At 73.0% G+C, this 42,152-nt stretch carries 33 protein-coding genes; 9 read left to right on the top strand and 24 right to left on the bottom strand.

Features of this window, described 5'->3' with window-relative positions; translation table 11 throughout:
• Nucleotides 1–37: 37 nt before the first annotated feature.
• The 5 genes from C3492_RS44380 to C3492_RS41110 all read right to left on the bottom strand — a co-directional run bounded on the left by C3492_RS44380 (nt 38) and on the right by C3492_RS41110 (nt 4,049).
• Entirely contained in the window at nt 38–250 is a 213-nt protein-coding gene (locus tag C3492_RS44380) for a hypothetical protein (RefSeq protein ID WP_146075798.1), read from the bottom strand.
• Nucleotides 251–386: 136 nt separating this feature from the next.
• Nucleotides 387–710, bottom strand: coding sequence for a hypothetical protein (locus C3492_RS41125; RefSeq protein WP_103817703.1), 324 nt, complete (start codon nt 708–710; stop codon nt 387–389).
• Nucleotides 707–1,075: a WhiB family transcriptional regulator gene (locus C3492_RS41120; RefSeq protein WP_103817702.1), complete on the bottom strand. Its 369-nt coding sequence runs from the start codon at nt 1,073–1,075 to the stop codon at nt 707–709. The genes C3492_RS41125 and C3492_RS41120 overlap by 4 nt, the downstream gene beginning before the upstream one ends.
• 174 nt (nt 1,076–1,249) lie before the next feature.
• Nucleotides 1,250–1,573 carry a hypothetical protein gene (locus tag C3492_RS41115; RefSeq protein WP_103817701.1) on the bottom strand — a complete coding sequence of 108 codons (324 nt, stop codon included), beginning with the start codon at nt 1,571–1,573 and terminating at the stop codon, nt 1,250–1,252.
• A gap of 166 nt (nt 1,574–1,739) precedes the next feature.
• On the bottom strand, nt 1,740–4,049 hold the full coding sequence (locus C3492_RS41110; RefSeq protein WP_308461185.1) for an ATP-dependent DNA helicase UvrD2: 2,310 nt from the start codon (nt 4,047–4,049) through the stop codon (nt 1,740–1,742).
• A 295-nt stretch (nt 4,050–4,344) separates the two neighbouring features.
• Here C3492_RS41110 and C3492_RS41105 point away from each other — a divergent pair, with 295 nt between their 5' ends.
• Nucleotides 4,345–4,587: a mycoredoxin gene (locus C3492_RS41105; RefSeq protein ID WP_103817699.1), complete on the top strand. Its 243-nt coding sequence runs from the start codon at nt 4,345–4,347 to the stop codon at nt 4,585–4,587.
• Nucleotides 4,588–4,652: 65 nt separating this feature from the next.
• Here the strand turns inward: C3492_RS41105 and nudC are convergent, their stop codons facing one another.
• From nudC to C3492_RS41080, 5 genes are all read right to left on the bottom strand, one after another.
• Nucleotides 4,653–5,597 (bottom strand): NAD(+) diphosphatase, encoded by a 945-nt coding sequence (nudC, locus tag C3492_RS41100; RefSeq protein WP_181140822.1) that lies wholly within the window; start codon nt 5,595–5,597, stop codon nt 4,653–4,655.
• A 172-nt stretch (nt 5,598–5,769) separates the two neighbouring features.
• On the bottom strand, nt 5,770–7,173 hold the full coding sequence (locus C3492_RS41095; RefSeq protein ID WP_103817698.1) for a dipeptidase: 1,404 nt from the start codon (nt 7,171–7,173) through the stop codon (nt 5,770–5,772).
• Between the two features lie 52 nt (nt 7,174–7,225).
• Nucleotides 7,226–10,816, bottom strand: coding sequence for an ATP-dependent DNA helicase (locus C3492_RS41090; RefSeq protein WP_103817697.1), 3,591 nt, complete (start codon nt 10,814–10,816; stop codon nt 7,226–7,228).
• A gap of 251 nt (nt 10,817–11,067) precedes the next feature.
• Complete coding sequence (locus C3492_RS41085; protein ID WP_103817696.1) at nt 11,068–14,646, bottom strand: ATP-dependent DNA helicase; 3,579 nt, start codon at nt 14,644–14,646, stop codon at nt 11,068–11,070.
• 257 nt (nt 14,647–14,903) lie between these two features.
• Complete coding sequence (locus tag C3492_RS41080) at nt 14,904–15,311, bottom strand: MGMT family protein (RefSeq protein WP_258056200.1); 408 nt, start codon at nt 15,309–15,311, stop codon at nt 14,904–14,906.
• A 186-nt stretch (nt 15,312–15,497) separates the two neighbouring features.
• Between C3492_RS41080 and C3492_RS41075 the strand changes: the two genes are divergently transcribed.
• The 3 genes from C3492_RS41075 to C3492_RS41065 all read left to right on the top strand — a co-directional run bounded on the left by C3492_RS41075 (nt 15,498) and on the right by C3492_RS41065 (nt 21,714).
• Complete coding sequence (locus tag C3492_RS41075) at nt 15,498–18,365, top strand: lysylphosphatidylglycerol synthase domain-containing protein (protein WP_103817695.1); 2,868 nt, start codon at nt 15,498–15,500, stop codon at nt 18,363–18,365.
• 95 nt (nt 18,366–18,460) lie between these two features.
• Complete coding sequence (locus C3492_RS41070; RefSeq protein WP_103817694.1) at nt 18,461–20,005, top strand: alpha/beta hydrolase; 1,545 nt, start codon at nt 18,461–18,463, stop codon at nt 20,003–20,005.
• A 149-nt stretch (nt 20,006–20,154) separates the two neighbouring features.
• Nucleotides 20,155–21,714 (top strand): alpha/beta hydrolase, encoded by a 1,560-nt coding sequence (locus tag C3492_RS41065; RefSeq protein ID WP_103817705.1) that lies wholly within the window; start codon nt 20,155–20,157, stop codon nt 21,712–21,714.
• A gap of 65 nt (nt 21,715–21,779) precedes the next feature.
• On the opposite strand, the gene moeZ is transcribed toward C3492_RS41065, so the two are convergent.
• The 13 genes from moeZ to C3492_RS41005 form a co-directional block, all read right to left on the bottom strand.
• Nucleotides 21,780–22,958 (bottom strand): adenylyltransferase/sulfurtransferase MoeZ, encoded by a 1,179-nt coding sequence (moeZ, locus tag C3492_RS41060; protein ID WP_103817693.1) that lies wholly within the window; start codon nt 22,956–22,958, stop codon nt 21,780–21,782.
• 63 nt (nt 22,959–23,021) lie between these two features.
• Nucleotides 23,022–23,759 (bottom strand): spherulation-specific family 4 protein, encoded by a 738-nt coding sequence (locus C3492_RS41055; protein WP_103817692.1) that lies wholly within the window; start codon nt 23,757–23,759, stop codon nt 23,022–23,024.
• A complete protein-coding gene (locus C3492_RS41050) occupies nt 23,747–24,706 on the bottom strand; it encodes an NAD(P)-dependent oxidoreductase (protein ID WP_103817691.1) in 960 nt (319 codons plus the stop codon). Before C3492_RS41050 ends, C3492_RS41055 begins: the two co-directional genes overlap by 13 nt.
• Entirely contained in the window at nt 24,703–24,825 is a 123-nt protein-coding gene (locus C3492_RS46460) for a hypothetical protein (protein WP_258056199.1), read from the bottom strand. Before C3492_RS46460 ends, C3492_RS41050 begins: the two co-directional genes overlap by 4 nt.
• 67 nt (nt 24,826–24,892) lie before the next feature.
• Nucleotides 24,893–25,972, bottom strand: coding sequence for a hypothetical protein (locus C3492_RS41040; protein WP_103817689.1), 1,080 nt, complete (start codon nt 25,970–25,972; stop codon nt 24,893–24,895).
• A 530-nt stretch (nt 25,973–26,502) separates the two neighbouring features.
• Nucleotides 26,503–28,335, bottom strand: coding sequence for a DUF3492 domain-containing protein (locus tag C3492_RS41035; RefSeq protein WP_103817688.1), 1,833 nt, complete (start codon nt 28,333–28,335; stop codon nt 26,503–26,505).
• Between the two features lie 251 nt (nt 28,336–28,586).
• On the bottom strand, nt 28,587–30,260 hold the full coding sequence (locus tag C3492_RS41030; protein ID WP_103817687.1) for an ABC transporter ATP-binding protein: 1,674 nt from the start codon (nt 30,258–30,260) through the stop codon (nt 28,587–28,589).
• The gene (locus tag C3492_RS41025; RefSeq protein ID WP_103817686.1) at nt 30,257–31,255 is read right to left on the bottom strand and encodes an ABC transporter permease; all 999 of its coding nucleotides are present in this window, start codon (nt 31,253–31,255) and stop codon (nt 30,257–30,259) included. Before C3492_RS41025 ends, C3492_RS41030 begins: the two co-directional genes overlap by 4 nt.
• Nucleotides 31,252–32,262 (bottom strand): ABC transporter permease, encoded by a 1,011-nt coding sequence (locus tag C3492_RS41020; protein ID WP_103817685.1) that lies wholly within the window; start codon nt 32,260–32,262, stop codon nt 31,252–31,254. Before C3492_RS41020 ends, C3492_RS41025 begins: the two co-directional genes overlap by 4 nt.
• A 4-nt stretch (nt 32,263–32,266) precedes the next feature.
• Nucleotides 32,267–33,985 (bottom strand): ABC transporter substrate-binding protein, encoded by a 1,719-nt coding sequence (locus tag C3492_RS41015; protein ID WP_103817684.1) that lies wholly within the window; start codon nt 33,983–33,985, stop codon nt 32,267–32,269.
• Between the two features lie 190 nt (nt 33,986–34,175).
• Nucleotides 34,176–34,271: an Ms4533A family Cys-rich leader peptide gene (locus C3492_RS47080; protein WP_309550493.1), complete on the bottom strand. Its 96-nt coding sequence runs from the start codon at nt 34,269–34,271 to the stop codon at nt 34,176–34,178.
• Nucleotides 34,272–34,327: 56 nt separating this feature from the next.
• On the bottom strand, nt 34,328–35,761 hold the full coding sequence (locus C3492_RS41010; RefSeq protein WP_181140821.1) for a DUF3152 domain-containing protein: 1,434 nt from the start codon (nt 35,759–35,761) through the stop codon (nt 34,328–34,330).
• Between the two features lie 8 nt (nt 35,762–35,769).
• Complete coding sequence (locus C3492_RS41005) at nt 35,770–36,768, bottom strand: alpha/beta fold hydrolase (RefSeq protein ID WP_103817682.1); 999 nt, start codon at nt 36,766–36,768, stop codon at nt 35,770–35,772.
• Nucleotides 36,769–36,965: 197 nt separating this feature from the next.
• Between C3492_RS41005 and C3492_RS41000 the strand changes: the two genes are divergently transcribed.
• The 4 genes from C3492_RS41000 (at nt 36,966) to C3492_RS40985 (ending at nt 38,881) form a co-directional block, all read left to right on the top strand.
• Nucleotides 36,966–37,199, top strand: coding sequence for a hypothetical protein (locus C3492_RS41000; protein WP_103817681.1), 234 nt, complete (start codon nt 36,966–36,968; stop codon nt 37,197–37,199).
• Between the two features lie 240 nt (nt 37,200–37,439).
• Nucleotides 37,440–38,081, top strand: a complete 642-nt coding sequence (locus tag C3492_RS40995; protein WP_103817680.1) for a TetR/AcrR family transcriptional regulator — start codon at nt 37,440–37,442, stop codon at nt 38,079–38,081.
• A 134-nt stretch (nt 38,082–38,215) separates the two neighbouring features.
• Nucleotides 38,216–38,443, top strand: a complete 228-nt coding sequence (locus C3492_RS40990) for a DUF3107 domain-containing protein (RefSeq protein ID WP_103817679.1) — start codon at nt 38,216–38,218, stop codon at nt 38,441–38,443.
• A 168-nt stretch (nt 38,444–38,611) separates the two neighbouring features.
• A complete protein-coding gene (locus C3492_RS40985; protein WP_103817678.1) occupies nt 38,612–38,881 on the top strand; it encodes a hypothetical protein in 270 nt (89 codons plus the stop codon).
• A gap of 112 nt (nt 38,882–38,993) precedes the next feature.
• Here the strand turns inward: C3492_RS40985 and C3492_RS40980 are convergent, their stop codons facing one another.
• Nucleotides 38,994–39,740: a ferritin-like fold-containing protein gene (locus C3492_RS40980; RefSeq protein ID WP_231406414.1), complete on the bottom strand. Its 747-nt coding sequence runs from the start codon at nt 39,738–39,740 to the stop codon at nt 38,994–38,996.
• Nucleotides 39,741–40,049: 309 nt separating this feature from the next.
• Here C3492_RS40980 and C3492_RS40975 point away from each other — a divergent pair.
• Nucleotides 40,050–42,152, top strand: a 2,103-nt coding sequence (locus C3492_RS40975; RefSeq protein ID WP_103817704.1) for a DEAD/DEAH box helicase, incomplete at its 3' end; no start/stop codon positions are given.

Genomic DNA, 42,152 nt, shown 5'->3' with positions numbered 1-42,152 from the left:
GGGGACGGGGGGGGGGAGGGCCCCCGGGGAAGGGATCTCACCACCAGGCCGAGTCCAGCCGTCCCTCGATCGCCCGGAGGTTCTCCCGGGAGCAGGCGTCGCAGAAGTACTGGCGGACGCCGTTCTCCACGGAGCAGGTCCAGGTGGCCGGCTGGGGGCCGTCGGCGGGGGTGCCGCAGCGGGCGCACACCAGGCGGTGGCGCTCCGCGGTGGAGCCGCCCTGATCACTTCCGCCGGGAAGACTCGTCACCCGGTGACGATAACCCCGTGACCGGCGGATCGTCGTGCGCAACGCACCGCGGGGGCCGGTCCGTTCGGCCGGACCGGCCCCCGCGGGGAGGCTTCGCCTCCCTGCTCCGGGAGGCCACCACTGCTCAGGTGGTTCGTTACTGCATGACGGCCATGGCGAGCGCGCGGCGGGCGCGCAGCGAGGCGCGCTCGGCTCGGCGCTGCATCCGCTGGGCGACCGCCAGGCGCACGGCCCGGCGTTCGCGCGCGGCCTCATGGAGTCGCTCGTGCATATGCGCACGAGCCAGGGCTTCTTGCATGAGTTGCATCTCACGGTTCCTGTTCTGGCGCGCTTCGGTGGCGCCGGTGGTGGGGAAGTCTGTGGTCGCGGAGCCGGCGGGCTCGCTGGTGGACGGCTTCATCGGGGCCTGCTTCTTGGGGTCGTGCGTGAGGGGGCGGTCGATCGTTCCTGCGGTGTTCATGCCGTGACCGGGTTCTTCCGCGGGCGACCACGGGGCCGCTTCCGGGCGACGACGACGCCCTGGACGAACAGCTCGCCTCCCCAGACGCCCCAGGGCTCGCGCCGCTCCTTGGCGCCGGCGAGGCAGGCCTCCATCAGCGGGCAGGTGCGGCAGAGGGACTTGGCGTACTCCACGTCCGCCGGCGACTCGGCGAAGAAGACCTCCGGGTCGTAGGAGCGGCAGGGGACGGGTACGCCGAGGTTCTCGATGGCGTCGTCGAGCGCGGTGAGCGCGGTGAGGGGGGTCAAGGTGGAGTCCTCCGTGAGGCCGGGCGGGGGGATCGTTTGCGAGGGCGGTACGGACGGGGCGTGCGCTTCGAGTTGCACGGGTGGTTTTCCTCGTCTGGTCGGTCCGGCCGGTTGACCGGGTGTCGGCTGGGTACCGGGTTCTCTTCCTGTCCCGAGGCCCCTTCGCTCCGTCGTCCCCGTTCGGGGAAAACAGAAGGGCCGCGGATCCCGGATGGGGTTCCGCGGCCCTGAAGGCGCCGGCCTGATCGGCGATCAGGCTGGATCACTCCAGGGTTCTGGCCCACGGAAGGCCCACATCAGGTGGTGCTGCGTCGTCTGCTTCCGGAATCCGGCACCGGCCGCCGCAAAGGCATAGGCGTGCGCCTGTGCCGCTACTGCTTCCAGTGCCTTGGTCGGTCGCTCATTGCGCTCACGGATGGGAAGAACCGCGAGGGCAGGGGAGGACGCCGGACGCACGGCACGGATGCCGGACAGACCGGTGCCCTGGTTCGAGGCGCCGAGCATGCACGTGGAGACGGTCGAGCGATCGGTCAGTTTGGCCGTGCTGACGGTGGTGCTGGTGTTGATGCTGATCACTGGACTCGCCTCCTCTCGGCGTCTCAAGGGACCGGGGTGAACCGGTCCCGTTCGGATATGCAAGTACATCACGGAACCCGGGCCTTGGAGAAGGCCGCTGCTTCCGTGCCTAGAACCTATGGGGATTCGCGGGGCATGCGCAAACTATTTTTTCGACGAGTTGGCATCAGTCGCTGCCGTCGTCTCCACCGGGTTCTTGACCTGCGCATATGGCCAGAACGTCGGCTCCGTAGCTGCGCAGCTTGCGGTTGAGGACGCCAGGGATGCGGGCGAGCTCGGCGGGGCTCTCCGGGCACGCCTCGGCGATGGCCATCAGCGTCCGGTCGGTGAAGACGCAGAAGTCGGGCTGGCCGCTGCGCTCGGCCTGTACCGCGCGCCATTCCCGGAGCCGCTCGTAGAGCCCTTCGTCCATGTCCGAGGGGCAGTCCTCGCAGCGCATCAGCTTCATCTCGCCCGCGTCGGTGAGCGTACGGCCGCAGACACGGCAGCGGGCGGGGGTGCGCTGGGTGCGCCGGGGGGTGACGGGGGTGCTCGCGGTGGTCCCGCGTTCGACGCCCGCGCCCGTGCCGGCGCCGGTGTGGCCGACGGTGGGGGTGGTGCCGGGGCGCAGCCCGTCGAGGAAGCGGCTCGGCCGTCGGTTGGGGCGTCCGCCGGGTGAGCGGGACAGGGCCCAGGACAGATGGAGGCGTTCCCGGGCGCGGGTCACGCCGACGTAGAGGAGCCGGCGTTCCTCCTCGATCTGCTCGTCGGTGCGGGCGTAGGTGATGGGGAGCATGCCCTCGGCGACGCCGACCAGGAAGACGACGTCCCACTCCAGGCCCTTGGCGGCGTGCAGGGAGGCCAGGGTGACGCCCTGGACGGTGGGGGCGTGCTGGGCGTTGGCCCGTTCGTCCAGTTCCGCCACGAAGTCGGCGAGGGTGACTCCGGGTCGGGCCGCGGCGAGGTCGTGGGCGAGGTTGACGAGGGCGGCCAGGGATTCCCAGCGCTCCCTGACGGCGCCGGAGCCGGCCGGGGGTTCGATGGTCCAGCCCTCGCCGGAGAGGACGGCGCGCACCTGGGAAGGCAGGTCCACGGCGTCGTCGAGGAGGGAGTCGTTGCCGCCGAAGCGGGCGGCGCCGCGCAGGGCGATGCCGGCCTTGCGGACCTCGGGCCGGTCGAAGAAGCGTTCGGCGCCGCGGAGCTGGTAGGGCACGCCGGCGTCGGCGAGCGCCTGTTCGTAGGTCTCGGACTGGGAGTTGGTGCGGAACAGGACGGCGATCTCGGCGGCCGGGACGCCGGCGTCGATCAGCTCGCGGATGCGGCGGGCGGCGCCCTCGGCCTCGGCGGGCTCGTCGGTGTACTCGGTGTAGACGGGCTCGGGCCCCGTGGGGCGCTGGGAGACGAGTTCCAGCCGGTGGCCGGCGGCGCGGCCCCGGGCCTGGGCCAGCAGGCCGTTGGCGAGGTGGACGATCTGGGGGCTGGAGCGGTAGTCGCGGACCAGTTTGACGACGGTGGCGCCGGGGTGGCGGGCGCGGAAGTCGAGCAGGTGGTCGGGGGTTGCTCCCGTGAACGAGTAGATGGTCTGGCTGGCGTCGCCGACGACGCACAGGTTGTCGCGGTCGCCGAGCCACAGGTCCAGCAGCCGCTGCTGGAGGGGGCTGACGTCCTGGTACTCGTCCACGACGAAGTGCTGGTACTGCGCGCGGACCTGTTCGGCGATGTCGTGCCGGTCCTGGAGGACGGCGACGGTAAGCAGCAGGACGTCCTCGAAGTCGATGACGGCGCGGTCGCGTTTGAGGTCCTCGTAGGCGGCGTAGAGATGGGCGATCTCGGCCGGGTCGCGTGGGGCTTCTCGGCCGGCCTTCGCAGCCGCGTACGGGTAGTCGGCGGGGACGGTCTGGGTGACCTTGGACCATTCGATCTCGGCGGTCACGTCCCGCAGCTCGTTGCGGTCGAGCCGGGTGCCGAGGGCGGCGGCCGCGTCGGCGACGAGCTGGATCTTGCGGTCGACGAGCCGGGGCAGGGAGCCACCGATCGCTTTCGGCCAGAAGTACTGGAGCTGGCGCAGGGCGGCGGAGTGGAAGGTGCGGGCCTGGACGCCCTGGGCGCCGAGCTGGCGCAGCCGGCCGCGCATCTCTCCGGCGGCGCGGTTGGTGAAGGTGACGGCGAGCACGCTGGACGGCTGGAGGATGCCGGCGCGCACTCCGTAGGCGATGCGGTGGGTGATCGCCCGGGTCTTGCCGGTGCCCGCTCCGGCCAGCACGCACACCGGACCGTGCAGGGAGGTGGCCACCTCGCGCTGCTCGGGGTCGAGCCCTTCGAGCACCGCGTCGGCCCCGCTCGGCGGAGCCGCGTGGGGAGAGCCACCGGTGCCCTGCGGGAAAAGGGTGGAATGCGTTGCTGCTGTCACACCGCCATGCTGCCAGGTCGCCCGGGACGGCTGTGCCGGTTGTCCACAGGCTGGGGCTCGCAGTCGTACTAATGCGGCAGGCGTCACAGCGGGGAGCGCAGGCCGGAACCGGCGGGGCGGCGGCCTGGGGTTCGGGACCCGATCGCCGAGGGACCGGGGCGGGCGGGGCCGGTCGCCTGGGAATCGGGGCCTGGTCGCCAGGACTGTGAGTCGATGGCCCGGGAATCGGGGTCCGGCTGCCCGGGACCGGCGGGCCGGCCGCCCAGGGATCGAGGGCTCCTCGCCCGGGCAGGGCGGCCCGGTCGCGCGGGAATGGCGGGCCGGTCCCTTACGTTCATCCCCTGGACGACCTTTTCCGAGCTGCCTGAGGAGCGCGAGAGACATGCAGGGCACTGTGACGATGTACAGCACGACTTGGTGCGGTTACTGCCGGCGGCTGAAGAGCCAGCTGGACCGGGAGGGCATCGCCTACACCGAGGTCAACATCGAGCAGGACCCCGAGTCCGCGGCCTTCGTGGAGAAGGCCAACGGAGGGAACCAGACCGTCCCGACCGTGCTCTTCGCGGACGGCTCCACGCTGACGAACCCGTCGCTGGCCCAGGTCAAGCAGAAGCTCGCCGCGTAAGCGCGAGCCGCGCCGAACGGCGGTTCCCGAGTCCCTGACCGGCTCGGGAGCCGCCGTTCGCCGTCTCAGACGAAGCTGCGGGTCGGCAGGGGCTTGCCGTACCACATCTCGATCAGGCGGGCCGCGATGGAGATGCCGTAGGGCGGCAGCACCTCGCCGGCCTCGAAAGCCGCGTGCAGTTCCTCGCGGGAGAACCAGCGGGCCTCGTGGATCTCGTCCCCGTCGACGTCGATCTCGGTGGAGGTGGCGCGGGCCATGAAGCCGAGCATCAGGCTGGACGGGAAGGGCCAGGGCTGGCTGGCGACGTACTCGACCGGGCCGACGGTGACGCCGACCTCCTCGCAGACCTCGCGGCGCACCGCCTGCTCGATGGACTCGCCGGGCTCCACGAACCCGGCGAGCGTGGAGAAGCGGCCCTCGGGCCAGTGGACCTGGCGGCCGAGCAGGATGCGGTCGTCCTCGTCGGTCACCGCCATGATCACGGCGGGGTCGGTGCGCGGGTAGTGCTCGGCGCCGCAGGCCGGGCAGCGGCGGATGTGACCGGCCGCCGCGATGACCGTGCGCTCGCCGCAGCGGGAGCAGAAGCGGTGGGTGCGCTGCCAGTTCTCCAGGCCGACCGCGTGCACCATGAGCCCGACGTCGCGCGGCGACAGCAGCAGGCCGGCCTCCCGCAGCCCCGCCGGGCGCGCGGACTGGTCGATGCGGCCGGGCAGCGCGTCCTTCTGGAGCGCGAAGTAGCTGACCCCGTCCTCGTCGATGCCGAGGAAGTAGCGGTGCGCCTCGGTGAGCGGGGCCTCGAAGGACGGTGTCATGACGAGTTCGGTCCGGCCGTCCGGGGTCTCGTCGATGAGCACCTGGCCGCCGGAGACCACGAAGCAGCGGGTCGTGGGGTGGCTCCACGCCGCCGCGAGCCAGGCCTCGTCGAGCCGGTGGTGGGCGGCGCGGTCGATGCCGCTCGGGGCGGTCAGTGAGATGGGTCGGTCGGCTGTGTGGTCGGTCCAGGTGGTCACGGGTGCTTCCAACTCCCCCAGTGCGGCGGTTCTTTCGGCGGGCGGTTCGGCGGGACGTAGGGCGGGAGGGCACCGGGCCGGGCGCGGCCGGGGCGACGGGACGGTCGGGGCGGTCGGGGCGGTCCCTCCAGTGTGCCCCGCGCGCGGTGTCCCGCCGTACGGCGCCGGCCGGTCAGGGTGCGGTACGCCAGTTGCCGGCGAGGTCACCCCACAGGTAGGCGCTGGTCTCTACGCCTTTGAGGAGGAGGTCCAGCTCGACCTTCTCGTTGGGTGCGTGCCAGCCGTCGGACGGGACGGAGATGCCCAGGAAGAGCACGGGGACGCCGAGGACTTCCTGGAGGTCGGCGGCGGGTCCGGAGCCGCCCTCCCGGGTGAAGCGGACCGGCTGCTGGAAGGCGCGGCCCATGGCGCGGGCCACGGACTGCAGCGCGGGGTGGTCGAGCGGGGTCAGGCACGGGCGTGTGGCCGAGCCGAAGTCGATCTCGTACCGGATCCCGGGGGGCACCTGCTCGGCGGCCCAGGCGCGGACGGCCTTCTCGATGTGGTCGGGGTCCTGGCCGGCGACCAGCCGGAAGGACAGCTTCACCATGGCCGTGGCGGGGATGATCGTCTTGCTGCCGGGGCCCTGGTAGCCGCCGCCCATGCCGTTGACCTCGGCGGTCGGGCGGGCCCAGATGCGCTCCAGGGTCGAGTAGCCGGCCTCGCCGTGGAGGGCGGCGGACTTGGCGGTGCGCAGCCAGCGCTCCTCGTCGAAGGGCAGTTCGGCGAGGAGTTCGCGCTCGCGGTCGGTGAGCTCGACGATGCCGTCGTAGAAGCCGGGGATCGCCACGCGCGCGTGCTCGTCGTGGAGGGCGGCGACCAGGCGGGCGGCGGCGGTGACCGGGTTGGGCACGGCGCCGCCGAAGGAGCCGGAGTGGATGTCCTGGTCCGGGCCGTACAGCCGGATCTCGCACTCGGCGAGACCGCGCATGCCGGTGCACACGGTCGGGGTGTCCTCGGACCACATGCCGGTGTCGGAGACGATCACGGCGTCGGCGGCGAGGCGCCCCGCGTGCTGTTCCACCAGGGCCCGGAAGTGCGGGGAGCCGGACTCCTCCTCGCCCTCGATCAGCAGCTTGAGGTTGACGGCCGGTGCGGTGCGGCCGGTCGCGGCGAGGTGGGCGCGGACGCCGAGTGTGTGGAAGAACACCTGGCCCTTGTCGTCGGCCGCCCCGCGCGCGTAGAGGCGGTTGCCGTGGACGACCGGCTCGAAGGGGTCGCTGTGCCAGCCGTCCTCGCGGGCGGCGGGCTGCACGTCGTGGTGACCGTAGACCAGGACCGTGGGTGCCTCGGGGTCGCCGGACGGCCATTCGGCGAAGACGGCGGGGGCCCCGGGGGTCTGCCAGACCTCGGCGGTCGGGAAGCCGGTCTCCGACAGCTTGGCGGCGAGCCATTCCGCGCTGTGCCGTACGTCGGGAGCGTGGTCGGGCTGGGCCGACACGGAGGGGATGCGCAGCCATGCGGCGAGGTCGTCGAGGAAGGCGGCGCGGTGCTGCTCGATGTACGTGCGGACGGCGCTGTCCGGGGTCTGGCTCATGCTCCCGAGCCTATCCGCCCGCGACGGCATCCTCGGCGGGCGTTCGTCACACTCAGCTTGCCTTCGGTGTGCGCTCCGTCTCACCTGTGAGCAGCCGCTCCAGCGCGGCCCGGTCCGGCAGGCCCTCGGGGCGTACGACCTCGCCGCTGCGCACGTACAGGAACGTGGCGGTGACCGACTCGGGCGGTATGCCCTGCTGCTCGGCCCAGGCCAGCCGGTACACGGCGAGCTGGAGCGGGTCGGCGGTGCCGGTGCGGCCGGTCTTCCAGTCGACGATCTCGTACGTCGCCTCGTCGCCGTCGCCGTGCCGGTAGACGGCGTCGATGCGGCCCCGGACGACGCGGCCGGCGAGGGTGAGCTGGAAGGGGGCTTCGACCCGGTACGGGGTGCGCCGGGCGTACTCGGTGCGTTCGAAGGCGTCCTTCAGGGCTTCCAGGTCGCGTTCGTCGGCGATCTCGGCGTCGCCGCCGGGGAGCTCGTCCGGTTCCAGCAGGGGCAGGGTCAGCTCCTCGAAGCGGGTTTCCACCCAGGCGTGGAACCGGGTGCCCCGGCGTGCGGCCGGTTGCGGGGGGCGCGGCATGGGGCGCGCGAGTTCCTGCGCGAGCCCGTCCGGGTCCTCGGCGAGCCGCAGCAGCTGGGTGGCGGTGAGCGTGGTGGGCAGGGGGACCTCGGTGACGGTCTGCCGGGCGCGCAGCAGCTCTCCGGTGAGCGCGTCCAGGTCGCGGTCCCAGGAGGCGATGGTGCGGGCCTCCTCCGGGGTGAGGGCGGCGGCGAGGCGCGGTGCGCCGGCGCGGGGACCGTGCTGCGGGGCGGGCGCCTGGTGCGGGACTGTGGGCCGTTCGGTGTTCCAGGCGTCCTGGTCGAAGGGCTCGCCGCCGGAGGCGTCACCGGCGAAGGCGTCACCGGGGAAGGGGTCGAAGGGGTCGTCGTCGAACGGATCGTCGTGCGGAAGATCCTCTTCCTGGCGCAGGTCCGCGTACGGCTCCTCGTCGTACGGTCGGACGCCGTACGGGTCGTCACCGTACCGGTCGTCACCGTACGGGTGGCCGTCGTACGGCTCGTCCTCCGGTGGCGCGGGCCAGTCCGGATCCTCGGCACCGGCGGGGTCGTGCAGGGCCGGCCGGCGCCCGTCGGCAGGCCCGGCGGCGACGGCGTCCAGGTGGGCGAGGACGGTCTCCGCGGCGGCGCGGCGGCGGGCCAGGGCGGCGGCGTCCAGCGGGAGCGGCCACACCTGGTCGGCGGTGGCCGCGTGCAGGGCCGGGTTCTCCTCGCCCTCGGCGGGCGGGTCCGCCCACACCTCGATCTCGCCGTACCCAGCGGCGCAGTGGTCGTACAGGGCCTGGAGGAAGTCCGACGGGCCGCGCGGCTTCTTCTGGCTGGGCCCCCACCAGTGGCCGGAGCCGAGCAGGAGTGAGCGGGGGCGGGTGAAGGTGACGTAGCCGAGGCGGAGCTCCTCGGTGTGCTGGTGCTCCTTCATGGCCTCGTGGAAGGCCTTCATGCCGCGCGAGTCCCAGGAGTCCACGTCGGGCAGGGTGTCGGTGTCCCCGCGCAGGGCGTGCGGCAGCACCTTGGCCTGCGCGGTCCACTTCTCGCGGCCCTGGGCGCTGGGGAACGTGCCGGTCACGAGGCCGGGGACGGCCACGACGTCCCACTCCAGGCCCTTGGACTTGTGCGCGGTGAGCACCTTGACGGTGTTCTCGCCGCCGGGCAGGGCGTTGTCGAGGCCCTTCTCGTACTGGGCGGCGGTGCGCAGGAAGCCGAGGAAGGCCAGCAGGGTGGCCTCGCTGTCGCTCGCGGCGAAGGAGGCGGCGATGTCCAGGAAGTTGGACAGGGTCTCGCGGCGGCGGGCGGCGAGCGCGTGCGGGGACGCCGACAGCTCCACCTCCAGGCCGGTGACGGCGAGGACGCGGTGCAGGACGTCCATCAGCGGGTCCGACAGCGAGCGGCGCAGGTCGCGCAGCTCGGCGGCGAGCCGGGCGAAGCGCACGCGCGCGTCCGGGGAGAAGGGCAGCCCGTCGTCGTCGCCCTCCTCGACGGGCGCCTCCAGGAAGGTGTCCAGGGCGTCCGCGAGCGAGATCACCTCGGACGGGTCGACGCCCTCCACGGCCTCGGCGAGCCGGCGGTCCGGGTCGTCGGTGCCGTCCACGCGCGCGTGGGCGACCAGCAGCCGGGCGCGGCGGCCCAGCAGGGCGAGGTCGCGGGGGCCGATGCGCCAGCGCGGTCCGGTCAGCAGGCGCACCAGGGCGGCGTTGGCGCCGGGGTCCTGGAGGACCTCGCAGACGGCGACGAGGTCGGCGATCTCGGGCAGGTGGAGCAGGCCGGAGAGGCCGACGACCTCGACGGGGATGTCACGGGCGACGAGGGCGCCCTGGATCTCGGCGAAGTCGGTCGCGGTCCGGCACAGTACGGCGATCTCGCCGGGCGGGGTGCCGGTGTGCACGAGGTGGGCGAGGGAGTCCGCGAGCCAGTCGATCTCCTCGGCGTGGGTGGGCAGCAGGGCGCAGCGGACCGTGCCGTCGTACTCGGCGCCGGGGGCCGGGCGGAGGGCCTCCACGCCCGCGTGCATGGCACGCAGGGGTGTGGCGAGGCCGTTGGCGAGGTCGAGCAGGCGTCCGCCGCTGCGGCGGTTCTCGCTGAGCGCCTGCCGGGTGGCGGGGCTGCCGTCGGCGTGCGCGAAGTGGTCGGGGAAGTCGTCCAGGTTGGCGACGGAGGCGCCGCGCCAGCCGTAGATGGCCTGGCAGGGGTCGCCGACGGCGGTCACGGGGTGACCGGTGCCACCGCCGAACAGGCCGGCGAGCAGGACGCGCTGGGCCACGGAGGTGTCCTGGTACTCGTCCAGGAGCACCACGCGGAACTCCTCGCGCAGCAGGCGGCCCACCTCGGGGATGCCGGCGAGGCGGGCCGACAGGGCGATCTGGTCGCCGAAGTCGAGCAGGTCCCGCGCGCGCTTGGCGGCCCGGTACCGCTGGACGAGCTCGGCGAGTTCCCGGCGGGCCGCGGCGGTCTCCGGGACCTTGCGCAGGTCGGCGTTGGTGAGCTTGGCCTCTTCCAGGGTGCGCAGCAGGCCGGTGTCCCAGGCGCGCAGTTCCTCGGGGTCGACGAGGTGTTCGGCGAGCTCGGAGTCGAGCGCGAGCAGGTCGCTGACGAGGTCGGCGAAGGAGCGGGTCAGCGCCGGGTACGGGCCCGGGGCCTCGCGCAGCACGCGCGCGGCGAGCTGGTAGCGGGTGGCGTCGGCCAGGAGGCGTGAGCTGGGCTCCAGGCCAAGCCGCAGGCCGTGGTCGGTGAGGAGGCGACCGGCGAAGGAGTGGTACGTCGAGATGACCGGCTCGCCCGGAGGGTTGTCGGGGTCGATGACGTCGGGGTCGGTGACGCCGGCCTTGATCAGGGCCTTGCGGACGCGTTCGGCCAGCTCGCCGGCGGCCTTGTTGGTGAAGGTCAGGCCGAGGACCTGTTCGGGGGCGACCTGTCCGGTGCCGACCAGCCAGACCACGCGGGCCGCCATCACGGTGGTCTTGCCCGACCCGGCACCGGCCACGATCACCTGCGGGGCGGGCGGCGCGGTGATGCAGGCCGTCTGCTCCGGGGTGAACGGGATGCCCAGGAGCTCCTTGAGCTGCTCGGGGTCGGTGATACGGGCGGACATGTCGGAAGAGGCTAGCGGCGGGGACTGACAATCGAGACCGGATCGGTCGGCCGGACCGGAAGAAACGCAGGTCAGCGCCTGTGGTGCCGTACGTCACTCCGGTCAGGGCCAGGACAGGCTCGTCAGGGCCACGTCAGCCTGGTCAGGGCCAGGCAGGCTCGCGGCGCCACGTCACCCTGGTCAGGCCAGGCAGGCTCGGCAGGACCACGTCACCCGCGCCGAGGCCACATGGGGCTCGCGCCACGGTCACGTCACTCGACCACGTGCCGTCCCTCCGGGCGCGCGCTGCACGACGCCCGGAACGCGCAGTGCGCGCAGTGCTGGCCGGCGCTCGGTGTGAACCGCTCGTCGAGGACCTTTCCGGCGGCGGTGGCCAGCAGCTCGCCGACCCACTCCCCCGTCGGCGGCTCCTGGGTCTGCACCTTGGGCAGGCTGTCGCCCCCGTCACGCTGGGCGGCGCCCTGTCTGAGGTGGACCAGTTCCGCGCCGCCCGGCTCGGGGCGTACGCCGTCGAAGGCCGTGTCGACGGCGCCTTCGCGGACGGCGAGCTGGTAGACGGCGAGCTGGGGGTGGCGCTCCACCTCGCCCGCGGTGGGCGCCTGTTTGCCGGTCTTGAAGTCGACCACGTAGGCGCGGCCCTCGGCGTCCGTCTCCACGCGGTCCATCTGGCCGCGGATGCGGATCTGGTAGTCGCCCGCTTCCAGGGTGACGTCGAAGTCGTGCTCGCTCGCCACCGGCGTGCGGCCCGCCCGGTTCAGGACGTGCCAGTTGAGGAAGCGTTCGAGCGCCACGCGCGCGTTGTCCTTCTCCTGCCGCGACTTCCACGGCGCGTCGAAGGCCAGCGCGTTCCACACGGAGTCCAGGCGTTCCATGAGGACGTCGAGGTCGGCGGGGGTGCGGCCGGAGGCGACCTCGTCGGCGAGGACGTGGACGACATTGCCGAAGCCCTGCGCGGTGGTGGCGGGGGCGTCGGCCTTCACCTCACGGCCGAGGAACCACTGCAACGCGCAGGTGTTGGCGAGCTGGTCGAGGGCGCTCCCGGAGAGCACCACGGGCTGGTCCCGGTGGCGCAGCGGCACCTTGCTCTCGGTCGGCTCGAACATGCCCCACCAGCGGTAGGGGTGTGCGGACGGCGCCAGCGGGCGGCCGTCCTCGTCGGCGAGCGCGGCGAGCCGGGCGAGCCGGCGGGCGGCGGCTTCCCGCAGCGCGGCCGACGCGCGCGGATCGACCGTGGTCGCGCGCAGTTCGGCGACGAGCGCGGCGACGGACAGCGGCCGGCGCGGGCGTCCGGTGACGTCCCTCGGCTCGACGCCCAGCTCGGTGAGGAACCGGGACGGCTGGTCGCCGTCGTCGGCCGGTGCCTTCACCGCGGTGACGACGAGGCGGTCACGCGCGCGCGTGGCGGCGACGTAGAACAGGCGGCGCTCCTCGGCGAGCAGCGCGCCGGGGGTGAGCGGCTCGGCGAGTCCGTCACGGCCGATGCGGTCGGCCTCCAGCAGCGAGCCGCGGCGGCGCAGATCGGGCCAGAGTCCCTCCTGGACGCCGGCGACGACGACCAGCCGCCACTCCAGGCCCTTGGCGCGGTGCGCGGTCATCACGCGGACGGCGTCCGGGCGTACCGCGCGGCGGGCCAGTGTGTCGGCGGCTATGTCCTCGGCCTCGATCTGCTCCAGGAAGTTCAGGGCGCCGCGGCCTCCGAAGCGCTCCTCCGCGCGCGCGGCGGTGGCGAACAGGGCGCACACGGCGTCCAGGTCCCGGTCGGCGTTGCGGCCGGCCGCGCCACCGCGCCGGGCGGCCCGCTCCAGGCGTCCGGGCCACGGTGTGCCCTGCCACAGGTCCCACAGCGCCTCCTCGGCCGTACCGCCGCCGGCAAGGCGCTCACGGGCCTTGCGGAGCAGCGCGCCGAGGCGCTGCGCCCCGCGCGCGTACGCCGGGTCGTGCACGGCCAGGCGCTCGGGTTCGGCGAGCGCCCGGGCGAGCAGTTCGTCGGACGGGGGCGGCAGGGGGTTCCCGGCGGCCCGCTCCTCCTCGCGCAGGGCACGCCCGAGGCGGCGCAGGTCGGCGGCGTCCATGCCGGCGAGCGGTGAGGTGAGCAGGGTGAGAGCGGTCTCGGTGTCCAGCCAGGAGGAGGCGTCAGGGGCCGGTTCCGCGGGGGCTCCGGCTCGCTCCCCGGCGGCTTCGGCGCGGCCTACGGAGGCTTCGGCGCGTTCCCCGACAGCCTCGGCGCGGCCTCCGGAGGCTTCGGCACCTCCGCCCTCCTCGGCGGCACCGGCGCGTTCCCCGACGGCTTCAGCGCGTTCCCCGACAGCCTCGGCGCCGTCTCCGGAGGCTTCGGCCCCTTCCCCCTCCCCGGCGGCACCGGCGCGTCCCCCGGTGGCCTCTTCACCAGCCGGGTCACCTCCCTCCGGCCGCCCTTCCGACTCCTCGTCCCGATGCCGTGCCTCCGCCGTGGCCACCGCGCGGAGGGCCGTGAGCAGCGGTGCGACCGCGGGCTCGTGCCGCAGGGGCAGCTCGTCACCGTCGATGTCCAGGGGGACGCCGGCGGCGGTGAGGGCCCGGCGGAGGGCCGGCAGACGAGAGCTCGCGCGCACCAGGACGGCCATGTCGCTCCAGGGGACGCCGTCCTCCAGGTGCGCGCGGCGCAGGATGTCCGCGATGTTGTCCACTTCCGCGCCGGGCGTCGGGTAGGTGTGGACTTCGACCCGGCCGCCGTCCCGTACGGCGGCCGGCTCCCGGTGGGCGCGGACCTTCTCGGCGGGCAGCCGGGACAGCGGCATGCGCTGGGTGATCAGACGGGTCGCGGCCAGCAGGGCGGCGCCGGAGCGGCGCGAGGTGCGCAACACCGCCACGGGGGCGGGACGGCCGTCCGCGCGCCGGAAGGCGGCCGGGAAGTCGAGGATGCCGTTCACGTCGGCACCCCGGAAGGCGTAGATCGACTGGTCGGGGTCGCCGAAGGCGACCAGGGTGCGTCCCCCGCCCGCGAGCGCGCGCAGCAGCCGGACCTGGGCGGGGTCGGTGTCCTGGTACTCGTCGACGTACACGGCGTCGTACCGGGCCGCCAGCCCTGCCGCGGTCTCCGGGCGGCGGGCGAGCAGGACCGCGCGGTGGACCAGTTCCGCGTAGTCGAGCACGCCCTGGAGGTCGAGGGTGTCGAGGTACTCGGCGAGGAACGCGGCCGCCGCCCGCCAGTCGGGGCGGCCGATGCGGCGGGCGAAGGCGTCCAGGGCCTCCGGGCCGAGGCCCAGCTCCCGGCTGCGGGCGAGGACGGCACGGACCTCGTCGGCGAAGCCACGCGTGGTCAGGCAGGCGCGCAGTTCGTCCGGCCAGCGCACATGGGTCAGGCCGAGCCGCTCCAGCTCGGGCTGGCCGGCGAGCAGCTCCCGGACGGTGACGTCCTGCTCGGGGCCGGAGAGCAGGCGCAGCGGCTCGGTGGACCGGCCGCCGTCCTGGTGGGCGCGGACCAGCGCGTAGCAGTACGAATGGAATGTGGTCGCCCTGGGAGCGCGAGCGGCGCCGATGCGCAGGGCCATGCGGTCGCGCAGGTCTACGGCGGCCTTGCGGCTGAACGTGAGCACCAGGATGCGTTCGGGGTCGCCGCCCCGGGCGATCCGGGCGGCCACGGACTCGACCAGCGTGGTGGTCTTGCCGGTGCCGGGGCCGGCGAGGACGAGGAGTGGTCCGCTCCGGTGGTCAACCACGGCACGCTGTGCCGCGTCCAGACGAGGGGGGTCCACGACGGCCGGAGGGGTTCGGACCAGTCGGTAAGCGCCACGGCTCCCCTGCCGCACCGGTGGGTGCGGCGGGCGCCTGGTGGAGGAAGAGGAGCTCACGTGATGTGCCGGTCCTGGTGGTCGTGCTGGCGGGCGGGCGGTCACGCGCGCGAGGCGGTGGCCGCGGGATGAGGGGGACACGCGCTGCCGACGCTACGCCGCCGCTCCGGATGGAAGCAGAGCTTCCGCTTCTTCCCTCGCGGCACTCGGGTCACGCGGGTCCCACGTCTCACGAACGTACGGCATGCCACGGACGTCCCCCATGTCCCCCGAAAGGGCCACGGGCCCTCCGCGGCGGCATCCGATGGCGGAAGCTGTCAGGTGTGACCCTCCGCACCCGCGCCGCCGTCCCATCGGGCCCGGCGCATGTCGAGCCGCGGCAGATGGCCCTCGGCGCTGCTGCCCGCCTGCCTCAGCGGGGTGCCCTCCGCACGGTAGTGGGCGAGCGCGCGGAGCTCGTGTCCGGGCAGCAGCACGCCGTCGGCGCGTACGACACGCCACCACGGGACCGCGCCGCCGTAGAGGGCCATCACCCGGCCGACCTGGCGCGGTCCGCCCTCCTCCAGCCACTCCGCGACATCGCCATAGGTCATGACCCGGCCCGGCGGGATCCGCTCGGCGACGTCCAGGACCCGCTCGGCGTACTCCGGCAGCGCGTCCGCGTATCCCGGCACCGCGTCCGCGCACTCCGCGCGGGCGCCTCCGGGAGGGCTCTGCTCGCTCATCCACCCCATCCTGCCGCACCCCGCCGGCGTTCCGGCGGGGGCCGTGAGGAACGGTCCTCTCGCCCCCGCGCGGTCCTTGGGGCAGACTGTGCGCCCGCGCATCCGCACCCTGATGCCCGTGAGTGTCGGTGGGGCATGCCACCATCGTGCGGGCGGTGACTGGTGATACGAGACCACGAAGAGACCATGAAGGAGCAGGGCGTGCACCCCGAAGGAGCGGCGGGCACCCCTGACGCCTCCGCGCGCCCCGGTCCCGCCCGCGCGGACGACGGCGGCACCGGCGCGCAGCAGGAAGACACCGGCCGGCACCACCAGGAAGACGCCGGTCAGCGCGAGGACGACGCCGCGCGCGCGCGTGGCGACGGCGGAGCGGACGCCGCGGAGGGGCCGCCCGCCCCCGAGGTGGCGCACGTCCCCGGGAACCCACCCCCGGACCACCGTCCGTGCGCCGACGACGACCCCCACGCCGAGCAGGTGGAGCGCGACGAACCGCTGCTCCCCGCGCGTGTGCACCGCCCCTCCGACCTGATGCGGCTCCTGGTGGGCCTGCTGGGCATCGTGGTGCTGCTCGCGATCGCCGCGTTCGCGCACGGCACCACTTCGGGCCTCGAACAGGACATCAACAAGGGCACCGGGCAGGCCCCGGACCTGCTCATCAAGATCGCGGGCCTTGCGTCCAGCATCGCGATCCTGCTGGTGCCGGTCGCGTTCGCGATCGAACGGCTGATCAAACGGGACGGGCTGCGCATCGCCGACGGCGTCCTCGCGGCCGTCCTGGCGCACGGAGTCACGCTCGCCACGGACCTGTGGGTCGCCCGGGCCGCCCCGGACTCGATCCAGGAGGCACTCACCCAGCCCTCGCCGGGCGACATCCACGCCCTGACCGACCCGGTGCACGGCTATCTGGCACCCGTGATCGCCTACATGACGGCCGTCGGCATGTCCCGCAGACCCAGATGGCGCGCGGTGCTGTGGATCGTGCTGCTACTCGACGCGTTCTCGATGCTGGTCACCGGCTACACGACCCCCTTCTCGATCATCCTGACCGTGCTGATCGGCTGGACCATCGCCTACGGCACCCTGTACGCGGTCGGCTCCCCCAATGTCCGCCCGACCGGCCAGACCCTGATGGCGGGCCTGAGGCACGTCGGCTTCCATCCCGTCGGCGCGGCCCGCGAGGAAGCGGTGGAGACGGAGAACGGCGACCGGGGCCGGCGCTACTTCGTCTCCCTGGAGGACGGCCCGCCGCTGGACGTCACGGTCGTCGACCGGGAACAGCAGGCCCAGGGCTTCTTCTACCGCGCCTGGCGGAACCTCACCCTGCGCGGCTTCGCCACCCGCTCCAGCCTCCAGTCGCTGCGCCAGGCACTGGAGCAGGAGGCGCTGCTGGCGTACGCGGCGATCGCGGCGGGCGCCAACGCTCCCAAGCTGATCGCCACCTCCGAACTCGGCCCGGACGCGGTCATGCTCGTCTACGAGCACACCGGCGGGCGCACCCTGGACTCGCTGGCCGACGAGGACATCACCGACGAGCTGCTGCGCAACACCTGGCACCAGGTGCGGGCGCTGCAGTCCCGGCGCATCGCGCACCGCAGGCTGGCCGGAGACGCGATTCTGGTGGATCGTTCCGGCAGGGTGATCCTCACCGAACTGCGCGGTGGCGAGATCGCGGCCGGCGATCTGCTGCTGCGCATGGACGTAGCCCAGCTGGTCACCACGCTCGGCCTGCGGGTCGGTGCCGAGCGGGCGGTGGCCTCGGCGGTCAACGTGCTCGGCCCGGACGCGGTCGCCGACTGCCTGCCGATGCTCCAGCCGATCGCGCTGACGCGCTCCACGCGCGCGACGCTGCGCCGACTGGCCCGCGAGCGGGCCCAGCGCGAACGGGAAGCGGTACTCGAAGCCTCCCGACAGGCCAAGCTGGCCCGGCTGGAGGAGGCGCCCGGGACGGCTCCGGCCGGGCTCGAAAAGCCCGACAAGAAGGCGGTCCGCGCCGAGCAGCGCGCGGAGAAGCGGGCCATCGACGAAGCCCTCGAAGAAGCCCGCGAGGAGGATCTGCTCACCCAGATCCGGCACCAGGTGCTGCGGATCAGGCCCCAGGCGCCGGTGGAACCGGCCCGCCTGGAGCGGGTCCGGCCGCGCACCCTGATCAGCTTCATCGCCGGTGCGATCGGCGCGTACTACCTGCTGACCCAGCTCACCCACATCGAGTTCGGCACGCTGTTCGCGCAGGCCCAGTGGGGTTGGGTGGTCGCCGCGGTGCTGTTCTCCGCGCTCAGCTACGTCGCCGCCGCGATGGCCCTGCTGGGCTTCGTACCGGAACGGGTGCCGTTCCCGCGGACCGTGGCGGCGCAGGTCGCCGGGTCGTTCGTGAAGATCGTGGCGCCGGCCGCGGTCGGCGGTGTGGCCCTCAACACGCGCTTCCTGCAACGCGCCGGCGTGCGTCCGGGGCTCGCGGTGGCGAGCGTCGGCGCCTCGCAGCTGTTCGGGCTCGGCTGTCACATCCTGATGCTGCTGTCCTTCGGCTATCTGACCGGCACCGAGAAGACGCCCTCGCTGTCGCCGTCCCGCACGGTGATCGCGGGTCTGCTGACCGTGGCCGTCCTGGTCCTCGTGGTCACCTCGGTGCCGTTCCTGCGGAAGTTCGTCGTCACGCGCGTGAGGTCGCTGTTCGCCGGTGTCGTGCCGCGGATGCTCGACGTGCTGCAACGGCCCCAGAAGCTCATCACCGGCATCGGCGGCATGCTGCTGCTGACCGCCTGCTTCGTGATGTGCCTCGACGCCTCCATCCGGGCCTTCGGCGACGGATCGGTGTCGCTGAGCATCGCCAGCGTCGCCGTCGTCTTCCTCGCCGGCAACGCGCTCGGCTCCGCGGCGCCCACCCCCGGCGGTGTGGGCGCGGTCGAGGCGACCCTCACCGTCGGCCTGATCGCCGTGGGCCTGCCCAAGGAGGTCGCCGCCCCGGCCGTGCTGCTGTTCCGGCTGCTGACGCTGTGGCTGCCGGTGCTGCCGGGCTGGCTCGCCTTCAACCACCTCACCCGCAAGGGAGCCCTGTAAGCGGGCCTGCCCGGTGCGGTCCCGGCCCGGCCGGTGCGTACCTCTTACGGCCCGCGTCCCGCGCGCCCCGGCGTGCGCGCCCCCACGATGGGAGTATGGCGAACCCGTTCCGGCTGCGTGCCGCCGCGCTGACCACCACCGCTGTGCTGCTCGCCGCTGTACTGGCCGGATGCGGCGACAGCGGCAAGGACGGGGATCTCACGGCCCAGAAACTGGACTGGAAGTCCTGCCCGGCCCCCTCCGAGGCGGAAGGTGGCGGCAGTCCTCCCTCGCCGCTGCCGAACGGCGGGGAGTGGCAGTGCGCGACCATGAAGGCGCCGCTGGACTGGAGCAGGCCGAAGGGCGACACCATCGGCATCGCCCTGATCCGCGCCCGGGCCAGTGGGCCCGAGAACAGGCGGATCGGCTCGCTCGTGTTCAACTTCGGCGGCCCGGGCGGCAGCGGGGTGACCACGCTGCCCGCGTTCGGCTCGGACTACACGGCCCTGCGCACCCGTTACGACCTGGTGAGCTTCGACCCCCGCGGGGTCGGCCGCAGCGCACCGGTGGAGTGCGAGAGCGACGCCCAGCTGGACGAGTACTTCCAACAGGACGCGACCCCGGACGACCACGCCGAACAGGTCCAGCTCCTGCAACGCACCAAGCAGTTCAACGCGGCCTGTGAGAAGAACTCCGAGAAGGTCCTGCCGCATGTGCGCACCACGGACGCGGCCCGCGACATGGACCTGATGCGCCGGGTCCTCGGCGACGACAAGCTGTACTACTTCGGCATCTCCTACGGCACCGAACTCGGCGGTGTCTACGCCCACCTGTTCCCGAAGAACGTCGGCCGGGCCGTCCTGGACGCGGTCGTGGACCCCACGCAGACCCCGGAGGAGAGCGCGCTCGGGCAGGCCAGGGGCTTCCAGCTCGCGCTCGACAACTTCGCCGAGGACTGCACCTCGAAGACCGAGGAGTGCCCGATCGGCAGCACCGAGCAGGAGGTGAAGGACCGCATCGCGAAACTCCTCGCCGAGCTGGAGAAGAAGCCGATCCCGGGCATCTTCCCGCGTCAGCTGACGCAGACGGCCGCCACCAACGGCATCGCGCAGTCCCTGTACTCGAAGGACTTCTGGGAGTACCTCACCGAGGGGCTGGAGCAGGCCTACGACGGCGACGGCAAGATCCTCATGCTGCTCTCCGACTCGATGAACGGCCGCAGCGAGAACGGCGAGTACAGCAACCTCACCGCGGCGAACACCGCGATCAACTGTGCCGACGAGAAGCCCCGGTACACCGCGGACCACGTCCAGCGGAGGCTGCCCGAGTTCCGCGCCGCCTCCGCGCTGTTCGGCGACTACCTGGCCTGGGGCATGGTCAGCTGCACCAACTGGGCGGTGCCGGGCGCGGCCGACCATCCCGACGTCAGCGCCCCGGGGGCGGCGCCCATCCTCGTCATCGGCAACACCGGCGACCCGGCCACCCCGTACGAGGGCGCGCGGAGGATGGTGGAGGCGCTCGGCAGGGGCGTCGGCATCGAGCTGACGTACAAGGGCCAGGGGCACGGCGCGTACGACAGCAAGAACAAGTGCGTGCAGAGCGCGGTGAACGGCTACCTGCTGGACGGGAGGACACCGAAGGCCAACACGGTCTGTTCCTGACGGACCCCCGACAGCAGCAGCTCCTCAGAGCAGGGGAAACTGCAGGTCAGATGGTTATCCACAGGCCCGCGCAGGTCGATCCCCGGACGCCTACCATGGCCTGAACGCCCGGCGCGGCACGATGCGGCGGGCCTGTCAGGGGGGTGCGCGTGGTGCGATTGCTGCGGTGGACGGCCGCGCTGGCGGCAGGGCTGCTGCTGGCCGGATGCGGGAGCTCGTCAGACGGGGGCGGGAGCGGGGACGAGGGCAAGGGAGCCGGCTCGGCTCCCCCGTCGGCGTCGCGCTCCACGACCACGCCGGCGCCGGCCGGCCTTCCGGCCTCCCTCACCTCCCAGCGCCTCGACTGGCAGCGCTGCGAGGCCACCGGGACCTCGTCCGCGCCGAGCGGCGCCTGGCGGTGCGCGACGCTCAAGGTGCCGCTGGACTGGTCCCGGCCGGACGGCAGGACGATCGGGCTCGCCCTCGTCCGCGCGCGGGCGACCGGGGGTGACCGCATCGGCTCGCTGTTGTTCAACTTCGGCGGCCCGGGCGGCTCTGGCGTGTCGACGATGCCGTACTTCGAGGGCTCCGTCTCGTCCCTCCACGAGCGCTACGACCTGGTGAGCTGGGACCCCCGAGGGGTCGGCGCGAGCGGGGGTGTCCGCTGCCGCGGCGACCGGGAGATCCAGGCCGCCGAGTCCGTGGACGCCACACCGGACACCCCCGCCGAGGAGAAGGCGTACCTCCAGGACGCCACCGACTTCGGCAAGGGCTGCGAGAAGGCCGCCGGCCCGCTGCTGGCCCATGTGTCCACCACCGACACCGCCCGCGACATGGACCTGATGCGCCAGGTCCTCGGCGACGACAAGCTGCACTACTTCGGCATCTCCTACGGCACCGAGCTCGGCGGTGTCTACGCCCACCTGTTCCCGAAGCGGGTGGGCAGACTGGTCCTCGACGCGGTGGTCGACCCGACCGCCGACACGGTGGGCCACGCCGAGAACCAGGCGCGCGGCTTCCAGCGGGCTCTGGACGACTACCTCAAGTCCACCGGCCAGGACCCCGAACAGGGCAGCCGGAAGGTGGCCGACCTGCTGACACGGATCGACGCCGAACCGCTGCCGACGTCATCCGGCCGCAAGCTCACCCAGACGCTGGCGGTCACCGGGATCATCCTGCCGCTGTACAGCGAGTCGATGTGGCCGAGGCTGACCGATGCCCTCAAGTCGGCGCAACGGGGCGACGGTTCGGGGCTGCTGGCACTCGCCGACCAGTACGACGACCGCGACGCCTCGGGCCGCTACGGCACGACGACCCACTCCCAGCGGGTCATATCGTGCCTGGACGACAAACAGCGGCCCACACTCGTCGAGACGAAGCGGCGGCTGGCGGAATTCAAGCGGATATCGCCGGTGTTCGGGGACTCCCTCGGCTGGGACACGGCGGGCTGGTGCCACGACTGGCCGGTGCCGGGCCAGTACGACACTCCGGAGGTCAGCGCACCGGGCGCGGCGCCGATCCTGCTGGTCGGCAACACCGGCGACCCGGCCACCCCGTACGAGGGCGCGCGCAGAATGGCCGACGAACTGGGCCGGGGCGTGGGCGTCGAACTCACCTGGAGGGGCGAGGGACACGGGGCGTACGGCAACGGGAGCGACTGCGTCGACTCGACGGTGGACGCCTACCTGCTGCACGGGACGGTGCCGAAGGACGGCAAGGTCTGCTCCTGACGCGGACGGGGGCTCCGGGCGCCGTACGCGCCCGAAGCCCCCGCCACGCACACCGGGTCAGCGGCTCAGTAGACCGGCTTCTCCGGTTCGATCTGGTTGACCCAGCCGATGACGCCGCCGCCGACGTGGACCGCGTCGGAGAAGCCCGCGGACTTCAGGACCGCGAGGACTTCCGCACTGCGGACACCCGTCTTGCAGTGCAGGACGATCTTCTTGTCCTGCGGCAGGCCCTCCAGGGCGGTGCCCATGAGGAACTCGTTCTTCGGGATCAGCTTGGCGCCCGGGATGGAAACGATCTCGTACTCGTTCGGCTCGCGGACGTCGATGATCTCGATGTTCTCGCCGTCGTCGATCCACTCCTTGAGCTGCTTCGGAGTGATCGTGGAGTCGGCCGCCGCCGCCTGGGCCTCCTCGGAGACCACGCCGCAGAAGGCCTCGTAGTCGATGAGCTCGGTGACCGTCGGGTTCTCGCCGCAGACCGCGCAGTTGGGGTCCTTGCGGACCTTGACCTGGCGGTACTGCATCTCCAGGGCGTCGTAGATCATCAGCCGGCCGACCAGCGGCTCACCGGTGCCGGTGAGCACCTTGATCGCCTCGGTGACCTGGATGGAGCCGATGGACGCGCACAGCACGCCCAGGACGCCGCCCTCGGCGCAGGAGGGGACCATGCCGGGGGGCGGGGGCTCCGGGTAGAGGCAGCGGTAGCAGGGGCCGTACTCGGACCAGAACACCGAGGCCTGGCCGTCGAAGCGGTAGATCGAGCCCCACACGTACGGCTTGCCCAGCAGCACGCACGCGTCGTTGACCAGGTAACGGGTCGCGAAGTTGTCGGTGCCGTCGACGATCAGGTCGTACTGGCTGAAGATGTCCATCACGTTGTCGGCTTCGAGCCGCTCCTCGTGAAGGATCACGTTCACGTACGGGTTGATGCCCTTGACGCTGTCGCGCGCGGACTCGGCCTTGGAACGGCCGATGTCGGACTGGCTGTGAATGATCTGGCGCTGCAGGTTCGACTCGTCGACCTCGTCGAACTCCACGATGCCGAGGGTGCCCACGCCCGCGGCGGCCAGGTACATCAGCGCCGGCGAGCCCAGGCCGCCGGCGCCCACACAGAGCACCTTGGCGTTCTTCAGCCGCTTCTGCCCGTCCATGCCCACGTCGGGGATGATCAGGTGGCGGGAGTACCTGCGGACCTCGTCTACGGTGAGCTCAGGAGCTGGCTCGACCAGGGGTGGCAGCGACACGGGGACTCCGTTGGTCGGTCGATCACTACAGTTGTTCTCCCTGTAACACTGCCACGGCCTTCTTCATTCCGAGACACCCGTTCCGACTCGCGAGACGATGTCGTCCCAGTAGCCGGGCATGGTCTCCCAGGGGTCCGCGCGACCGTCCCTGTCCGTACGGTCCGTGAAGTAGATCGTGGCCGCCCCCTGCCAGCGGGCGATCCGCAGCGCCTCGTCCAGGTGGGCGCGGGGCACGCCGTGCACGAAGTGGCAGAAGCGGTCCGGCGGGTAGTCGGCGGTCCACTCGGCCGCCTGCGACCAGCGGTAGTCGGACCAGGAGCCGGAGAAGGTCACCAGCTGGTCGGCGTTCTCGGCGTAGCCGGGATGCGGGTGGCGGCCGTGGCCGAGGACGATGTGGGCGGTGTCACTGATCGCGCGGAGCGTGGTGATCGCACGGCGCACCTCGGGGAGCGCCGTGCGCTCGCTGGGGCAGCGGTCCAGCAGGAAGCCGTCGACGCCGTACCAGTCGAGGTGGTGGTGGGCGTCGGAGAGCAGGTCGCCGAAGGCGCGGGCGCCGTAGGTGAGGTCCAGGTGGCCGAGGACGCGGACGCCGGTGGCGCGGAGCCGGCCCGCGGCTTCCAGGCAGTGCGGGTCGGGGCGGGTGTCGGGGCCGGCGGCGACGTCGAGGACCACCCAGTCCAGTGGAGTGCCGGGGCGGGCGAGTTCCGCCCACTGGGCCGGGGCGACGAGCGGGTGGGCGTAGCCGGGGATGCCGAGGGCGGTGCGGACGCCGGTACCGGTGGTGCTGGTCAGATGCGGCATGCCGCCTCCATCCAGATGTCGGCCAGGGATTCTTCGAGGTTGATGCGGGGCCGCCAGCCGAGCCGGTCGCGCGCGGTGCGCACATCGGCCTGCTGCCAGCTGCCGCAGCCGTCCGGGTACGGGTACGCCACCGCGACCGCGTGCTCGGAGTCGGCGCGGGGGTGTCCGATGGCGCTGCGCAGCGGACCGGGCGGGGCGTCGAGTTCGTGCAGGGCGCCGCCGTATCCGGCCACGCGCGCGAGGACGGCGGCGGCGTCCCTGAGCCGGACGGCACGGCCGGAGCCGATGTTGATCACGCCCTGCGCGGCGGAGAGCGAGGCGGCGTGCACGGCCCGGGCCACATCGCGGACGTCGACGAAGTCGCGCTGGACACCGAGGCCGCCGAGCTTGAGCTCACCGTCGCTGGACTGCATGGCGCGGCGCATGGCCTCCGCGAGCCGGCCGAGTGGGGAGCCGGCCGGGGTGCCGGGGCCGGCCGGTGAGAAGACGCGCAGCACGACGGCGTCCAGGCCGGAGCCGAGGACCAGTTCGGTCGCGGCGAGCTTGCTGACGCCGTACGGGCCGCCGGGGCGCGGCACGGCGTCCTCGGCCGTGGAGGAACCGGGCTGGCTGGGGCCGTACTCGGAACCGCAGCCGATCTGCACCAGGCGGGCACCGCAGCCGCTGCGGCGCAGGGCCTCGCAGACGGTGGCCACGGCGACCGTGTTGTGCCGGGTGAGGTCGCGGGCGCCCCCGCGCGTGGCGCCGGCGCAGTTGATGACGACTCCGGGGTGGACCGCGTCGAGGAACCGGGTGAGCGCGCCCGGGCTGCCGGTGGCGAGGTCGAAGCGCACGTCGGCGTCGTCGCCGCGGCCGAGCGCGGTGAGCTGGACGGCCGGGTCGGCGAGCAGGCGGTCGGCGACGAAGCGGCCGATGAATCCGTTGGCTCCGATCAGCAGGACCCTCATCGCGCGGCTCCCGGGGTGTGCGCGCCGGTGGTACCGGCCGTCTCGACGGCTCCTTCGGCGGTGCCGGGCGCTCCGGTGGTTCCGGGGGTTCCGGTCGCTCCGGGTCGGGAGATGGTCATCTGGTGTTCTCCTTCAGGGGGGTCGTGCGGTTGCCTCCGGCGGTGCGTCGGGCCGGTGGCGGAAGGTTCAGTCGGGTGCTCCCGTCGGCGCGTGGGCCGAGGCCTGGGTGAGGGTGCGGGCGGCGTGCCAGAGCAGGGCGAGGGCCGCGGTGCCACAGGCGAGGGCCGGTACGGCGGCCTCGCCCCAGGCGCCGGCCAGGGCCTCGACGGGAGCCGCCAGGAAGGTGCAGCCGGGCAGCCGGCCGGCCAGTGGCAGCGCCAGGGCCGCCGCCTCCGTGGCCGCGGCGGCGCCCAGCGCGAGGGCGGGGGCGTGCCGGTGGCGGTGCACGGTGAGCAGGCGGGCGAGCAGGAACAGGGCGCCCAGGGCGAGGGCCTGCGGGTGGGCCGCGGGCGCGTGCAGGAGGGTGCCGCAGAGCGCGAGCAGTGCGGCGAGGGCGCCCAGGAACACGGCGACCACACCGAGCAGCAGGGGTCTCGCGGCTGCCGTGAAGTCCTCCAGGCCCCGACTGCGGGCGAGCCTGCGGCGCGCGCCGGCGGCAAGCAGGTGGGCGGACCAGGCCGCCGGGGCACAGGCCAGCAGGAGCGCGAGGACGGGCGCGGTGGCCGTGGGCCAGGAACCGTCCGGGGCCGCGGTGGGCGGGGTGTCGGGGCCGCCCGTCAGGACGGCGTGGAGGAGGCCGTCGCCGAGGAGGGCGTACCCGAGCAGCCAGAGCGTCCACACCCGCGTGCCGAGCGTGGTGCTCCACGCTCGTGTGCCGGGCGGGCCGGCGAGCGGGCCGTGCCGCAGTGCAGCGCGGGTGGCGAGGGCGACGGCGAGGAAGCCGCCGAGTGCCGCCAGCTGGCGGGGGTGCCCCTGGGTGAGGCGCACTCCGGTCACCGTGGCCGTGCCGAGCACTCCGGGCAGGAGGGCGAGCAGGACCCAGCCGGCGCGGACCCGGGGCACCGGCAGGGGCTCGGATTCCGGGCGCGGCTCGGCGGTGCGCGGCACGCGCGCGTACAGCTCTTCGGCGAGCGAGAAGACGTCACGGTGCCGGAAGCGGGCGGCGGCGCGGTCGGTGATGCCGTGCGCCTCCAGCCCCGCGGCGATCTCCAAGGGATCCACGGCCTGCTCGCACAGTTCCCGGTACCGGTGCAGCAGGGATTTCACCGGGTCGCCGGACCCACGGCGGGGCGCGGGGGCCCACCGCCGTGGGGCACCCTCCCCAGGCCGCGCATCCGGTACGGCGCGGGATCCGGGCGGGGCCGGGACCGGCGGAGCCTCGGGGCGTTGCGCGGGACACTGCTCGGCAGGGGCGGCCGGTGATCCAGAGCCCTGCCCGGCAAAGACGGCCGGCGCCCCGGGGAACTGCCCGGCGGAGACGGCCGGGACCCCGGAAAGCTGCCCGGCGACCGATGGTCCAGAGGCCTGCCAGGGAGAGGCAGCCGGTGTTGCGGAGCACGGTTCTGCCGGGGCGAACGACGAGCCCGCGGCTCGCGCGGAGCGCTCGTCGGGCATGCCCTCCAGCCACTCCCCCGACCGCGCGTCCCACGGATCGGCTCCGCTCGGCATCCCCGGCCGGTCCGCTCCGGTCGGCTCGCTCCGGTCCGGTGTGTCACCGCCCGTGACGGAGTCGGCACCACCCGGCTCACCCGCCGGGCCGGTGACCGGCCTGTCCGCCGGACGTGCGTCCAGCTCGCTCATCGGACGCCCTCCGTCGCCAGCGGGGTCGCTCGGACCGGGGAGGTCGTGGCCCAGGTGGGGATGGAGCGGGGAAGGACGCGGGGCGTGGGGCCGGTCCAGTGGCCGGGGACGTGGGACTCGGCGGGGGCGGCGAACGGCAGGGGTTCGCCGGACTGGTCCAGGACCACCCGGCGGACCGGGCAGTGCGAGACGATCTCCAGGTAAATGCCGTGAAATGCCGCGATGTTCTGCTCGACGGTGAACAGTTCGAGCGCCCGGGCGCGTGCGGCGGCACCGAGACGCTCACGGCGCTCGGGGTCGCGCAGCAGCGCCACGCACGCCTCGGCGAGCGCCCTGGGGTTGCGCGGGGGCACGACCAGTCCCGTGCCGCCGATGACCTCCACCACCGCGCCCACGTCCGTGGACACGGTGGCCCGGCCGCACAGCATCGCCTCGACGAGGCTGATCGGGAAGCCCTCGACGACGCTGGAGAGGACGACGACCGCGCCGGCGGCGTACGCGTCGGGCAGCGTCGGGACGTCAGGGGCGCCGATCTCCTCGAAGGAGACGGGATTGTCGCCCACGGCGTGCGCGCCCTCCGCCTCGTCCGGGAACAGCTGCGCGGCGAGCGCCCGGCAGTGGCCCAGGTACGCCTCGCCCTCCGCGCCGGAGGGCGCGCCGACGATCCGCAGACGCGCCTCGGGCTCCTCCCTGCGCACCTCCGCGAAGGCGTGCAGGAGCGACACCAGGTCCTTGGCGGGGTCCACGCGCCCCACCCAGACCAGGGTGTGCGGGTCGGCGCGGTCCGGGGACTCGCCGACCTCCGTGAACCGGTCGGCCGCCATGCCGGGGTAGACCGTGCGGATACGGGCGCGGTCGGCGCCGCACCGTTCCTGCCAGCGACGGGCGTGGGCGTTGCCCGGGGTGAGGATCTCGGCTCCCCGGTAGACCTCGGTGGCGAGCCGGCCGTGGAAGGCGCCGAGCAGGGCGCGTACGGCGGGGGTGGCGTTGTCGGGGCCGAGGGTCAGGTAGTGCGAGCGGAGGTGCACGCCGTATTCGGTGACCAGCAGCGGTACGCCGGAGAAGTGCCGGGCGAGGAGGCCGCAGAGGGCTGCGGGGCCGCCCGAGGTGGCGTGGCAGAGGTCGGCCGCGCCGAGGCCGTCGTCGCCGTACCAGTCGAGGGAGAGCGGGCGCAGGGCGCGTTCGAAGTGCGCGGCGACGGTGAGCAGATCGGCGACGCGCGCCTCGCGTGCTGTGCGCAGCGCGCGAGGCGCGCGACAGGCGCGTTCCAAGGCGCGCACGGCAGCGTCGGAGCGCAGGGCGCCGACGAGTCCGCCCTCCTCGCGGGCGAGTTCGGCGAGCGCGTACAGGGCACTGCCGAAACGGTCCGCCAGATCGGCGGAAGCGCCCTGCGACCGGATGTCCGGCGCGTGCCCGGACCCGGCCCCGGTGCTCCCTGCACGCTCAGCCCCGGCCGCGACACCCCCGACGCGCAGGAACCCTGCCTCGGCGCCCCCTGCGCCTTCGGCCCCTGTACCTTCGCCCCCTCCCCCGTCGGCCCCGGCGCACACCGCCGCGACCAGCTCCCCGTAGCACTCGGCGAAGCGCCGGCGTGCGCGTCGCCCGTACGCGACCCCGTCGTCCACGGCCGTCCACAGCGGCGCTGTGTGCACCCGGCTGACCTGCGGTGGGAGCGGAACGCAGCCCTCGGCTTCCTGCTGCCGGCCGCGGCTGAGCGCGTAGACGTCGAACTCGTGCTGGTCGAGCCCGCGTACGAGCCGGTCGCACCAGAGCACGGCGTCACCGCTCACATAGGGGTAGCCACCCTCGGTAAGCAGTCCTATGCGCACGTGTGCACCCCCGATCTCCCGTCTGGGGAGCCGCCGTTGTCCTGGCGGCTCGCAGCGGGACGAACGTAAGGGGACAAGGCGGTGGTGCGACGGACGGTTGTCCGTCGCACCACCAAAAGGGGTGAACGGTCGTAACTTTCGCGTGCGGGTCGCGTTCCGTCGCGCTAAGGGATCAGACAGTGATCGTCCGAGCGCGAAACGTTACGCCGACCCGGGGCGCGGCTCGCGCCGGCCGCCGAGGCGCCGCACCGCTACACCGCTGCCGGTTGGCGCCGGGCGGCGCGCCGCCGGGCCGCCAGGTCCGGGTCGAGCGCGGGAACGGCGGCCAGGAGCTGCCTGGTGTACGGCTCGCGGGGGCTGTCGTACACCTCGTCCGCGGGCCCGTACTCGACGAGCCGGCCGCGCCGCATCACCGCGACCCGGTCGCTGACCTGGCGGACGATGGCGAGGTCGTGCGCGATGAAGACCAGCGCGAGGCCGAGTTCCCGCTGGAGTTCGCCGAGCAGGGCGACCACCTGCGCCTGCGTGGTGACGTCGAGCGCGGAGACGGGCTCGTCGCAGACGATGGCGCGCGGCTCGGCGGCGAGCGCCCGCGCGATGCCGATCCGCTGGCGCTGCCCGCCGCTGAACTCGTGCGGGTACCGGTCGTAGTGCGCCCCTTCGAGCCCCACCCGCTCCAGCAGTTCGGTCACGCGCCCCCGGATGCGCTCCTCGTCCCTCCCCCACGCTCGGCTTCGCTCGCGCGGGGGGACCCCCATTCCGCGCGCGCGGAGCGGGTCGGCGATGGACTCACCCACGCTGCGGCGCGGGTTGAGGGAGGAGACGGGGTCCTGGAAGACCATCTGGACGGACGGGTTCACGCCGGTGTGCGGGCGCCCTTCGTAGCGGATCTCCCCGGCGGTCGGTTCCAGCAGCCCGACGAGCATGCGGCCGAGCGTGGTCTTGCCGCTGCCGCTCTCGCCGACCACCCCGAGGGTCTCCCCGCGCCGGACGGTCACCGAGACGTCGTCCACGGCCGCGAACGCCCGCTTGCCGCGCCCGAACTCGCGCCGCACGCCGGTGGCCTCCAGCACGACCTCCTCGCCGGCCGGTGAGCCGGTGCGGCGGGCGTCCACGCGCGGGACGGCGTCGAGCAGTTCCCGGGTGTACGGCTCCGCGGGTGCCGTGAGGATCGCGCCGATCGGGCCGCGCTCGACGGCCCGGCCGTGCCGCATGACGAGGACGTCGTTCACGCTCTCGGCGGCCACGCCCACGTCGTGGGTGACGAGCAGCAGGCCCATGCCGGTCTCCTCGCGCAGCCCGTGCAGCAGGTCGAGGATCTGCGCCTGGACGGTGACGTCGAGGGCGGTGGTCGGCTCGTCGGCGATCAGCAGGTCGGGCTCGCAGGCGAGGGCCATGGCGATGAGGGCGCGCTGGCGCATGCCGCCGCTGAACTCGTGCGGCCGGGACCGGGCCCGCCGTGCCGCGTCCGGGATTCCCACCCGCTCCAGCACCTCGACGGCACGCGCGCGTGCGGCACGGCGCGACACGCGCGTGTGGACGCGATGGACCTCGGCGATCTGGTCGCCGATGGCGTAGTACGGGTCGAGCGAGGACAGCGGGTCCTGGAAGACCATGGCGGCCTTGGCGCCGCGCAGCCGGCGCAGCTCCTCGTCGGAGGCCGCCTGTACGTCGGTGCCGGCCACCCGCACCGAGCCGCCGACCCGGGCCCCGGTGCCCCGGTGCAGGCCCAGCAGGGCACCCGCGACCGTGGACTTGCCGGAGCCGGACTCGCCGACCAGGGCCAGGGCGGCGCCCTTCGCCAGGCGGAAGGAGAGCCCGTCGACGGCGCGCAGGGCGCCGAACTCCACGGTCAGGTCCGTCACGTCCACCAGGGTGCCGTCCGCCGCCTGCACGCTCGCGTCCGTCGCTTCCACCAGGCTCATGCGAGCACCACCCGTCGGTCGGCCACCGCGTACAGGACGTCCGCGACGGCGTTGGCGAGGACCACGAAGAAGCCGGTCACCAGGACCATGCCGACGACCACCGGCAGGTCGACGACCTTCACCGCGTGCACCAGCTCCTGGCCGATGCCGGGCAGACCGAAGAGGGTCTCGGTGAGGACGGCGCCGCCGACGGCGGAGCCCACGTTGTTGGCGTTGAGCGCGATCACGGGCGCGAGGGCGCCGCGCAGGGCGTGCCGACCGACGATGGAGCGCTCCGCGACGCCGTACGCGCGGAAGGTGCGGATGTGGTCCTCGGCAAGGGTCTCCAGCATGGCCGCGCGGGTGAGGCGGGCGAAGGCCGCCGCCTCGATCAGGGCGAGCGAGAGCCAGGGCAGCAGGAGGTTCCACGCCCATTGCTCGGGGTCGTCCGAGAAGTTCACGTACTGCGGGAAGGGCAGCAGTCGCAGTTCGCCGCAGACGACGATCATCAGCACGAGGCCGATGACGAAGACGGGCGTGGCCGTGCCCGCGAGGGTGACGGCGGTCAGCACGCGCTCGGAGACCCGGCCGCGTCGCCAGGCGGACAGCACACCGGTGCCGATGCCGAGGAGGAGCCACAGCACCATGGCGCCGAGGACCAGCGACACGCTGACCGGCAGCTTCGCCAGGATGATGTCCAGGACTTGCTGATCGGTCTGGTACGACTGCCCCAGGCAGGGCGCGGCGCAGTGCTCGACGGAGGTGCCCGTGGAGAAGTCCTGGCCGACGAACAGCCCCTGGAGGAAGTGCCAGTAGCGCAGGTAGAGGGGGTCGCCCAGCTTGAGCTGCTCGGCGACCTGGTGCACCTGTTCCGGAGAACAGCGCGGGCCGCAGGTGATCTGGGCGATGTTGCCGGGGGTGACGTAGAAGACGACGTAGACGATCACCGAGATGGCGAGCAGGGTGACGACCGCGCCGGCCGCACGGCGCAGCAGGAATCCACCGAAGCCGCTCATGCGGAGGCCTCCTTCTCGGTAGCGCCGGTGTGCTTGCGGCCGGTGCCCACGCGCAGGCGGGAGGCGGCGCGCGGGTCGAGGGCGGTGCGCACGCCGTCGCCGAGGACGGTGAGGGCGAGGACGGTGACGAACAGGGCGCCGGCCGGCAGCAGCAGGTACTGGGGTGCCGCCTGGTACCAGACGTCCGCGGCGGTCAGCATCTGGCCCCATGACGGGGTGGGCGGCTTCACGCCGACGCCGAGGAAGGACAGCGCCGCCTCGACGGAGATGTTCGTGGGCACGAGCAGCGCGGCGTACGTGATGACGGGCGCGGCGAGACCGGGCAGGAGTTCGCGGCGCGCGATCCGCCAGGTGCCCCAGCCGCTCAGCCGGGCGGCGGAGACGTAGTCGAGGCCCTTGAGGGAGAGGGTCTGGGCCCGCACGATCTTCGCGATGTTGCCCCAGGCGATCAGGCCGATCACCAGGGTGACCAGGACCGGCCGGGGGAAGCTGGAGGGCACGATGGCCAGCAGCGCCAATGACATGATCATCAAGGGCATCGAGACGATGATGTCCGTGGCCCGGCTCAACAGTTGATCAACCCATCGGTTGCCGAGCGCGGAGGCCACGCCGGCCGTGACCCCGATGGCGACCTGGACCACCGTCGCCGCGAGCGCCACGCCCAGCGACACCCGGGCCCCGTAGACGAGCCGGGCGAACATGTCCCGTCCGGTCTGCGGTTCGACGCCCAGCCAGTGGTCGGCGCTGACGCCGCCGTAGGAGCCGATGGGCACGCCCCCGCGCGCGGAGTCGATCAGGGTCGGGTGGTAGGTGGTGGGGTCCTGGCCCTCCAGCGCGGTGAGCAGCGGCGCGGCGAGCGCGACCAGGACGAGCAGCGCGACGACGGCCGCGGCGACCAGGGCGGCGCGCTGCGCCCGCAGCCGCCGCCAGAACTGACGTGCCCCCGAGACCGCCGGGACGGAGGTGCCCGTCCCGGCGGTCTCGACGGCGGCAAGTGCCTCGCTCACGGTGCTACTTCACCGCGACCTGGGAGATGTCCAGGACGCCGGTCCAGTCGCTGATGACGATGTTCTTGACGTCCTTGCCGTACAGGCGCTTGTAGACGGGGTGGAACAGCGGCACGACGAGGGCCTCGTCACCGATCTTCTTGTCCAGTGCGCCCCAGCGCTGTGCGGCGGCGTCAAGGTCGGTCAACTTGTTGATCGCGTCAATCTCGTCATTGACCGACTTGTCGTTGAGCTGGCCCGTGTTGAAGTTCGCTCCGTCCTTGACGATCTGCCGGCCGTCGAAGATGGGGGCGAGGAAGGGGCCGCCCGAGGGCCAGTCGGCACCCCAGTGGGCGAGGAAGAGACCGGGCTCGGTCTTCACGCTGTGGATCTTGTCCCGGTAGTCGTTGTCCTCCAGGCCCTGCAGCTTGACCGTGATGCCGGCCTTCTTGAGCGCGTCCTGGACGGCGGTGGCGATCTCCGGGCTGGTCTCGAAGTCCTTGCTGTTGGAGTGGGTCAGCGTGATGGTGAGGCCGCCCGCGTAGCCGGCCTGCTTCAGCAGCTCCTTGGCCTTCGCCGGGTTGCCGGAGGCGCCCGCCGGGAACGGGTCGTACGGCGTGTAGCCGAAGGACTTCTGGTTCGGCAGGAAGGTGGTGGCGGGCTCGGCGAGGGCGCTGCCGCCGGCCGCGTTGACCACGGAGGACCGGTCGATGGCGTACGCGACCGCCTGGCGCACCTTGGGGTTGTCGAACGGCTTCACCTTCGGGTTGAAGGCGAGGTAGTTCGTGTAGCCGAAGTGGCCGGTGCCCACGCGCGCGGCCAGCTCCTTGTCGCCGGTCACCTTGGCGAGTTCGGCCGGACCGAGGTTGGTGTCCGTGGTGACGGTGGCGGCGTCCGCTCCCTGGGACGCGGACAGCCGCTGGTTGATCACCGAGGAGTCCAGGCCGGAACGCACGTCGATGCGGTCCGGGTACGCCTTGCGCTCCTCGTCGGTCGCCGCCGACCACTGCGTGTTGCGCTCCAGGACGAGGTGCTCGCCGTCGTTCTCGTTCTTCACGACCTTGTACGGGCCGGACGAGACCGGGTGCGACTCGTACTTGGTGCCGGTGTCCTTGCTCTTGGGCACCGGGGTGAACTGCGTCTGCGTGGCGAGGTACGGGAACTCGCCCTCGGGCTTGTTCAAGTGGAAGACGATCGTCCGGGAGTCCGGCGTCTCGATCGCGGACAGGCCCTTCCTGTCCTTGTACGGCCCCTGGTAGTCGGCGGCGCCGACCAGCCAGTCCCGCAGGTAGGGGGCGCCGCCGGAGAGTTCGGGGGCGAAGGAGCGCTCGATGCCGTACTTGATGTCGGCCGAGGTGATCGGCGTGCCGTCCTCGTACTTCAGGCCCTTCTTCAGGGTGTACGTCCACACGGTCGCGTCCTTGTTGGGACGCCCGGTGTCGGTGGCGAGGTCGGGAACGACCTTGGCGCCGGCCGCTCCGTTCTCCCGGTTGCGCGTGGTGAGGGTGCGGAAGACCAGCGAGGGAACGTTTCCACCGCCGGAGGTGTACAGGCGCGCGGGGTCGAAGTCGGACTGCGGCTGGGAGTTCAGGACCGTGAGCGTGCCGCCCTTGTGGGGCGTGGAGTCGCCACCGGAGCCCTTGGCATCGTTGTCCTCCGGGCCGCAGGCGGCGGCGCCCGCTGCCACGACCAGGCTGACGGATGCCGCTGCCACGCGGCGCGCTATGACGGACGGTTGACGCATCGGAATGACGACCTCTCGGGGTGACGTGGCGGGGTTGGTCGAGGTTTCTCGACTGATGAGACATGTGGACGAGGAGTGAGACGTCTGTGGACAGACGTCGGCCCCGGCGTCGGGTCGTCGAAAAAATCCGTGACACGGTCACGGACGAAAGGGAGAAAACGGTCGCGACGCGAACGCCGGGGAGGCGGCGTCAGCGACAGTGGATGTCGGCCACGCAGAGTGCGGTCACGCCGATGAGCGCCAGCTCGATGGCGGCGCTGCTGCAGACGGCATGACTAGACCACATGGGCAGAAATATGGACGACCATGAGGCTGATGTCAATGTGACATAAGCGGTGCCTGTCAACTACCGGGGTAGGGCCACGGGTTGGGCCGGCAGTGGATTCCGTCGTGGTCCAGGAACTTGGTCTGCTGCTGCATGACGGGCGCCAACTCGCCGTCCTTCTGGCAGCTGACGTGTCCGTGGCCGAGCCGGTGGCCGACTTCATGGTTGATCAACATTTGCCGGTACGCATGGATCCGGTCACCGTACGTCTTGCTTCCCTGAGCCCACCGGTACGCATTGATCATGACGCGTTCGGTCGCGGCCGAGTCGCAGGAAACGTTGTCCTCCGTGGTGTCCAGGCCCGACTTGGCGCACCACGTCGCCGTGGTGCCGGGGCTGGCCAGCGTGATCACGAAGTCCGGCTTGCCGGAGGAGACCCGCTCGAAGGTGAGGGCGCCGCCGTGGGCCCAGCTGCGCTTGTCGTTCAGGGTCCGCTGCACGGCCTCGGCGAACAGCGCGCCGTCCAGGGCGAGCCCCTTCTCGACGTCGACGCGGTACCGGTACTTCTGCCCGGCGCCGGGTGCCTTGTCGAACCCGGGCACGGTGTCGAACTTCCCCGAGCCCTTCAACGTGGCGCCGAGCGGGTACTTCCGGCCCATCTTCTGGTCGTACGTCAGCGTCACCGCGCTCGGTGCGGCGGAAGGCGTCGGCGCACCCGGGGGGTCACCCGGGAGACCCGCCTCACCGGCCTGGTCGGCGGCCGACCGCGACCGCGCGCCGGTGCCGTCCTGCCCCTTGGTCACCTGTCCGGCGACGACCACCGCGAGCACGGTGGTGACGGCGGCCGCCGCGATGCCGGTGAACGCCCACCCCTTGGTCCCGCCGCGTTGCGCCGGCACACCGGCGCGGGGCGCCGGGGCCTCGGCGTTCCCGGTGTCCCGCGGGCCGCCTCCGGAACCGTCGGAGCCGTCGAAGGCTTCCAGGTACTCCTGCCGGGGCCCGGGGCGGCGCCGCGCCCCGCCCGGACCCGGGGAACCCGGTTCCGCCTGCCGCTGCCGGGGCAACACGACACCGGGCCCGCCGGTGCCCGCCCGCCGTCCGGCGAACTCCCCCCAGCCCCCGCCGGCTTCCCGCTGCTCGGGATGCCCACCCCGCGCACCGCGCGCCGACGCGCCACCGGGAAACCCCGGCACGCCGTGGACCGGAGTGCCGTCGGCAGCCCTCGGTACCCCACGCGCCGGCGTACCGTCCGGAAACCTCGGCACACCCTGCGCCGGGGTGCCGTCCGCGAACCTCGGCACACCGCGCGCCGGGGTGCCGTCGGACGGGCGAGGCGCACCCGCGGGGCCGCCTCCCGGCAGCCGGGCCGCGCTGCCCCCGTCGCCCCTGTCGCCCTCCGAGCGCGCACCGCGCCCGTCCTCGGAGCGCGCACCGCGCCGCTCCCCCCGCCGTGCGGCTATGTCCGCGGAATCGCCCTTCGGGGCCGGTCCGCGGCGGCTGTGACGTCCCACCCCGGACCTCAGCTCCTCGTGTCCGTGACGGCCGCGTGGGCGTCCTCGTCGGAGCCGGCCGTGTGCGCCAGCAGCTCCCGGAACGCGCCCGCCACCACGTCGGGGTACTCCATCATCGCCACGTGCCCGGCGTCCGGCAGGGACAGCAGCCGGGAGTGGCGGAAGGCGCGCGCGGCCTTGCGGGCCATGCGGAAGCCGACGAGCTGGTCCCTGCCGCCGTAGATCAGCAGCGTGGGGGCCAGCACCCGCTCGGCCTGGCGCCACAGCCCGTGCTGCCCGCCGAGCGTGTAGGCGTTGACGATCCCGCGCGCGGAGCGGGTCATCGCGTCCCAGAAGTACGGCAGCCGCTGCCGCCGCTCCAGTTCCTCCACGGCGTACCGGAACGCCTCCGGCGAGACCCGCCCCGGGTCGCCGTAGCACAGCGCCATGACACCGCGTACGCGCTGCTCGGCCGTCCACTCCCTGGTGAGCCGGGTGAAGAGCGCGGCGATGCCCGGTACGCCGAGCAGGGCGGTCGGCACCGCGCTGCGCTGCACCCGCAGCTCGGGCAGCGCGGGCGAGACGAGCGTGAGCGTGCGGACCAGATCGGGGCGTACGGCGGCGACGCGCGTGGCGACCGCGCCGCCGAGCGAGTTGCCGAAGAGGTGGACCGGGCCGCGGCCGGCCGCGTCGAGGTAGCGGATCACCGCGCGCGCGTGCCCGGTGACGGAGTAGTCACCGTCGTCCGGGGGCGGGGAGTCACCGAAGCCCGGGAGGTCGAGCGCCTCGCTGTCGACGACGTCGTCCAGCTCGGCCATGAGCGACGACCAGTTCTGCGAGGAGCCGCCGAGCCCGTGGACGTACAGCGCGGACGGCAGGTCCTCGCGCGCGGGGGGCCGGGAACGGACCGTCAGGGTGACGCCGGGCAGGCCCACGGACCGCAGCCGCTCGCCCTCGCCGACCCGGACGGGCGCCACCCTGGGGAGCACACTGGCGGCCGGCACGGAGGGCGACTCGGTCGAAGACATGCGGCAATGTTACGAGGTGATCACGTCACGATTGATGTGTTCGCCGTCACAGACTGAACCGTGCGGATCCGGAGAACCGGGCACCGAACGGGCCCGACGGCATGGCGTACGGATCAGCCGTCTCCTAGGCTCGTACAGAGGGCACCCGCGTGTGGCCCCTGCCGCTTCCAGGGACGTTCGTAGGAAGGGAGCCCACCATGGCCTATGACCCCACAGAGCCCGACGCGATCGAGGACATCGAGGACCTGGAGGCCGACGCGGCAGTGGAGAGGGACGTCGAGGCACCCGAGGTGGACGCCGCCGAGCAGCACGCGGACATCGCGCCGGACCGTGACGACCCCCTGACCGGAGTGGACCCCGCGCGCGGGAACGAGGCCGATCTCGTGGAACAGGCGCGCGTGGTCTCGCTCGACGAGGACGACTACCGCTAGCCGCGCCCAGGACGGCCACCGCCGCGTCGGCGAGGGGCGATCAGGTGCGCCGGCGAGGGGCGACCACGGCTGACCTCGCAGGACCGCACGGCCCCCGCCCGACCCCGTTCGGCGGGCCGTACGGCTTTCGCCACCCGTCCGGTACGTGAAATTCTGCGCTCGCACCGCGCACACCACGGTTACCGAAAAGTACGATGGCCGCGCGGCCGACACCGCATGTGGACGACTTTGGGAGGCGGCGTGACAGCCATCGAGCAAACTGAGGCGGCACGCCCACGGGGCACCCGGCTGCCGCGCCGGGCCCGGCGGAACCAGTTGCTGGGCGCCGCCCAGGAGGTCTTCGTCGCGCAGGGGTACCACGCGGCGGCGATGGACGACATCGCCGAGCGGGCCGGCGTGAGCAAGCCGGTGCTCTACCAGCACTTCCCCGGCAAGCTCGACCTCTACCTCGCTCTGCTGGACCAGCACTGCGAGTCGCTGATCCAGGCGGTGCGCAGCGCGCTGGCGTCGACGACCGACAACAAGCAGCGCGTCCGGGCGACGATGGACGCGTACTTCGCCTACGTGGAGGACGACGGCGGTGCCTTCCGCCTGGTCTTCGAGTCGGACCTGACGAACGAGCCCGCGGTGCGCGAGCGCGTGGACAAGGTCACCAACGAGTGCGCCGAGGCGATCTGCGACGTCATCGCCGAGGACACCGGCCTCTCGCGCGCGGAGTCGATGCTGCTCGCCTCCGGTCTCGGCGGACTCGCCCAGGTGGTCGCCCGCTCCTGGCTGCACAGTGACCGCAGCGTGCCGCGCGACCAGGCGGTGCAGCTGCTGACCTCGCTGGCCTGGCGCGGCATCGCCGGTTTCCCGCTGCACGGCAGCGAGCACCACTGACGGCCGTTTGTTCCCGTGCGGTGTTCGCTCCTGGCGTTCGGGCCCGCAGCGTGTACGCCCCCTCACCGGGCTAATGTGTGCAGCGTAGGGCGCGGAAGATCGCGCACATCACTGACCGTCGGAGGGACATAGCCGTGGAGGTCAAGATCGGCGTGCAGCACGCGCCCCGCGAGATCGTTCTGGAGAGCGGTCAGAGCGCCGAGGAGCTTGAGCGCGTGGTTGCCGAGGCGCTGGCCGGCAAGACGGGGCTGCTCAGCCTCCAGGACGAGAAGGGCCGCAAGGTCCTCGTGCCGACGGACCGTCTGGCGTACGTGGACATCGGCGAGCCGACCGTGCGCAAGGTCGGGTTCGGCGCGCTCTAGGCCGTAGTCGTGAGAAGGGCCCGGCGGCCGTGTGCCGCCGGGCCCTTCCGCGTGACGTGCACACGGATGGAGCACAGGTCCCTCACAGGGCAGGATTGCAATCCGCAGGTCACGGGTATGACGGGCTACGACCGTCGAGCCAGACCGGCCGTGGGAGGGACCCCCGACATGATCCTCGAAGCACTCGGCTCCGCCGTGCTCGGTCTGATCCTCGCCTGGGCGGCGGCCCAACGCCTCGCCCACCGGCTGCCGGCCCGCCCGCTGGTGTTCTGCACGGGCATCGCCGGAGCCCTGTTCGGTGACTTCGTCACCCACACCGCCCTGGGCCCCGGCACGGCCCTGCTGAGCCTCCTGGGCGCCGCGGTGATCTCGGTCGCGTCCCTGTCCCTGCTGCTCCGTCCCGCGGGCCGCCTCCGGCGCCGATCAGCGACGGCCTGAGCCCTTCCGGCGGGCCGGAGCCGGGCGCCCCGCGAGGGGCGCGGGGAACTGCGCGATCAACCACGACGCACCCGCAGCCGCGCAACACCCCGCGACTGCCCCCGACGAAGCGCTACGCCGCCAGGCCCAGCGCGGCCATCCGCTTCGTGTGCGCCTCGGTGATCCGCGAGAACATCCTGCCGACCTCGGCGAGGTCGAACCCGTCGGCCACCCCGCCCACGAGCATCGTGGACAGCGCGTCCCGGTCGGCGACCACCCGCTGGGACTGCGACAGCGCCTCCCCCATCAGCCGCCGCGCCCACAGCGCCAGCCGGCCGCCCACGCGCGGGTCGGCGTCGATGGCGGCCCGTACCTTCTCCACCGCGAACCCGGCGTGCCCGGTGTCGTCGAGGACGGCGAGCACCAGCTCGCGCGTGTCGGAGTCGAGCCGGGCCGCGACCTCCCGGTAGAAGTCGCTCGCGATCGAGTCGCCGACGTACGCCTTGACCAGGCCCTCCAGCCAGTCCGAGGGCGCGGTCTGCCGGTGGAAGCCGTCGAGCGCGGCGACGAACGGGTCCATAGCGGCCGTGGGCTCCTCGCCGATCTCGGTCAGCCGGTCCCGCAGCCGTTCGAAGTGGTGGAACTCGGCCGAGGCCATCTTCGCCAGCTCCGCCTTGTCCGCGAGGGTCGGCGCCAGCTTGGCGTCCTCCGCGAGCCGCTCGAACGCCGCCAGCTCCCCGTACGCGAGAGCGCCGAGCAGATCCACGACCGCGGCCCGGTACTGCGGGTCGGCGGACGCCTGCGCCCAGTCCTGGGCGGCGACACCGGTGGGTTCGGCGGGTTCGGCGGACGCGTTCTCAGGCTTGTCAGAGCTAGTCATGAGGCGCACAATAGCCCGCTCCACGCCCCGCTCAAGCCCTGGTCAACGAGTGTGACCACGACTACGTGACCAAATCGGCCATCGCATGTGCGCGATTCCGGGGTATGGTGGTAATGCGCCTGCCAGAGTGCGTCGACGATGCTCGACGTGTCCCGACAGGCCGCACGCATGAGGATGCCCGGTCGGTGGCCCGATCGGCTCCGACCCGACAGCCCTCCAAGGCCGTACGGCAGTGATCGTACGACGACAGGAGGGAACCCTCAGCGGTACGAGCGCTAGAGCGTCGGCAGAGGTCCCGTGTCATACGGCTTGCCCGAGTGGCTCGTCCGTACGGCAGCCGACGTCCCCGGCACGGTCAGACATGACCCCCGCTCGCTCGCCTCGCACCGCGCACACAGAAGAGGCAGCACCCTGACTACGACGTTTCGAGAACTCGGAATCCTCCCCGAGACCGCCGAGGCCCTGGAGGCCGTCGGCATCACCACCCCCTTCCCCATCCAGGAGATGACACTCCCCGTCGCCCTCTCCGGCACGGATGTCATCGGCCAGGCCAAGACCGGCACCGGCAAGACGCTGGGCTTCGGTCTTCCGCTCCTTGAGCGCGTCACCGTCCCCGCCGACGTCGAGGCCGGGCGCGCCGCCCCCGAGGCCCTCACGGACGCGCCGCAGGCGCTCGTCGTCGTCCCCACGCGCGAGCTGTGCACCCAGGTCACCAACGACCTGCTGACGGCCGGCAAGGTCCGTAACGTGCGCGTGGTCGCGATCTACGGCGGCCGGGCCTACGAGCCCCAGGTGGAAGCCCTGAAGAAGGGCGTCGACGTGGTCGTCGGCACCCCGGGCCGTCTGCTCGACCTCGCGGGCCAGAAGAAGCTCGACCTGAAGCACGTCAAGTGCCTGGTCCTCGACGAGGCCGACGAGATGCTCGACCTGGGCTTCCTGCCCGACGTCGAGAAGATCGTCAACATGCTGCCGGCCAAGCGCCAGACGATGCTGTTCTCGGCCACGATGCCGGGCGCGGTCATCGGTCTCGCCCGCCGCTACATGTCCCGGCCCACCCACATCCGCGCCACCGCGCCGGACGACGAGGGCGCCACGGTCGCGAACATCAAGCAGTTCGTCTACCGCGCGCACAACATGGACAAGCCGGAGATGGTCGCCCGCATCCTCCAGGCCGAGGGCCGCGGGCTGGCGATGATCTTCTGCCGTACCAAGCGCACGGCCGCCGACATCGCCGAGCAGCTCCAGCGTCGCGGGTTCGCCTCCGGCGCGGTCCACGGCGACCTCGGCCAGGGCGCCCGCGAGCAGGCCCTGCGGGCCTTCCGCAACGGCAAGGTCGACGTCCTCGTCTGCACCGACGTCGCCGCGCGCGGCATCGACGTCGAGGGCGTGACCCACGTCATCAACTACCAGTCCCCCGAGGACGAGAAGACGTACCTGCACCGCGTCGGCCGCACCGGCCGCGCGGGCGCCAAGGGTACGGCGATCACGTTCGTCGACTGGGACGACATCCCGCGCTGGCAGCTCATCAACAAGGCGCTGGAGCTGGACTTCAACGACCCGGTGGAGACGTATTCGAGCTCCCCGCACCTGTTCTCCGACCTCGGCATCCCCGAGGGCACCAAGGGCACCCTGCCCCGCTCCGCGCGGACCCGTGCCGGGCTGGACGCGGAGGAGCTGGAGGACCTGGGCGAGACCGGCGGACGGGGCGGTCGCGGTCGTGGTGGCCGGGATGCCCGCGGTGGCCGTGCCGAATCGGCCCCGGCCGAGCACGAGCGTCCGGCGCGTACGCCGCGCCGCCGTCGCCGCACGCGCGGTGGTGCCCTGCTGGACGCCTCCCCGGCGGCTCCGGCCACGGAGACCTCCGGTACGGAGGAGACGCAGGCCGCGACCCGCACCCCGCGTCGCCGTCGCCGTACGCGCGGCGGAGCGTCGGCGGAGCCGGTGACGGCCGCCGCCACGCCGACGACGGCCCCCGAGGCCGCCGTCGAGACGGTGACCACGGCCGAGGGCCCCGCTGCCCTCGACACCCCGGAGAAGCCGCGCCGCCGCCGCACCCGCCGGTCGGCCCAGGCCGAGTCCCCGGTGACCGAGTCCGCGGTGACCGAGTCCGCCGTGGCCCCGGCTCAGGCCGAGTCTCCGGCGACCGAGCAGACCGTGGGCAAGCCCCCGGTGGCCGATCCCGTCACCGCGCCCGTGATCGCGGACAGCCCGGTGGCGGAGCCCGCCGCCGAGACCGCCCCGGCCGCGGAGACCAGGCCGCGCCGCCGCACCCGCAAGACGGCCGAGCCCGCCACCCCGGCGGAGGCGGCGCTGGACACGGCCGAGGCCACCGAGGCGAAGCCGCGCCGGACCCGCAAGACGGCCGCTCCCGCAGAGGCCGCCGCGGACACCGCGGAAGCGACCGAGGCCAAG

The sequence above is a fragment of the Streptomyces sp. Ru62 genome (genome assembly GCF_002920615.1).
In the GTDB taxonomy this organism is placed as follows: Bacteria; Actinomycetota; Actinomycetes; order Streptomycetales; family Streptomycetaceae; genus Streptomyces.
Note: the sequence above shows the minus strand (reverse complement) of the source record. Positions and strands in the feature narration are given on the sequence as shown.

Bases quoted from the DNA above. Each gene is read 5' to 3' on its own strand.
- C3492_RS41000 (WP_103817681.1), top strand. From the start codon at position 36,966: ATGGCCTATGACCCCACAGAGCCCGACGCGATCGAGGACATCGAGGAC.
- C3492_RS41050 (WP_103817691.1), bottom strand. From the start codon at position 24,706: ATGAGGGTCCTGCTGATCGGAGCCAACGGATTCATCGGCCGCTTCGTC.
- C3492_RS41015 (WP_103817684.1), bottom strand. From the start codon at position 33,985: ATGCGTCAACCGTCCGTCATAGCGCGCCGCGTGGCAGCGGCATCCGTC.
- C3492_RS41090 (WP_103817697.1), bottom strand. From the start codon at position 10,816: ATGTCCGCCCGTATCACCGACCCCGAGCAGCTCAAGGAGCTCCTGGGC.
- C3492_RS41095 (WP_103817698.1), bottom strand. From the start codon at position 7,173: ATGAGCCAGACCCCGGACAGCGCCGTCCGCACGTACATCGAGCAGCAC.
- C3492_RS47080 (WP_309550493.1), bottom strand. From the start codon at position 34,271: ATGTGGTCTAGTCATGCCGTCTGCAGCAGCGCCGCCATCGAGCTGGCG.
- C3492_RS41080 (WP_258056200.1), bottom strand. From the start codon at position 15,311: ATGAGCGAGCAGAGCCCTCCCGGAGGCGCCCGCGCGGAGTGCGCGGAC.
- C3492_RS40980 (WP_231406414.1), bottom strand. From the start codon at position 39,740: ATGACTAGCTCTGACAAGCCTGAGAACGCGTCCGCCGAACCCGCCGAA.
- C3492_RS41025 (WP_103817686.1), bottom strand. From the start codon at position 31,255: ATGAGCGGCTTCGGTGGATTCCTGCTGCGCCGTGCGGCCGGCGCGGTC.
- C3492_RS46460 (WP_258056199.1), bottom strand. From the start codon at position 24,825: ATGACCATCTCCCGACCCGGAGCGACCGGAACCCCCGGAACCACCGGA.
- C3492_RS41030 (WP_103817687.1), bottom strand. From the start codon at position 30,260: ATGAGCCTGGTGGAAGCGACGGACGCGAGCGTGCAGGCGGCGGACGGC.
- C3492_RS41055 (WP_103817692.1), bottom strand. From the start codon at position 23,759: ATGCCGCATCTGACCAGCACCACCGGTACCGGCGTCCGCACCGCCCTC.
- C3492_RS41105 (WP_103817699.1), top strand. From the start codon at position 4,345: ATGCAGGGCACTGTGACGATGTACAGCACGACTTGGTGCGGTTACTGC.
- C3492_RS41075 (WP_103817695.1), top strand. From the start codon at position 15,498: ATGAAGGAGCAGGGCGTGCACCCCGAAGGAGCGGCGGGCACCCCTGAC.
- C3492_RS41125 (WP_103817703.1), bottom strand. From the start codon at position 710: ATGAACACCGCAGGAACGATCGACCGCCCCCTCACGCACGACCCCAAG.
- C3492_RS41005 (WP_103817682.1), bottom strand. From the start codon at position 36,768: ATGTCTTCGACCGAGTCGCCCTCCGTGCCGGCCGCCAGTGTGCTCCCC.
- C3492_RS40985 (WP_103817678.1), top strand. From the start codon at position 38,612: ATGATCCTCGAAGCACTCGGCTCCGCCGTGCTCGGTCTGATCCTCGCC.
- C3492_RS41070 (WP_103817694.1), top strand. From the start codon at position 18,461: ATGGCGAACCCGTTCCGGCTGCGTGCCGCCGCGCTGACCACCACCGCT.